The organism is Pedobacter sp. MC2016-05 (genome assembly GCF_026239735.1).
Taxonomy (GTDB): domain Bacteria; phylum Bacteroidota; class Bacteroidia; order Sphingobacteriales; family Sphingobacteriaceae; genus Pedobacter.
Map to the genome: position 1 here is coordinate 1 of NZ_JAPIVT010000015.1, position 57,671 is coordinate 57,671.

The window sequence follows — 57,671 nt, forward strand, 5'->3', positions numbered from 1 at the left end:
AGCGGTTAAAAACTCCCTGTGGACAGGCTTTGACTTTAACGTATGGCCAAAGAAGGGGTCAGTACTGATCCATTTATATTTCCGGCAGATGCTTACGATCTTTTTGAGATTTTTAATATGCTTGTTTGCGGTATTGGTATCGTTTTCCTTCACCGTATGCAGGTAGAAGTCAAAGCCGTCAATAAACTCGTGGTCAATACGTTTTACATTAAAATCGGTTCTGCCATATTTGGCGGCAATGAACTCTTCCACATACCTTACCAATACTTCAAATCTTCTAAGCGTTCCGGGCGCATATTCTTCTTTTTCCACCAATGCTTTCATTTTTTCATTGTGGGTTTTAATGGCTTCTAGTATAGTGTGCGATTTTTCTTCTTTGCCTAAGAATTTGCATTTAACACTATCAGCAGTTATTTCGGCTCCGTCCACGCTTAACTGGCTATGTGCTGCATAAACTTCCGCTTTCATATTTTCCAGATAGGCATTCAAAGTTTTAACATCTTCCTTTGTGCCAATGACTTTTCCGGCTTTTGCATTCCACCGCTCCGGTTCGCAATTTCTGCTTGTTGACATTTCCGAACGAACCCCGTCTACCGTAATTCTTAAAAAGATAAAGTAAACAGCCCCTTTTGTGTAGTTCTTTGGCTTTTTCAAAAAGAAAAGCACGCTAAAATTAGTTTTCATAACGATAACATTAAGGTTAAACAAAAATAGCTTTGCAGTTTCATTCATACAAGATGTTCATCTATTAAACTAGTTGAATATCAATGTTTTAATACGAATTAGGGGAGTTTGATATTATAAAGAACGACGCTCCGAATAACGCACATTTTATATGCGATTTCATGCATATTTTGGCATAACCCGTAAAAGCAAAAACCCTGCAATCATTTGATTTGCAGGGTTTTAGTTCTCTTTGGTATTGTTTCTTGTGATCCCGCTGGGATTCGAACATAGTCCGAAAGCATGCGTTTAATCAATATTCAATGGGCTTTAGGTTAGATACTCACCTAGTGACTCACCGCCTTATTTGTGTCTATTTAATGCAAATGCTATACTGTAAATGTAACTTTTATTCTTGAATTTTGATGGGATATTTTAAAATTCATCTAAAATATTTCTGGGATTTTTAGGATTTAATAGCCGAAAAGTTACTTCTCTTAAGGCCAACGTTCGATGCTTGATATTTATTCCGCTATTGAATATTTGTTAGTGGATAATCTTCAAATCGGTTCGAGCCCCACTATCCACCCTATAACGTGCGAAGAGTTTTTATTAAGTTCTCGCACGTTTTTTTTTTTTTTTCTCGTAATTTTTTGTTTTTCAGGTATATTAGCTCTGCCGCCTCATTGAGTTTACCGTTTCGACAGGATCCCTCAGAGAAAGTCAGTTTTTCAGGAAAAAGAAGCCCTATTAGATATCTTTTTGCCTCGTTATTTGCCAGCTCAAATAGCGAATCCAGTTCACAAAGGACGTTTACAGCCATCTCAACGATTTGTTTTATGTTGATTGGAGTAGTGTTCAGCATTCTAACCTCATTTAGCCTAGACTCTAAACGTGCTATTGTCAGACCCATTTCCTCCCTGACCTTCCGATATTCACTTGGTTCAAGGTCGTTAGATAGCATAAGTTCTCTCGCTGTCTTTGTTTTTTTTGTTGCAGTATCAATCTTATCGATTAAGTCTCTGGTTTCATTTTTTATGGCCGAATCTTTTTCGTTGTAGGCATTTATGATGCTGGCCTTAAAAAGTTCTGCGTAGCCCGGTCGTGGAATGAATTTGGTCAGCTCATCAATAAATGCATTGTTAATATCTTCTGCGCGATAGCGTATGCCGCAAGAGGAGCGGCAATGATAATATACCCTGTATGTTTTTCTTCCTTTTGAAGCACTTCCGGTAAGCATTCTAGCGCACTTGTTGCATTTGACAAAATTCCTAAGTGGCAAATCTTTTGGCGTCGCAATCGGAAGCCCACGGATTACCTTGGAGCGGCCATCCATAATATCCTGCACCTTAAAGAATAACTCTTCGCTGATTAGTGGTTCATGAAGTCCCTGTACAAGATGGGCTGGCTCATCCAGATGTTGTGGAACACGGATCTTGCCGCAATAAACTGGATTGCGCAGGTTGATTAAATAGGTATTTTTATCAATCCCAAGCCCCTTTTCATTTGCACGCCTCATAATAGATTCAGCAGAATACAATCCCTCTGCCATCTCATTAAAGACCCATCGCATAATCGAGGCTTCAGGTTCCTTGATGGTTATGAATTTCTTTCCGGTTTTGCTGGTTTCATTGATGTATCCTCTCGGTGCTTTTCCCATGTACCGGCCTTCCTTTTTTGCCTGCCGGATACCCGCTTTGGTGTTTAGGCCCCTTCGGTCATTTTCAATTTCTGGCGCCGTTAGGTAAATGGCCAGCATCATTTTATTTTCCGGAATAGTCAAATCAAGCGGCTGCTCGATTGCCTGGGGTTCGACCCCAAGTTTCTTTAGTGTATTAATTATCTGGTAGGCATCCGAGGCATTCCGGCTAAAACGGTCCCATTTGGTAAAGAGCATTAAATTGGTTTTGTTCTTTTGCCTTCGTAGCAAAACCATAATCTTATTCCACTCCGGGCGGTTGAAATGCTTGGCTGTATAATCCTCGTAAAAAACACTGCGGACCTCTATGTGCTTTAACTGGCAGTATTCTCTTAAAACTGCTTCCTGGCTTCTTGGTGAATAACCTTTGGTCTGCTCATCCGTACTTACACGGACATACAAATCTGCAACTTGCATAAAAAATAATTTAAGGTTTGTTAAAATTCTCGGTTGGGATAAATTCTTTGACGCCGGCTCGGTCAAGCAACACGCTTAACGCTAATTCACTCAATTTTTCCAGTAAAACCAACATCTCCTTAGTCTGATCCAGTGTAATGTGCGTCCCATGACTAGCGAGGATCTTTTGCGCTTTTTTCGCCTCGATTATAAATGCTTTCATAAAGATAAATTTCGGTAAACTTCCTTGTCAGCACAGCCTACTTTACTCTACTACAGTAAATTAGTTGCTACGGATACTATCACCACTAGTCAAATAATGGCTATGGATTTAATGAAATTGCCTAAGTAAGCAAAAGGGCATGGGAAGAAAAATAATTTAGATCAGCATTCAGTCGCAAATCATTCCATCGTGATCCGGATAACTGAAGATCTGCTTACCAAAACCAGTCTGATTCAAAAAATAACCCAGAGTGGTTCCATTGCACAAGTGTGCCGAAAGTTTCTGACTGAAATGTCAGATAAATTCTTCGTAAATCAGACAGTAGAAAAACTGGATAATACTGAAATCAAAATCATACTCGGTAAGTCAGTGAGGCCCAGGATAAAGCACGATAATCCAAATCTTGACTACGCCGTGCGCCAAAGCAAAAAAAGAACTAAAGCAGCTATCAACGCGACATTTGAATCTTTCAAAACATTGAATCTCTCCAGATTTGTCCGAGAACTTAGGTTAAAAGGAATTATCTGTGAAGTACAGCGAAATCCTAACGGTAAAGTTATAGCTGTTTCATTTAAGGAAATCCGCACAGAGTTTCATTTTCAAGGGTGGGTATTGGGGTCGCATTATACCATGAGCGCAATCACAAAAAAAATAACAAAACATGCTATTAAAAGACCAAACGCTAAAGTCAAGGGAAAGAGGCCAGCAAGACGATACAATCCACTCTTGCAGGATAACAAAGAGACGTTGATGTTGTAATTTGATCATGCGGCACTTCATGCCCGAAAGGGCGGCAAATATTACCGTCAAAATGGGGGAGTATTCCCCCAATCTTCACTTAAAGAATGCATTTACCATAAGTTTAGACTTATCGTTTTCACTTTTCTGGTCAGAAAATTTCACAATGCAATCCGTTACAAAAAGGGAAGTGCAGCTGAAATAAAGCTGCTCTGAAAATAACTTACTGCTTTTGATCAGATTACGCTTTTCCATAGAAATGATACCTGCAGTTTCTTTTGATAAGGCTATCCAGTAATTAAAGGAAATCAGGCCATTTTTCCAGTCTTTACGATAAGCTTCCGTATTGGCGCTAAAATGTGCGCAAAATTCATTTATATAAAATTCATTTATATAAATTACAAGGTTTTCCATTTCCTCGGGAAACAGCTCATGTAGCAGTTTTGCCTTATCTTCTCCTGTCAATAATTTTAATGCTTTCATCGCTGGTCATTTTGATTTAATCCCTTTGCAATCTCTTTGGCGGCAAGCAATGCAGAACGGCTGATGTGCCGCTGCCAGGCACCTTCACTGGGCGACCACCTAAAGCCATAGGATTTTAGCTGTTTTCTGATCACTTCACTTGGTTTGCCCTCGAAGATCATCTGCAAGCGGTTGGCGATAGTGTTTTCCAAAATAGTAACTCCGTTGATGCAGATTTCCACAGATTTGCTGTTTTCTAAAGCCTGTAGTTTTTTAATCCTCGACTTTACCTGTCTTATAGCCGCCGAGTTATTGCTGAGGCTGTAATGCGCAAAACCGATATGGCCCATCACGTTTGGGGTCGTTAGCTCGTTCCATATCTCGGCCGTTGCGCGTGTTAAGCTCAAAAACGCTGCTTTATCCATTTTGCGGATGCACTGGTTTGCCTGCTTCATAAAAAGCTGGTTTTCCTCCAAGCGGGCGAGCTTCACGGTTAACTTTTGCAAAGCCTGCGGATCGTCTGAAAAAATAGCGTCATTATTTTCCATTCTTTTGGGTTTGCGCTCATAATATTCCGCCTTGTCCGATTTTTCAAAGGATTTATGGAATTTTGAATTGATTTTGTTCCGGTAATTCCGATCACTTTTTTCTGAATGATGACCGACAAGAATAGGCTGCCCGAAAGGAATAAAGCTTGCCATTTCGCTGGCGGACTCATAAAGCTTTTCCGCTTCCAAATTGTTTTTTGCTGCCTTGGAAAGCGCATGCTCCATGCGCTTTTGTTTGCGTTCTTCAAAATTATGCTTCATCCTGACCTCCCTGAATATTTAAAAACACTTGCGCAACGATGTTATTTAACCATATTTTTGCAAACTCCAGGTGCTGCTCGTGAAGCCTTGGCAGATAAAGGGACACGCGCTCACTCATGAAAGAGATACTTTCTTCATAACACTCGGCTGTTGCATTTTGAAAACTGCAGGGAACCACCCGCAGGTTTTCGTAATCATCTGCAGACTTTCGCTCATCGACCACCAAAAAACACATTTCGGGATCCTGCATCAGATCACCGTTTTGCTCACAATAATGGCAAAGGCTGTAAAAATGCCCGTTACCCCACACGGTGGGGAAGTTTCCGCCCATATTCTCGATGCTCAAAGGCATAAATCCGAGATTGAAATTTTAAGGTGGCTTTTGCCGCCCATGCGCAACATCAGCGCGCTGAATATCTTTGTTTGTTCTAGCTCTAAATTTTTCATAAAAAAGCGCGCTTTGGACGGTTGCGCCTCCGCTTTTAGTTAGGTGTTTAAATAAGGTTTGCTTTTTGTATAGGTAGGGGACACGATTTCGCTGCCATATTTGATGCGGATTTCATCAAGACTTTTCTTTCCGCCTTTTCTGACCTTAAATTCTCCAGTGCGGAAGTACCAGGCGATTTTCTTAGAGGCAAAAAAGTATCCCGAGATTTTAAGGACTGTTTTATGAGGTCTCGTGTTTCCGGTGACCCAGATCCAATTGCCGACCAGTTAAATAACAAGCCCATCCAAATGGATAATCTTTTCCACCGCCTGGCGATATTCTTCAGAAAAACGGATCTCACTTTCCGCCTCTTCGGCTGAAAGGCCGCCATGTTTTATGGCCCTTGCTGATGCAAAGGCATATTCGCTGTTAATGCTTTGCACATCTGCTGTACTTCCTCCTAAATCCGGGTGGTAAGCCTTGGCTAACTTTTTATACAGCGCTTTGACTTGGTCGAGCGTTCTGCAGTCGTTAAACCATTTCATAACCTCGGCTCAGCTTTTAAGCGGTTAACCCTTGGATTAGGTACCCTTGAGAGTAAAATCTCCGTTTCCAGTATATCAACGTATCGGTCAGATTAACCACCGAATCGCTTTCTATTTCCCTGATCGCATTCACCGGGTTTGCGTGGTCTGAGCGCAGCTGTACCCGAACAAGCAAATAAATCGTTTGGTATTTCATATCGGAAGCCCTCCATAATTGGCGCTGAAATCCATCAGCTGACTATAAAATTCAGCAGGATTTCCTTCTTCGGGTTTACCGACGTAACCCTCCCGGTTCATGCCATCTAAAAATTCTTTAAATGCATCTAACATCGCTATAGATTTAGGTTTGGAAATAACCTCCCGAATTCTCGGGAGGTCTCCATGCTTACAGATTCAAAGAGATCTGACCCTCTACCTCGGCCAGTTTCTCGGTACACAATACCTTAATGTTTCGGGCAACCGTCAAAATGATAAAGGGATTTTTGGTGCTGAAACTTTCCCCTCTGTCATCCGTGATTTTTAGCTCACAGCGCTAGAAGTGGTTTAAACTGGTTTCCTCAGCTTCATCCTCCTGCTTAATCTCGAAGCCGTCCAAATCATCAATAGTTACGATCAGTTTATCCCTTTGGTGGGATAACCTGCCCAGTTCCTTGATTTTTTTTAAGGTCTGTTCCAGATTTAAGGCAGGCTGCTGCTCAGATAGCTGCGATTTAATTTCCTTTTAGTCGCTTCTGTTTTTGCAGCATTCGCCACCCGAGCCGAACCATTTAAATTCTCTTTGTTTTCCTCTGTCTTCACAGATACCGCATTCACGGGATTGCCTGCAACAAACTTTGGCGATTTGTCGGCTTTGATAGCATTTTGAACAATCTGTCCGTTTTCTTTTACTTTAGTTTCCATTTTTTTAGGATTTAAGGTTTTGCCCTGCTTACTACCCTTCGGCAGGAGCCATCTCTGGCTTTTTGTTAAGCAACCTCACCTGATTAGAGCCGGACGGCGGACAAGACTTTGCCGAAAAAAAAAACCTCGCAAGGAGCGCAGCGACGAGCAGGGAAGATTTTTTTCGAGCAAACCCTTTAGGGTTTAGTCTTTTCAGGCGGCCAGGCGAATCAAAACTTTTTGCGCAAACAGCCCAAATCATTTCTGTCCAATCCTTTTTAGGCCCATAAAAAAAATTAAGTCGCTATTTTCAGAGTGGGAATTTGAACCACGTTGATCCTGCCCCCAAGCTCGATCGCCGCCAGTACCGAACAGGCTTTAGCCATTCCCATCCCTTTTATGCGGCAGAGTGAAGAAACAGTTGATTTGGATAATTCATTAAAAGACCCGCCCACGGTAGCCAAGATCTTGCCAGCAAGATCAATAGCATTTTCACCTGGGAGACCAGAACCGAGCAGAATGGCCAAGAGTTCTGTATCCTGTAAAGCACCTGCGCCATGGGCAGCAAGTTTTTCCCTTGGCCTGAGTTCCTCGGCCATTGCCTTGATGCCCTTAGCCTTTTTAACTTCATGGGCAATATCCTTAACCGTTTGAAACGCCACACCCTGATAAGCTGCGGATTGGAAAAGTTCCGCGAAGGCCTGGATAAATTCTGCTAGGTGGTCCTCGAAAACAATAAATGACCACCGATGATAACTACCGTCCGGCTGCTCCTCGCTGCGGGTGAGTTTGATGTACTTACTGCTGTTCTCCGCCTGTTTAAAATCCAAAAAATAATGGCGTCTGGAGTTTGCCATAAAGGATTCGCTTGCTAAAATCTGATTTCTTTTCCATAAGTATCGTATTAATTTCAGCAGACAAACCTCTTAAGAAATCATGGCCCGATTCGGTATAAAATCAAATTACCCGATGCACCTTTCACTTATCCGATTCAAAAACAAAATACCCGGTAAAATCGTTTATTTGTCAAACTACTAATGCGTTAACTGATGCATCCAGACCAGACAAAAGAAAAGACCTGTGCACAATGCGAATAGATTTTGCACGGTAGGAGTGACCAGCGATTTTGCAACGACCATTGTCGCAATACCTTTAATAGGGCAAAAAGACTTGCCGAGAAAGTTGAAGCCAATGAAAATACACCCGCAATCTTCAAAGCCATCACGCGCAACTGCGAACTGCTCAAGGGATTTTGTCCCCAGCCTATGGAAAAAGATTTATTCGGACTTCACGATACCCAAAGACTTCTTGCGGAAGGTTTTAACCCAAAATTCTTTACCAGTATCTATACAGATGAAAAAGGTGTACAATGGCCATGTGTATTTGAAATGGGCTTTAATATGGGTGAAAAAAATACCTGGGTTAGGGATTACCCCGATTAAGCTGACTTGTAGAAAAATAAATAATCTAATTGTTTACAAATTATGATTAATATTGAGCTGTTAACAATCTCGACTTCTTGAAAAGCACCACTTCTGACCAACATCTTGGGCTTCATTGAATCTCCCAGGTTATGGTAATTAAAGGTTATTGTAGATTGTTGCCTAAAAAGATATTCAAATGGCTTTACAATATACAGATCTGGCAAGCAGGCAAATATCTGCTTTAGAAATAGGAGAGGAAATCATCCAGCAAAGCGGACAGCAATTTCTGCTGGCTGGCAGTGCCCAGGAAATAGCTGCCGCAGCGCTTGAATCACTAGGCTTTCCAAAAAAGTATGCTTTAGCTGATATCGCTGCAGATTGCCGTTTGGTTATTGCGCACAGGCATCATCATGCCGGACTTAACGATGTTGAAGTAATTGAACTGTTTAATAAAATTGTTTTTGATATCTATAAATTGCCAAAGCCTGGGTATGATAGGCTTATTAATAGTGCCAATAAGGATTTACAGGAAATATCTCAGCTTGTAGCATATTATGAAACGCTTCCATTTATAGTAGAATTCTTGGCCGGAACAAGGTCTAATGGACGGAACCATGCTGAATATACTCAAAAAATTTTTATCTGAGGGCAAAAGCAAAGAGGGATCTCATCGATGGTTATATCCATAACAAGGCAATAAAAATCGCTGTGTCTCAATCAGGAAGATTTCATCAACAATGGAAAGCAGGAAAAAATGAATATACATTTTTGGATAGACTGGCTGACTTTCCATATCTGGATGTAATTATAAGAAACGGTAAAATGGATGTTGAGCTTGACATAGAATCGGTTGATTACAGAAAAATTAACCCCTATAACAATAAAATGCTGGTGTTCGGCTTCAAAAATGATATCCGGAGTACAGCACATTCCATTCTTGATGAAGAGATTATAAAAGGCGTAAAGCCTAAAAAAGCCACTAAAGAATTATGCAGTCAAATCAGTAAAATCCCTGTTCTTAAAAAAAGATTGCCCATATTTTTAGAACTTCAAAAATTAGCTTCCTCGAAACGGTGGTATGGGTTTTATGCACTTGCACTTCCCCAGGTTGAAGGAATTGTTTTTGAACTATTAAAACTTGTTGGTGTTAATGCCGAAGGCCTCAAAGCGCTTCCTCAAAAGATAGCGGAATTGGCTAATGTTTCACCTAATAAGGATTTTGATATGGACTATTATCAATTCATACTGCCTGATAAACGCAACAAATTCGCCCATAGCGGGAAGGATGAGAAAATGAAGCTTAAGAGTCTTCACCTGATGCTTGATTTAAGGCACCTGTTAGCGGTGGCGGAGAATCTCGAAGATGATTTCTTTCGATTGAATAATATGGTGAATGACGGTGTTTTGGGTATCAACCATATAGGCGATCTGGCGAATCTGTTAAAATTGTCCAAATCTAATAAATCGCATGCAGAATATGCGGATATTAAGCCAAAACTAGATGAACTGATTTATAAAAAATTAATCTCCCGATACGATTTTCCTAAACTCATAAATGAACTTTCGAAAGTAACCACCCAGCAAGTGGAAGAATATGATAGCCAATTAATGGGCCAGTTTTATATTATGGGAGAGACGCCAATCGATTTCAGGCAAATTACTACTGGCGATCTCGTTCAAAAATATCCTTTAGTCAGTAGAGCCATAGAAAACGGTATTTTCAGTGAACCTTACCGCTTATTGCTAGACATTTATTTTTTTATAGAAAATTTCAATTCATTGTTTCCAAACCTGCCAAAAGCAATTCTAGATGCACTCATAACCTTCAAACAAGACCATCAGGACGTTTGGGATAAACTGAGATTTCTCTACGCCAAAGATGTCTCTCATACGCCGGGCGATTATCTAATGGTCAGAAAAGACATGATGGCGCTTATGAATAACGCTGATAGAGAATATAAAAAAATATGGAACAGAAGCATTAGATATTTCAAAAAATTGTATAAGCAATTTTTTGGAAACCTTGAGAAATAAGTTCATTTATGGCAAATTTCCTGCAAATATGGTATGAAGATATGCTTAAGCTGAAATGGCAAAGGCAATACCATGGCGAACGATTGTTTGAAAACCTGCAGGAAGTAAAAAATGAAATCGAACAGTTTTTTGATCCAAATGATTTTATTATTGAAGAGGAGCTCAATTCAAAAAACTGGCTCTTGCATGTGCTGCACGACCGTCAGCCTGGCGCTGTAGCACTTGTCGTCGAACTCGCCGAACTGCTTCGATACCTGCGCCTTTCCAAACTGCAGATTTTTACCGCTTTTACCTTAAAAACGGTAAAATGAACTACAACGGCCTTGATGAGAAGTTTTTCGAGGTCTATATCAGCTACTTGCTCTATCACGTAGGACTAAAGCCTCAGCCGGGTCAATCCTACATCTCGGAAGCGGGAAATGAAAAAGCCATGGACCTGCTGATACATATCGGTGAGCAAAGCTACAATGTGGAAATCACCAAATACTATGACGGATTCCAGGATGAGCTGTTATCGCTTTCCAAACACATCATCAGGTTGATGGTGAGCCTTCAAAAGAAAAAAAATATCCAGCGATATGAAATGTTCTCAGGTTACATCACCTTTAAATCTAGAAATATAGAGGCGGTCAAAGAAAACAAAAATAAATTCCAAAACCGCGTCTATACCTTTCTGCATGGCTTCAGGAATGCAAAGGGTAGCAGTATTCATATCCAAAGTAAATATACAGGCGATTGCTATGATTTTGAACTGGAATCCGCATTTAGTGATAATTTTGATAAAGTTTATCCCAATGTGCTAAAGCCTTTCTTGGCATCCATTTGTTTTAAGATCAGCTACAATGTCAGTAGTGGAATGATGCAATGCAGGGAATCTATCCTCTATCAGCCAACCACCGCAGAAATTCAGCAACGGTTGGAAGAAAAAGTTCGCGAAAAACTCATGCAGCACAGGGATTGCCCATACCGCCTGCTTATCGTTATCGGCATAGAACAAATGTTCGGAACTTATGATAAAAACCCTGCAATGGCAGCCCAAATGGATAGAATAGATGAACAGGCAATCAATAAACTTATCCATCAAAAAGCAGTGTTGATGCTCATCTTCAAAAAACTTGAGCCCAATGGACTTACAATTTCAAAAATCTTCGCCACCGATACCGCCGATTGGTCACTGGTGGAGTACCTCAAAAAGGTTGATCCAAAAGTTTATTACCACAAGCGCGAGGATCTGGACCTCAATTAATCATTAACTTTGTAAAGCTGATCCACCTGAGGCATCTTGACAGAGCGCTCAAAGGAGACAATTTTCCGCCTCATTTGCTGTTTATCTTTGAAATGACGGGCAATTTCCTGAGTAAGCGGCGTAAAATTATTTAAGGAATCATTCTGGTAATAAAATATTTTCACCGAGCGACAATATTGATGTTCAAAAATCATATTGAGCATTGTGCGGTCAGATAAACCGCAGGAGTGGCCTAGAATATATACCTGAAACGGTCCTGCATCGATAAAGCGGATCAGATTATGGTAGTTGGGCGTTCGGAAATACCAAAACGACTTGATATATTCAAATATACCCCGGGTTTTTTCAAGTTCAAAACCATGGTAATCCTCATCCAGTTCATCTCCGAAGCCAAAAATTACGGGATTTTGTTCATCACGCAATTTGCCATGGATATAGTTGATCTCTACCGCATTCCCGTTAGCTCGCTGGCCATTGACATATTTTTCGATGGTATCGGTATAGTTAAAGTTCAGCACCTGGGTGGAGGATATATAATAGCTGTCACTATCCAAAACACTAAATTCCACAAAATCTGAAGCTGAAAAAGGACTGTTAAGCAGCTCATGATAGCCTGGAACTGCCACATCGGTATTAATCTGCAATAAATAATTCTGCAGATGCCTGATCAGTTCAGCGAGCGATTGATTTAGCACGTTAACTTTTTTCGTTTTTTCATTCGCATCAGCTTCTCGAAGTGCCTGTTTTAACAGCTCATAAAAGACATTTTCTATTTCTACCCAATTGGTTTCCCTGCAATCAAACATCAAACGGGAGAGTAAATCGGATTTGATATGGATTTTAAATGGATTAAAATAATGATTAGCCCAACCCTCGAATTTCAGGTAGGTTTGTCCAATCAAATTTCTAAAGCCGATCCGGTAAAAATGAGCAATAAAATCCGAAACGGTTGATGCTTTTGCCCCTCGCAGGTGTTCCAGGAAAGCTTCTCCTTCAAAGCTAACAACCAATAGCTTATCCTCATAGACCCGGTTCTGTTTTGCAGCGGAAAAGCTCATATTCAGATACCAAAGCAGAAAATCATTATATCCGGTTTTTAATCCGTGGGCAAGGTCAAATCCATTGCCAACCAGAATTAACCGGTTGATGGCGCTTTTTTGATTTCCTTTTTCTTTTTTCATCTGAATGGCAAACTAAGTTATTTTTTTTGAATTGTCAATCGCCTCTTCAAAAGGATAAACAATTTAGAACGGTGTATTTAATATAGCCACTTATTCAATATCATACCAACATTTATTTTAAAGATTTGGATAAATTAAAATTTTATAATTAGCTTTATATAAGGATTTTAAGTAAGTGAGAACACTACGAATTTCCAATAATACCAAACCGCTCAATGAAAAATTAACGCCTTGAACAGATTAGAATCCCTCCGCAAAGACCGGCTGCAGATTGCAGACCAGGCTGCCAAAGCCTTTGTCCAACGAAACGAAAACCTGGAAGAAAAACTCAGTGACACCTTATCACGAAACCGAAGCTATTATAAGCGCGCCATCCAGAGAACAGATCTTGAAACCCGGATACTCGCAACCGAAAGAACCATTAACGGTACCGATGAAAGCCGCGATACTGCACCTAACCCCATAGCAAGGAACAGCGGACTGCCGGTTGCCAGGTTGTATGACCTATCCAGCCAGACCGAGCCCAAAGGTTTTGGTACCTGCTTTCTCATTGCAACAAACATCATCATCACCAATTATCACGTTTTTAAAACCGCTGGTCAGGCGCTAGACTGCGCAGCCAACTTCTCCTATGAGAAATATCCAACCACTGGTTCGATTAATGAAGGCTCCAGCTTTTTACTCCGCCCCGACGTATTTTTCTATAGCTATGAGGCCCTTGATTTTTGCCTGGTGTATGTTGAGGACAGCTCCATAGATCAAAAAGACACTTTGAGTACCTTAGGGATGCTGCCCCTGATCGCAACCAAAGGGAAAGTCACTTTTAACAGCCGGCTGAACATCATCCAGTACCCGGGCGGCGGAATTAAAAAATACACCACCGATCAAAACTTTATCATCAGCATCGATGATAAATTAGGGACACTTTTTTATACCACGGATACCCTGCGCGGTTCTTCTGGTGCCCCATGCTTTAATTCCTATTGGGAGGTTGCAGGTCTACATTACACCGGCGTTCCGCGAACCAATGACAAACAACAGTGGCTGACCAAAACGGGTCAGGTCTGGAATGAAAAAATGGACGAGGAGGAAATCGACTGGATTGCCAATGCCGGTAAAAGCGTCAGTAAGATTGTAGCGCACCTTAAGTTAATTACCTTTAAGCAAAAAGAACAGCCCTATATCGACCGCATATTGGGCAATAGTACAGACCCGCTACTGCAAGCTAATGAATCAATCTTAACCCCAACCCAAGACCAAATCCCATCAGCCATGCCAAATACTACCCTAAACTTCAATGCCCCGGCTAACGTTTATCTCAACTCGTCCACAATACCTGCTGAGTATGCCACTCCACCAATGCCAGCAGCACCACTAATTGCGCCGCTGGAAAAATCAGAACGTTTTGATGAAAACTATAAAAACAGGATAGGGTATAAGCCCGATTTCATTGAAGGCTTTACCGTTCCATTTCCGAAAGTCAAGCCAGAGATAGAAAATGAACTCTACAAAAACTTCGGCGCAAAAGTTCCGTACATTGTTCCTTACCACCATTATTCACTGGTGATGCATAAAAAACGTAGAATGCTGCTTTGGGCAGCGTCGAACGTAAACTATAATCCCAATGTCCGGGATTCGCGGAGCAGAACAGAACTGGGCAGCGGCGCATGGCGACTGGATCCCCGCATTCCCGAAATCTACCAGATCCAGGCCAAAGAGTTTTACGACCCGGCAACCCTGGTTGATAAAGGCCATATCGTTAGAAGAGATGACAACGTGTGGGAAGAGCAGCTCCCTGGTGGCAAAAAAAATACCCTTGGCATTGAATATGCCAATGCCGACACATTTCACTGGACCAACTGTACCCCGCAACATGAAGCCTTTAACCGCGATATGCCGCCCTATAAGGGAATAGGGCTTTGGGGGATCCTGGAAAACGAGGTCAAGAAACAGCTCGACCTTTCGGTAAAAGCTGGCACCAATGATTACCGTGACTATGGCAGCAAAGCCAGCATTATCTCCGGCCCCATATTCCGTGAAGATGATCCCGAGTATATGAATATCCAGTACCCACTGCGCTTTTTTAAAATATTCGCCATCAGAAGCAGTTCCGAAGGAAACCTCGTTTACGGCTTTATCCTCAGTCAGAAAGATAAGGTGGATGATACCGGACTTGAAAAGCCTATTGCAGAGGAAGGTCTGCCCAGGTTTAATGCCAAAGTCAAAGCCATGCAGGTCAGCCTCATTGAAATCCAGAATCTGACGGGATTAATATTTGATCAAAGCCTGCATGATGCCGATGTCAAACGCGGCGACTCCACCAGCGTTGAACTAGAATCCGATATGTCTAATTTCAAACAATCGTAGTGTTTTGATTCAAGACAAAAATTTGAATGTTGGCAAGTTTTGCAATCTATTTTTCAGTGTTCGAACATTCAAACTAAAGCGAAGTCAGACACTTCGCCTTAGTTTAATCTTTTCTTAAATGAAAAGTTTATTGATTTCCAGAAACATTTTTTCAAATCGAGACAAGGTTTGCGTTGAAAAATAGGACTTATCAACGCCCAGCTGATTTAGTTTATTAGCAGGACGATAATGGTTAAATCGATCCTTATTAATTGCTTTGTTAATCTGTTTGAGTATCGTTTCAATCTTCGCATCCAGATCAGTTATTTTAACGGAATATTCTTTTTCAAACGCCGCATTGAAAAATTTAAGATATTCTTCTTTTTCAAATAAGTCTTCAATGTCAGCTACAGTATGACCATTTTCTGAAAATTCATCAAAAAATCTAATATTCTTTTCTTTGATGATTCGCTGTTGAACCAAATCAGACACCCGTTGCTTTCCTTTTTGATCAGTGAAGGAATCCAGCAAACACACGATGTTAAGTTTAGACCCTCTGAGTAAGGAAATGAATGTTGTCACTTTATCCAAGCCTCCAACCGGTACAATGGTGATATTACTATCCAATCCTTTCTTGCCATTGGATTCGAGCAAATTCGACATGACGGTCAGGTACAGTAAATCTGCCGGGCCTTCAACTAATAAATTGTTTTTGGAAACGAATAGGTTTTGGGCGATATCATAACCCAATGCCGCTTGTAGTGGAAATAAGGTGTCCGCATCTTTTTCTTGTATGCTGTCAGATATTACCGTGCCTGCATCTGTTTCCAGAACCGTTCTAACTCGATTCAGCTTATTAGATTCTACCATGAATGGGCTATGGGTAGTATAAATGATTTGATACTTTTTAGATAGATCTTCAAAAAAACGTAATAAATCTGCCTGTGCAGAAGCATGAAGATTTAAACCCGGTTCATCCAATAATAAGATAAAGTCAGAGTTTTTATCGGACTGGATTTTACTAAACCATATGATGAAAGAGAAAAACCAGTTGAATCCTTTGCTTCTCCTATCAAGAGGAAGAGTTATTTTGTGGCGCTGGCTTTTTACACGAATATCAAGATATTTGACTCCTCCGGTTTCCTGAATGCGAAATTCGATATCCAAGTTTTTATTGGTTGACCAATATTTAAAAATTTCATTCGTAATCTTATTAGAAGATGCTTCCAATAAAGCAATGAACCGTTCATAATCAGAGCTTGAAATAATTTCTTCTGTTTTAATTCTAGCAAGTTCTAATAAAGCATTGGCTGTTTTACTTTTCTCATCCACCAATCCATTTCTTAGGTCAGTCAGATTGATTTTGCCTCCTAGATGATAATAATCATCGAAATACCAGAATTTAGGAAAGTTAGGCTGAATATATTTTAAGTAAATGTGCTGTGAGAGCGGATTTTCCCAGGTTGATTTATCAACAATTTTTTTTACATGCGCCAAAATAATAGCAAAATCCTTGTCATCTTCTTCAGGCGTAAGGTCCATTACAGATTTTAGATCTGGCAATGCGGCCAATGCTGTCTTGGTCTTAGCCGTGAGTGCATGGTTTTTAGCCAGAAAATCCAGGTGTTTTTTCTGATTTCCGGTTACGCCAGAAATTATTCCATTTCCTTTGTAGCTATCGGTATCGGAAATGATCGTACTTATAAAAACACCTTCGCCAAAGTCCTGATTGATTTCTTTGATCAACACATCTGAAATTTCATAAGTGCAGGTAATAATATTTTGATCATTTTGTGAATCTTCAAAATCTACCAACTCGTTACGAGGGTAGTCCTGGGTAACATCAAATTTAAAATCAGTATCGTTGCTAAAGTAATTCGTTTTTGCAATAGCCTGCAAGAAACTGGTTTTTCCAGATTCATTCATCCCAACGATAGTGGTAATGTCCGGTTCAATCCTTACTTCCTGTGGCTGTTGAATACTTTTGTATTTCTTTACAACCACTTTTGTTAATTTCATTTTCATATTAAGCGTATATTAGATTGAAAGCTAATTTAGTAGATAATTTTTTAAAATAAAATTCCGATTATTTTTATGCTCAGGATTTTTAGAACAACAGATTTTGATCTATGTCGGGAGAACATTTAATTCGAGAATTGCGTGAACGAAGCACGAATATGTCAGTATTATTTCAGGCTGAGTCTTATGATATATTGATTTCATAGCCGATTCACTCAGAAGCTAAAATAAAATTTGGTCAAACCTGCTTTTTTTAGACCATTTATCTAAAATCCCGAACCTGCTTTTTTAACTCAGCAACCCTTCTAAACTTTGTCGGATGTTCAGCATCCACCAAGTTAGAAAAGCCTGTCTAACTGCTTTTTTATTTATCCCATCCCTCAATACTAGCCCGGTTTCTGCCCAGGAAACCAGTCCGGTCAAGTTTAGTTTCAGCTCCCAAAGAATTTCTTCAAAGGAAGCGACCCTGATCATCACCGCTGAAATCAAGCCCGGATGGAAACTCTACAGCACCGAGAACCAAGGACTGATGAAGCTTGGCTTTAATTACCCGGCCTCATCCTTTAGCACGCCAATCGGCGCAACTACCGGAACCCTCTCCATTACCAACCATGATCCTAACTGGAACATGCCCCTGAGCTATTATCAAAACAGTGCAAACTTCACCCAGCGCCTGCGCACCAAAACAGCCCTGACCTTTTTCAGGGGCGAGATTACCTATACCGCTTCAAAAGGTTCAGAAATCCTGGCACCAGTAACCATACCTTTTAGTTTAATGATCCGCTAAAACAAAATTTGCAATGGATTACCAATTTAATATACAGGGTCACTTAAAGATCAGTAAACTCGATCAGCTCTGCCGTCACCTGATTGCTGCCATACTTTCCGGCGAGATCCTTCCAGGCATGCAGCTGCCATCCATTACCAGTCTGGCTAAAATCAACCGTATCTCCAGGGACACCACCGAAAAAGCCTATCGCCGGCTGACCCATCTAGGCTATATCGAATCCGTTGCCGGGAGGGGACACTTTGCCAATATCCAACCAGAAGGTTCACCATCAGCTGACCCAGCGGACAAAAACTGCAGATGCTCTACCAGCCACTTAAGCAAACCGACACGACTTTCACCTTTGCGCTCAATCCCATTGAACAGGTTTGCCGGAAAATGAAGCTCTCAATAGGCAAACCCCTCCCTTGAAATTTATCCTGCCAGCTGCCGCCTTTTTCAAAGCCCAGACCAAAATTATCATCGAGCTGCGCAATTCCGAAACGATGAAGCAAACCATCCATGAAGTGCATCGGAAGCATTAAGCGAAGAGGGGAGAGCTATATTATCTATACGGCTAAAAAACTCGAATCGCCCGAAGCCTACCGAAGCAATCCCTGCCTCTGGCTATACTTTGAATACCTGGTAGAAAGCATTTTCAAAGCCAGTGCAGCCCTAAATTCTATGCCGAAAAGCTGCACATCACTCCATCCAGATTTGATAGGCTGTGTAAACAACATACAGGCAAAAGCCCCTCGCAGTTTATCCTCAGGCGCATCCTTCAACAGGCCGAATACCTGCTGATAGCCTCCAGCTAAAAGAAATTGGCTATAACCTGGGCTTTGCCCAACAATCCCACTTTACCCAATACTTCCCCCTTTACAAAGGCATCAGCCCGGGCGCATACCGCAACGCCCAAATGCCATAAGAAATCCCTGCTCAGCTAGCTCAAACCACATCAAGCAAAAAATAATTTTGACAGCGGGCAACATTTCAGACCTTTTTTCCAAAATCATCCATTCTCTTTCCGCAGTTAAGGCAGAATCCAAACTTAGTATAAAGGATTGTCCAAGGGCGCTCTTTTCTTTTTCATAGGATTTAGCCGTGTAGCCGGGCGGATGTCCGGCCCATCACGTCAAAGCCTGCAATTAACGCTAACCCCACTCAAAATGAAAACCAGACACCAGAATATCGGCCAGTGGCGCGCCACTCGGCTTACCCAGGAAAGGGGCTACACCATCAAAATATCAGCCGTCATCCCGACCACCGACCCGGCCTCACCCTGCAACCTGATTGCCATGGAAGAATTCAGCAATGCCGAAAGCGGGCTGGTCTTGAGACTGGAAAACACCAAATACCTGAACGTAGAATCCGAAAGCCAAACCTACCTGGTTCATCGCACGCAAGGCGAAGCCGAATGCCCTTATAAAAATGTTATCATCATCGGGTTCCGGGCCAATGAAACAAAATCCTTTCTGATCGCCATCATTGATATTGATACAGACCTAGCTGAATTCTAAGCGGCTGGTTTTGAACAATAGTAAATAAACAACAGTAAGCAACGATCTAAAAGGTTAAATTGAGGTGATGGGAAAAAGAACGGACCGGTGGCGACCGGTCCAGAACACAAACTAAATTTTTTCAAGAAAAGGACTTCTACTTCCCTTTATGAATAAAAAGCGCAGACATCCACCATGCGCAAGCGAGATGATTCAAGACGGATGAAAGAATCGCCCGATGGGTCAGCGTGCAGAGATTCGCCATCAGCGCATCTCCTGCATCCGCGGGGCAAAGATGAACCCTGAAGCTGGCAAAGCCAATCAAACCCAATATTTCAGGAAAAAGGTCTGAAAACGCACTGCCATTCAGAATTTAATTCCGAAATTCACACATGAAAACTCCAAAAAAGCAAATAACATTTGCAAACTTGAAAATCAAAGCGCTATATTTACCGCCGTTCACTACCACATCAGGGATTTTCAGACACAACGCTAAATAAGTCGTTATGGAAGAATATTATCTGGACGAAGTGGATTACTCGATATTAGAGATCCTTCAAACCGATTCCCGCATCACCAATGATGACCTTGGAAGAAAACTGCACCGCAGTAAAACCCCCATTTTTGAACGCGTTAAACGCCTCGAGCGGCTAGGCTACATCAATGCCTACGTGACCCTGATCGATTACGCCAAGCTCCGCGAATGCATGATGAGCTACATCCATGTCAAGCTCGCCGACCATTCCATTGAAGCCCTTCAGCAATTCGCCAATCAGGCCTCCAGCTTTCCTGAAGTCATGGAATGTGCCCACCTGACCGGCGGGACTGATTTCCTTTTGAAAGTGGTCACCAAAAATATGGAGCACTATCATGAATTCCTGTTTCGTAAACTGGGAAAACTGCCCAACATCGCCAACCTGAATTCCTCCATCGTCATCGGCCAGAGCAAATCCAATCCGGTGATCCCCATCTAAAGAAAAAATCGCCACGCATCACAATCAGAATTAAATTTTGTGCCAGCTCTCGAAAACAGACCATTTTTCTAAACTAAAGGAATTGCTTCATCGATACCTAAAGCATCACCAACTTTGAAAAAAAATTAAACGCTTTAATAAGCCAGAAATAAGTATGTTTCTGGCCGGCAATGCCATGCCGGCCTTTAACCCATATTCAAAAGAGCGAAAACATGATTGAACTAAGAGGCATCTTTTTACAGATTTTCCGCAGTGAACCGCTGATCGTGGAGATCCCGGGCTGGAGCCACCTCAATGAAGAGGGTATCATTGCAGAACACGGGCAGCCTGTTGAAAACCAGATTTACCTCGACCTCTCCGAGCGGAAAGATTCCGAGTTTCATTAGTACAACGATGCCTACCAGAGCCACATCAGCGGTATGGTGAGCAGTCAGAACCAAGCCCACAGCTGGTACAGCCCTATGGAAAGCATTGCCCGCATGCTGCTCAGCAAAGGCTACCCCATACAAGGCTATAACCTGTACCTGCTCGCCGCCGGGCAAAAAAAGAAAGGAAAGACCTATGAACTGCTCATGAAAGTGGCCATGCTTAAAGGCCTCAACGAAATCTATCAGCTATCCCTCGAACGGGAGCGACAGCTGGATATCATTTGCGAAAGTAATCAGGGTTCAGTCCTTGACGCGCTCTACATCGGGCAGATTGCCCGGGCCATCAGCACAAAGGAAAAAGCCCTGCTCATCCCATAATCAAAATGGAAAGCCTAAGGCACCATATACCCTTGCAAGACCAAAAAATGCCAATACGCATAACAGGTCCAAGCATCGGACAAAGCAAACTGTCTTATTCCAATAAGCAGGTTAGTTTAATAGTTAATAATAAAAGCATGCGCCGCGAGGGCACATGCTTTTTTCCTTTTCCAATCATGAAACTCGAAAAACTCATTTCCATCCGCGTCTACGATGGAAATAAGACCTTAAACCAGAGCCTTAAAATATTTCTTCACGATGTGCTGAAACATGCCAACCTGCGCCTGCGCATCGGATGGCAACAGGCTGCCGCCATGGAAAAGCTCAGCAGTGGAACCTGCCTGATGCTACTTTTAGGAGACCAGGTCTGTGGCATTGTTGATTACCACGTCCAGTACCTGCATTCCCGTCCCCAATCCCTGCCATCCCTCCACGAAACCGGCGCGGTATGGATCAGCGATTTTATCATCCATCCCGCCTATAGAAGAATTGGCCTGGGCAAAATGCTCATGGATACCGTCGTCAACTATTCACGATACCTTGGCAAAACAAAGCTTAGGATCTTGCCAACAGAAGGGCTGCCTGAATTATATGGATTTCTGCACGCCTATGGCTTCACCGAGCGGCACCGTAAAGAAAGTAAACACCAATATTACCAGCTGTCCCTTCACAAAAACCTTCAACTCGCAGGGAATCAGATTATACAGATGCAGACGCCGGAGCTAATGGATTGTCAGTAAATCATTTGTCAGGATTGCGCCAGATCATTTATTACCTCATGCTTTAAGCCTCAGTTTACAAATCCCACTTTGAGCGTCCCTGCTTTTGCTTACTGTTCACCCGCCTTCTCAAAGCGACATCGCCCTTTTAATTATAGGATCTTTTGCTAGCATGAAGTCCTTAGATAAGGTATCGCCCGGATAAAAGGCTTTATCCCGTATTTCCTGCAGGCTCCAGGGAAGGGTGATCTCATACTCATCATGCATCAGATCAGACAATTTGCCGACAGGCTCGATCCGGTAACTTAGCCTGGAATTTGCGAGGGTGAGCACAATAGGGGCAAAACCAGTACCCAAAAACATGCCCGTAGGACGGCTGATCAAATAGATGCTGTCGTTTTTATTGGCCCGTGCGAGCTGAAAGGCACTGGCTCCCGAGGAATAATTCAGTTCACTCCCAAGGATGATTACCTTACCTGTAAACTTTCGTGAACTGTCATTGGGAATAATCTTCCAATCCGAATGGTAATATTGCTTGAACTTAAAAGGCCTTAGCAAGGCTTGATTTTCATCGATAAGCGCATTTCTGGCAATTTCCTGTTGCCTGAAATATTCTTCGTTCAGAAACCTGGGCGGCAGTCCATCCAGTACTAGGGGATAACTGACCGGCGAGGGTAGTATGGACTCATAAATTGTCTGCCACACCACATCATTGCCGCCGCTGTTGTCCCGTAAGTCTACGATAATGCGTTCAGGTGTTTTGCCCGAACGTTTAAAGTCAGCAAGTTTCTGTTTTAGGCGTGGTAAAACCGCATTATCCATACGGTATAGCTTAATGTAGAGTACCTCTTCTTTTTCCCAATAGCTCACCTGGTTTTTAATCGTATCGCGGATTGGATTGATGAAATCCAGGCGAGTGTCAATGGGAAGTTGCACCGATTTCCTTCCTCCCTCTGGTGTTTTAAATGCCAGGGTGAAATGGCGCTGAAATACGCTTTGCATGTTCAGGTAAAACTGCTCTGAATAAAATCTTTGATGGTTGAAGTCATACCTCAACACGCGTTCACTCATCAGCCCAGCAACATATCGGTCGATGGGCTTGCCCTCGGCTCGGATAATTTTACTCCCGGCAGTAACCGAATCCTTTCCAGCACGAAAACTCCTGGCTAAAAAATATTCCCCATCGGTATATACCACCGGAATCCAAAGGTTAAACCGATTATCCGCAGACCGGTAAGAACTAGACTGGCTTATCAGGCTGGTGTGGTAATCCTGGCAGAGATTCAGCGCCCGTTGCACTAGCCGCGCGAAACCATTCGCACTACTTACCGTATCAACCCCTTTACGTAGTTTAGCCAAAGCTTTTGCCGCATCATAGTGTCAGAGTACCTTTTTAACGGGGATATGGGGAGAAATGCCGATGAGCCTGGAAGCAAGGGTATCAAAGTCGGAACGGTAATCTGCTTGACTAAGCGTTTGCACTTGGCTGCGGATCACCGATAAGAAAGTCAAGAGAGTCAACAGAAATTTTTTCATCAGCTATAAGACGTCTTATTTTATTGAACGTGACGCAATCGAATAAATTTAGTAAAAATCTGGTAAGTGTAATATTTTGGGGATTTCAGGGATAGTGGTTCTTCCCCAATTTTGGTGGTTTTTATGATAAATCTGATGGTGATTCGTTAAGAAATAATGAATCTTACCAAACTGATTTTTTCACCAATTGATCCGTTTAAAGTAGTTTCGGTAGATAACCAGGCCGATTTTGTTAACATCTATGTGCAGAGTAAGCAACGGATGTGCCGTTGTCCAGATTGCCTAAGTCCTTCAAAGAAACTTCATAGCTATTATTTAAGAAAGTTCCGTGACTTTCCAACGTTTGGAAAATCATGTAATATATACCTTCAATCCAGAAAATTCCGATGCCTTAAAACGGACTGTAAGAGAAGTATCTTCACAGAACGCTTTGATGACCACTTTGAACCATGTAAGCGACGGACAAAAAGATTGGATGAGAAATTATCAATTCCCGCACTGGAAATAGGTGGCAAGCCAGCCGAGCGCATTTGCAGTACATTATCGATGCCCGTTAGTGATTCTACTTTACTAAGACTGATCCACAAAGCTCCTCTGCCACCGTTAGGACATCTTAAAGCTGTAGGGATAGATGACTGGGCATACAAAAAGCGGGATAGATATGGTAGCATTCTGGTAAACCTGGATACCGAGAAAGTAATCGATCTGCTGCCAGATCGGGAGGAAAAAACATTGACCAGTTGGCTGCAAGGGCAACCTGCAATAGAGGTAATTACACGGGATCGTTATGGTAAATATATGCGGGCAGCAACAAAAGGGGCTCCCCAGGCTTTACAGGTGACGGACCGTTGGCATCTACTTAAAAATCTTGGAGAAGCCGTTAAAAGAGTAATGGTGCGTGAGTACACCAGACTCAGCAGAGTAGTGGCTCCTAAAACAGTTGATGAACCATTAGTGATTCCAAAAGATTTTCCTAAAAGGAAGAAGCTGGCCGCTACAAACGGTGTTATCAAACAGCGATTTGACGAAATGAAGAAACTACACGCTAAAGGGCTATCCAACAGCGCTATTGCAAAATCACTGGGAATGCATAGAAGTACTATCAGGAAATACCTGTCGACGGATATACTGATGCGGAAGTCCTACGCAGAAAGGGGAATGATAGAGGCCTATTTTGAATACATCAAAGAACGAATGAAAGCAGCCCCTAATATGCATTTAAAAACACTTTGGACAGAACTAAAGCAAAAAGGATATCCTGGTGCATATAGCACATTGTCTGAGTCACTGGCCTACTATGACATCAGGGTAGGAAAAAAAGCAAGACAAACAAAACTCCCACAGCATGCAGGCTCTTTCTTTAAGCCTTCAACTGCTGCCATGGCATTTTTAGCTCCTGAAAGTAAAATTAGCGGTACACAAAAATAGCTTATATCCAAACTGTGCCAATCATCAACTGAATTAAAACTTACTATGTCATTAGTGAAAAAATTCCGTGAATTGATTGAAACTAAGACAGGCAGTGAATTGAATGCATGGATTGCGGAAGCTAATCATTCACTTATTGGAGAGTTGAAAAGTTTCGCCGCAGGATTGTTGTCTGCTATTAAGTCTATTGAAAATGCCATCAATCTACATTGGAGCAATGGGCCTGTTGAGGGCAATGTTAACAAACTGAAGACTATTAAACGTCAAATGTATGGAAGGGCAAGCTTCGATTTACTCAGGAAAAGATTAGTATTAGCACCGGATTGACCACCAAAATTGGGGAAGAACCAGTATCACTGAAATTCCCAATACTAAAAAACCTTAAAAATACTAAATATATGGGGGGAAATAGCTTTTTGTCAAAAATTCAATCAACATTAGTCGACCGTATTTCTTAGGAAATTTAACACAAAACCTTTTATACAAATGAACTTTGATTCTCTTCAACTTCAATCGTAGTATGTAATCTCTGAGCAGGCTTAATTTGTTTCGATAGTGTCAATACTTCCTGAACAAATATTCATAATATAGGATACATTTTATATTTTTACCATATACCAAAAACGAGTGTTCTGGACTCCAGATAATTATTATCAAAATATTTGAATTATGACGCCAAAATCTAGGACCTTAGAGGCATTAGCCAATGAGAGGAATGTCACTGCGGATAGCTTATTAGCTAAAATAAGGTTTATATTAAAACAAAACAAACCCAAAAAGAGGTATCTAAGTCTAATAGATGGTACATCTGATGTTGAATTTGAAGTAGACTGTAAATCAATTGGTATAATTAAGAATAAGTATGGCTCTTTTTATGAGTATTATTTCCAGATAAATGACAATTGGATTGATTACAGTGTTCTCATCATGACAGAAAACTATGATGAAAATCATATGCCTATTTTTAAGCAGCAAGATTATCTTCTAACTAAATTCAACAGTCAGTGTGAATCGCAGACGCTTTTCGGTGATAAAACCTGTGACTGCGCGGAACAATTGGCATTAAGTTTACAATTAATTGCACAGCGCGGTGAAGGCATGGTAATACACGTTACCAGACAAGAAGGTAGGGGAAAAGGATTGGAGTCAAAGCTGGACCAGCTTGCCATATGCGAGCTCCTGGATGTTGATACAGTAACCGGTTCGTTAATTCGCGCGGAGCTTGTTGAGAAACTTGACACAACCAAGATGGGTATACAAGAGGCTATTGATTCCCGCGATTTTCTGGGTTGTGTGGCCTTACTTAAATATTTTGGGGCGCCAAATCACATTTGTTTAATAATGCAGACAACTACACCTTCAAAATCACTACCACTGACAATTAACGGATATAGTTGTGAGATTTATAAGATCCAGACGGAGCCTACATCCTCGAATAGAACCCACATTGAAGCAAAAAGGAAATATTTCGGATAATGCTTTTTAAGTCCTTATGTTAGATGATAAAAAATATTGACCTATATCACTTTGATACCATTAACGCGTAATTATGAATATTAGTCTGGAAATCATTCCTGATCACTTGAAAAAAAGGCTCTACGACAGGGTTTTGGATTTTATCGTTGACAGTGCCAGAAAATTCAACCAAGACGGCCTAGCCGATAAATTCCGATCATTGAAAACTGACGGAGCATTGATTGATCAATTCAATAAGGGAATAGTCAAAGGGATTGATAGATTTATCAAAGAATATGAATTAATTGATGAAGATCTTGTTCATGATATCATTGAAAAAAAAACTGAATTCCTTACAAGTTCACTAAAAGAAGCACTATTTACGGTTGTACAGAATCCCGACAGGTTCAGCTGGGAGGAAAGAAACGAAATTATCGATTCTTTTGAACAGATACTACCTAATAGAAAAAACAGAGAAAGAGTTGAAAGGGCTGTAATTTATTGGCTGGACTGTATCGCTAAAGAAGTATGGCATTTGCCTGAATTTCAGCCATTCTACGCAATATATTTTCAGCGTATATCGGCCGAAACCGCTCAAAAGCAGCTTGCTGTGCAACTTGCACAGCTAGATGAAACCAAATCACTAAATCACAGTTTCAAAAACGCTATACTCCAGTTGAGCAGCGTTATAGCGGCAAATAAAAACCTTTCTGCCCCAAATGGAGAAGTTCAGCAGAAACCTGAAAAAATAAAACACAATCTTCCACAGCCTGATTACGGGAATTTTATCGGGCGCATAAAGGAGATTGATCAAATTAAAAACGTTTTAAAACCATATCCCCAAAGCCGTTATCACCTGCTGACCATTGACGGGATTGGTGGGGTTGGTAAGTCTTCTCTCGCACTTGAAATCGGTATAGATTTTCTGCATAACCAGTTGAACCTGAAAGAAGAGGAAAGATTTTCAGCCATTATATGGATAACTGCAAAAAGTATCTTTCTTAACGCGCAGGGCATCAGAAAGGGAAAGGATCAAAATAGCACGCTTGAAGATATTATTTCAACAATTTTAGATGTAATAGATAATCAGGAGGTAAAACAGACAGGAGCGGAGGAACAATTAAAGCTTTGTAACCGGTTATTAGTTACAACCCGGTCCCTTATAATTATTGATAATTTCGAAACAATCGATGATGAGGGTGTGATGCAATTTCTTATGGAAATACCGATCCCCTCAAAAGTACTGATTACAACGAGACATAAGATTGATACTGCCTATCCCTTGAGGCTTCTGGGGATGGATATTGAAGATGCTACAAACCTAATAAGAAAAGAATGTAACGCCAAGAACGTAGAACTCACCCGCACCCAGCAGCTTGAACTTTTAAGGGTTGTTGGAGGCATACCTCTAGCCATTATCTGGAGTATTTCTCAGCTTTCACTCGGCTATAGTTATCCGGTATTGTTAAAAAAACTATCAGCTGGAAACAGTGATGTTAGCAAGTATTGCTTTAGCATGATTGTAGAAGAACTAGACAAAAAACATTGTCTTGCTTTGAGAATACTATGCGTAATTGCTATGTTTGCACAGAATTGTCACCGAGATGCAATCAGCAAGATACTAGATATTACGGATGAGGAACGTGATGATAACCTAGTTTATCTGGAACACCTTTCATTGATAAATAAAATTTCAGACAGGTTTTCAATGCTTATCCTGACCCAAACCTATATCCGCACTTTGAAAAGGGAGATTTTGGAGGATGCTGAACTGATAACTCGCTGGCTTAGTTATTTCACTGAAAATGAACGTTCCAACAGCGACGGATACTGGCAATGGAGTGATTATAGTTGGCTATTACAGGAAGGGGAGAATATTTTGGGTGTGGTAAACTGGGCAGAAAGCAGCGGTAGAGCAGATAAGGCCCTATCTGTTATCAAGTCTGTTATGCGTTACCTGGATATAAAAGGTAAGTGGCAGGAAGCGAAGGAAGTCGGCGCTAGATTGTACGCTTCTGCTCAGAACGTAAATGATCTTGATAGTATTGCGTGGATGGGTATACATGGGATTGGTTGGCTATATGTAGATTTATTGATGTTAGATGAGGCTGAAATAATAGCAAAGAGGAGTCTGCTGATTTATAAAGAAAAAAATGATCATATTGGTGAGTGTTTTGCCTTAAAACACCTCGGCAGGATATACAGGCGATCGTTAGAATTTGAAAAATCACAGCAGGCCTATCAGACAGGAATAAATATTGCCAGGAATTTTAATCTTGATGATGCTAGTCTAAGCCTCCTACTTGAGCTCGCTAAACTCGAAAGGGATTTAAAGAACTGGAAAGCTTCTTATGACCATTTCCAGGCCGTAATCGATTACTTTAGTTCGGGCGATCAAAAGAAAGTGGATGTAACTTACTTGATGGAGGCTTTAGGAGGGGCAGGATGGAGTGCTTTTCATTTGGGGGATGTTGAAAAGGGAAAAGAATTGCTAGGCGATAGCCTTAAATATGAAAAGATTTTAGATGTTAAAGGATACCTTGTCGTTGTTAAATTCCGGCTTGGCTTAGTTGAATATGAATTGGGAAACACCCAATCTGCTGAAGCACTGTTGGAAGAATCTTTAACATGGGCAACACAGTTGGGAATTAAAAGAGAACAGGAACTGATTCCGAATATTTTGAAAAACTGGAAAAAATAAATGAAAATTATTGCAATTGTAGGTATGGCAGGTACCGGTAAAAGTGTCGCTTCAAATTTTTTTATCAATCAAGAAAATTTTGAGGTTATACACTTTGGAGGGTTGACCAACTTGGAGATTTCTAAAAGAGGATGGGATATAACTCCTGCTAATGAAGCAAAGATACGTGTTGAGCTAAGGGAAGCCCATGGAATGGCGGCTTATGCGAAAATAGCCATACCGCAAATTAACATGTATATTGATGGCGGAAAAAATGTCTGTATCGATGGGTTATATAGTATGAGCGAATACGAACTTCTTAAAGAGGTCTTTGGCGATAAATTATCTGTTATAGCCGTTTGCTGTAATAAGGAATTGCGTTTCAAAAGACTTGAAAAAAGAAAAATAAGGTCATTGAATCGAGCAGAAGCTGAAGCCCGTGATCTCGATGAAATAAAAAGGGTCGAAAAGGGTGGGCCGATTGCACTGGCTGATTTTACTATTCTTAACAATACATCCCTAGAGGATTTCATCGCTGCTTTGGAAGAAACACAAAAACAGGTAAAAGATTATGGAACCATTTGAGTATGCAAAAATGTCTCCTTCACAGCGAGCTGCCTGGCTGGATTCGCTTAGCGAAACTGAGATTTTAAGTCTTGGTGAAGCTTTCATTCATCAGGTGCTTAGTGATGAAAATTATGGACTATGCAAATGGTTTCTATACCGCGCATTAGGAGAATTTGATACTATAACGGCGTTATCTGCACTCCATAATGAAGCACTGTTACCAGATATAAATTTTGGCAATACTAGCACGCATCTTGCTATAGCTGACAGTTTTGTTAAAATTGGGCAATCCGCTTGGCCATACATTGTTTCTTTGTATAATGCACCCGAGGATTATTCACGAAAAATAGCGGTGGATGTGTTAGGAAGTCTTATTAATCAGGATGATAAAAGTATTAATATAGGGTACCTACGCGAGGCGATAATAGAGGATGTCTGGATTGTTAAACTTTGGGCATCACTGTCCCTTGCTAAGCTAGGCGAGGCTTCCCGAAAAACTATAGAAAATCTAATTACTGATGCCTTGGTTGATGAAAATACTTCAATATTATTAATAGATGCATTGGATAAGATAGGTATGTCAGATTCTCCTAAATTACTATCGTTTCTTGGGACTTTTGGTTCTGAAAACCAGAAAAAGGCAGTTTCTAAATATTTGCTAAATTAATACTCATGGATTATATAAAACCATTTCTTGGTGCAAGAACTAGAATAAATTCAACACAGTGGGGCCAAATGACCCTCGAGTCACAATCATTTACTCCAGCTTCTGACGGCGATTTGGTTTGTATTATAGGTGAACCTTTAAAGCAGGAAGCGCCATTGGTCAGGATTCATTCTGAATGTATTTTGTCGGAGGTGTTTCATTCCGATTTATGTGATTGTAAAGAGCAGCTGACTATTGCAATGGAGCAAATCAGCAAAGAGGGTCACGGCATTATTTTTTATCTCCGTTTTCCAGGGCGAGGTGCAGGACTCGCTGCGCAGATTAAGGCAACATCTTTGGAAATTCAGGGTATGAATACTTATGATTCCCGAGTAAGCATTGGGGTTCCGCCGGAAAGCAGAGACTTCACACCAATTGGAAAATACCTATCCTCGCAAGGTTATAAGAAAGTGAGATTGATGACGAATAATCCCCTGAAAAAGGCAGGGGTGATTAATGAGGGGATAGAGATCATTAGCATTCCTCTTACTGTGGAAAATTATAATGAAAATGTTAAGTTGCTATACAAGACAAAACGCGACTTTTTCGACCATGATATTTCCTCAGACGTTTGAGCGGCTTTGTCAATAGTTAAAAGGGAATCTTATTAGGTATATTAGGTAGTTTTAAAAATATTTTATTTGAACACTTTCTTTAAGATTACCGCAAGAATAAAGTTGAGTTGGCAAATAACCACTACTGAACAATTAATATTCTGTGACACCTATCTAAATAATCAGTGCATGCATTAATTATTTAGATAAAATTTTATTGAGTTTTTGCTCAAGTTGGCCATCCATGGAGAACATTTTTCCCTTAGCCAGCGATAAACGCGTCAGATCAGCTATAAAAGTCGAGGACAATGGTACGTGGATTGACCCCCAATGGGACGAGGTCTTTCCAAAAGATTTTCGTCACATTTTCTTTGCTTGTAACTCTTTGTTTTTGAGGTAGATATGCTCGGTAATTTCATTAATCAAAAGTGTTCGATATCGGTCTCCATTGTATTCCAATTTTTCGGGAAAAATGCAACTTATTAGATACCTTCAACACAATAATTTTCGTAAAATAAGTAAAGATTGCTCAGGTTAGACATTGCGCGTTCCGCGATTGGTCTAATATTCAGTATCGGTTATTGTTTGTATTGAGTTCCGATAGTTTTGCTTCCAGGATTGATATTTTCTCGTTACCGTCTGCTTTGATTGATCGAAAATCAACACCATCTATATCATTATCCAATAATAAATCTCTTGCGCTTCAATTTTTATTAATGTCCTTTATTTGGTTAATATGGATAAACCGCTTCAAATTGACCCCTCTTCGCCACTTTAAAAAGCCCCCTTTGCCGAGTTAATTTTTGTAAATCTCGACTTCTGGTTGTTCACTTTGTGAAAGAATTAGAATATCGTATGCTTCTTTACCAATAAGGTCATCTATACTTTCCTCCTCATCAATCTTCCTGATTTTTTGTCTTTCCAGCTGGTCCACTCCACCTGCTAAGTCCTATAGCTCCAATGTTTAATCCATCTTCGGTTTTCATAATTTCTCCGTCAATTAACCTAATGCCACCGAAATAAGTAAGCAAGGAAATAAAGCATCCGCAAATTCGGGAAAATTTCTTTTATAAGTTTGACTGATAATCGACCAATCAGTGATGCAAAAAAGGGGGAGGTTTATAAGGCAAACTATTGTTGGGTAATCAAGGAAGCACTAAAGATATGCATTGACAGGGGTGTCGTATATTAGACGTTTAGAGATTTTGCCAGTTTCGTTTCTCAAATGCTTACAAAAGTCCAATTTTTATCTTTACTTTGTATAAAACACTGCTTAAATCAATGCCAGACTCTAATATCGTCCCACTTCTATATATTATATCAGCAAATATCAAGGGTTATAAATCCATTGAAGATCTAAGTGTTGAATTGAAACCAGGGATGAATATCATAATTGGGAAAAATGGTGCAGGCAAGTCCAACTTTATGGAAGCCTTGTACAATGCAATGCTTTCCATCTACAGCACAAAAGAAATTACTTTCCGCTCTTCCCAGTTGTTGCTAAAGTCGTATAATGGTGAGGAACTTTTGTATTCTATAGAGCGGCAGAACTTAAAGCATGTATTATCCAGTCAATTTGATGAGGATTTATATATGCAAAAGCTTGAGCTCAATGGAAAAGTGGTATATAATTCAAGCAATGATGAAGCGGTGACTTTCGAACACAATGGACGAAAATATCCGATGGTTAAAAACATCAGAGGAATTTTTCACCGGCTTAAAATCCCTATCTTAATTCCCAATTTTGTCAAATTTGCGATTCCTGATGACATTGCCGGTGTCATGACGCCAACATCTATTAGGATTCCAGTGGAATACGATGAGCCGTGGGAAATGGACTCTCGCTCTGGATTTTTGCAATCGGCAGCTCAAACTTTGGAAGACAGGTTTTCAAGTCCCCTATTAGATATGGGCCCAATTACATCCGCTAAATTACAAGCAGAATGGGCTAGGCGTTTAGCAGAGATTACACCTGATCAAGTGATATCAAATATGCTACTATCCGAAGAAGTGTTGATCAATCTTAAAAAATTCAGCCCAATTGAGGATTTGAGGATCAACGAAAACATCACCTTTTATGAGGATAATAGTTATTTAATTGCAGACAATATTAGGTTGGACTTTTACATTAATGGAAGTTGGCTCCCTTGGTCACAACTCTCCGATGGAACCAGACGCCTATTTTTTATTATTAGTGACATATCTCTTTCTGGACATGGTACCATATTAATGGAAGAACCGGAGCTTGGTGTCCATCCGCATCAATTCGATTTGGTCATGCAATTTTTAAAAGAACAGTCAATTTCCAAACAGATTATTGTATCTACGCATTCCCCTAAAGCAATAGATATACTTTCTTCGAAGCAACTTGATGCAATACTGATAGCCTCATATCATAAAGGAAAAGGAACAAAACTTGCTAGAATGGCAGAGGGGCAGAAAAGGAAAGCACTTGATTATATGGAGTCAGTTGGTTTTTTGAGCGATTATTGGTTAATGTCAGATCTGGAACAATGAAAAGAGTTGGTTTGATCGGAGAAGATCCATACGATAAACTCTCCATAAAAAATCTTATAGCCCCAATATATTCGAAAAATATTATTTTCACCCCTCTAATGAGATCGATCAGGGGCGGAGGCCTTGATAATGTAAAGCTTCAACGAGCTCTAAAGGTGGAGATTAAAAATACCCAGTTGGATTTCATAATATTTATCCGAGACTTAGATGCTCTTCCCTCCCAAAATGCTGAGATCAATAAACGAGTAGATTGGTTTAAAAAATTAACTTCGTTTAAAAATGATATCCTTTTGCTTAACATCTGGGAATTAGAGACGCTGATTTATGCAGACATCGAAACATTCAATAAAGAATATGGTGTAGCTGTGAAATTTACAGGGAATCCTATGATGATTAATGATCCTAAAGGTAAGTTAAGACACGAAACGCGAAATGTAAAGAAAAAATTTCATGAATCTGATTGTCCTGAACTTTTTAAGCTGCTTAACATTAATCTATTGATTAAAAACTGCATCTACTTTGCCGCCTTCATTAAAGAGCTAAGCGCGAAAAGTGCTTAGATTCCATAGCCCTTTCTTTAACGTCGACCCCCCATCTTTTGGTCATGTAGTCTATAGTTGGCAAACGAATTAATTTAACCTATTGCATCGGTTATTATTTATTTGAAAGTTCATTAGTAAAACAAAGCATTAAAAGGAAAATGTTTTTGGAGTATTAGTTTGTCTTCTACTATTGATGGATTAATAATTGCCGGATGATTCTGATCTGTGTAAATTCCATGCTTGAATAGATTTTCTGCTACAGTTAATAAAATCAAAGGCACGAACTTTACATTTCTTATTTCATCTTGGTATGCAAAGCTAATATTCAACTCATCATCGAATCTTGTCTGATGAAGTTTGATTAAATTTTTTACCTGGTCGATTTCTGCTCCTAATAAAATCAAATCATCTGTATTTTCACAGTCTACGCTGAATCTCATGACGTTTGAGAGAGTCATAACGGCTTCGGCGGTTCGAGGGGCGATTAAATATCTGTATAATTTGCACTTAAAGTATTGAAAAATAAATGGGGATTGATTTGTGCTTTTAAATAAGCATTCGTTGCATGACTGAGCTTGACTTCCATTTCCTTTTGTTCCAACATATAATTTAGCTGGCTTCTTCCAGTTGTGCTCTTATTAAAATGGACTTACTGTACTCTTGAAAAGATAATAGAACGCAGAGAGGCCCATAAATTTTAAGGCTCTCCATAAAACTCCAAATGAATACTGACTGTTTATTAATATAACTTCATCAAAAAGCAGCCAGAAAGTGTGCTTATTTATATAATAGTCAACAAAGTAATTGATAATCAGATAACATGCGTATATAATTAACAACGATAGAGGGAGCTTCCAAAACCAAACAATTTTTTTTTTAAATCCCAGTAGCGATGATTCCGTTCCTGAATCATTAGGCCTGAAATTGATGAAAGGCTTAAGCGATGATATTCATGCTACATTTAACATCGAAAATGAAAATGGCACAAAAATCACGATCTTTTTCATAAATGACCAAATTGACCATAGTGAACCAGCAATTCAACATTCTTCAATGGCATAGTATTAAGCTTTAAATTTTAATGAAAACAATCAAAATAGTCTTAAGTATATATCCTTGGTTGACAAAAATTATTTTACAAGTATATACTAAATATAGTGAGGATGTAAAATTTCCTAGTACTTAATGAATGAAATTCTGGTAAGCAAATGCTTAATTATTAGATACTTCAAAATTGTAGTTTGGAAAAAGATTAAATTTCGTGTTTTAATGTGATTTGGTTAATTGCTTTCTGCTAATTTTCTATAATACTCTATAATATTAGAAAATTCTTCTCTATCACCAACATATATAAAGGGGAGCATATTGAAAATTTGAAAGTCAACTGATTGCATTATATCTTCAAGTACAATTAAAAAATTCTGTTTGGAAATGACATTGAGGTCTTCAACTATTTTATGGTGAACTTGCCTTTTATAAGCAAGAATAAGGAAATAAGCGACGAGCTGATTGAAATATATGGTGAATCCACGATAGCGAATATCAAAGATTGCAAAAGACAAAATTTTTGGTTTCAAACTAATTATAATTGCAGCATCCTCTGGCTGAAAAACCACAGCCGCGTCAACACTCTCCCATTTTGAATTATCATTATCATCTATACTCAAATAGACGGAAATAAACTCGTAGTCTTTTTTAAAAAAACTATAAACCATAGCAGCAAAAACACCCTGTTTAATCAGATTTTTTTTGTAACTGTCAGTCAGTACAAATTCGAGGTCTGGCAACAAAGCATAACTTTCGTCGGAAGACAACCCCGCTGATATTTTTTCCAACGCCGGTCCAATTTCAGAATGTCTGTATACATTATTTCTCCAGATTGATTTTCTGTCAAAAAAATCGTTTGGTAATTGCTCATCTGAAAGAAATGTGCGGATACTTGACTTGCCTACCGTGATGAGTGGATGTAACTCTACTAAATGAGTTAGTAACATCCGAAATGTTTCATGGCGCTGGTAATTAATAAGATCCTTTAATAGATAAACATAGTCATGCAAGATAATCTCAGCTATTGTAGCATCCATCTCCTTTATAGGATATAAATATTCAAATGGGCGAAATGCCGTTGCTTCAAACCATTCATAGTCTACTTGATTAAGATTTTTTGTGTTTGCGATTAACCTAGTACCGAAGTTTTGGAATGGTCTTAAAAGCTTTCCGATAGCCTTTGAGTTCTTATCCTTAATAAATGCCTCCAACAGATAAAGATAATATCTTCTCACCATGGTATAAACATGGAAGTGCTGACTACTGACCAATGAATCCATCAAATCAAAAATCTTTGATTCAAGAAAGCCCTCATAATTATTCCGAATAGTTAGCTTTGCAAACATACCCTTCGACTGTTTTTTTTCGGTCTCGAATGTATATTTCCCCTTGCTAAAGCAGCTATAAGCTGTTTCAAAAAAACATTTAATGTATTTTTCCGAGTTTGAATACTGTTTCCTGTTTACAGAAGAATCAATGATAGCTGTTAGGGTATCTATAGATGATCTAAAAATATTATCATTTATCATAATTGTCTTAGATATTTTTTAATTTGTTTATTCAGCTTTTTGTAAACGATTTCTTCAGCGTTTGAAGAGTATTCGTAAATTCGAAAGGATAACCTGGTGAAGGCCAGTAAAAACCCGCTAAAAAATAAAATGCTGAAAATTAAAAATACCCATTGGAAAAAGTTTAATGGATCACTTGTTACCGCTGTTTTAGTAGAAGGGAAAATGTTAAATATTACAGGTAAAAGAAAAATAAGCAAACATCCAAAAGATGCATAAATATTTCCTAAAAAGGATTTTTCCTCTGTCAAAATCCTGTAACTATCCCTAGTTAACAATTCTTTTAGGCTGCTTGAAACTATCTGATAGCTAACTGGAATTAGTATAGAATTCAAGGCTACAATAGTTCCGATAAATAAAACGTAAAGGTCATTCAGCGAGTCGTTCATTTTATGATTTGTTTGCTCAAATTACGAATCAAATTGCATATTTAAAGTATAAAACTTACGGTTATCACGTATTTTTTTATATTGCGGTTGGGAATTTAATCGCATAGTAATAGTTTAAATCCGATGGCCTTAGAAATATCTTGAGTACTTCATCACTATATTCATGGGGCTATTCCAAATAAATTAAGCCATTCCCAAAATGTTCAATTACTAAAATGTTGACACAAGCCGTATTCATCTGATTTATTAGTTTATGTTTTAGGGGTTAATTGAAATAATATTACATAAATAAAATTGCTTGTTTGTTGAGGGCAAGTTTTAAAGCTAAACTTTGTGAACCCTACTTTATATTTTCATCAATTAATTTGATTTCATTAATCTTATCCAGCATTGCTAGCATACTGCACACGATCACTATTTGACCCATTTCTAGGTATCATTATGCCTCTTTTAGTAAGTATATCAATGAACATCGCGGTAGATCGGCTTTCATTTTCTCCCGGATGACCAATCGCTCCGAAACTGTCATTATTTGTAAGCCTATATTTTGTCTGCCGCCAGTTTAAATTATTAGCAAGTCATTATTAGGGTTAGAATTTGTCAAAATCCGCCATTAGAGATGGTCTAGGATATCTTTCGGTCTTGAAATGCAGAAGTAACTGACTTATGTCGATTGCTTTTTTTCAACAATACGACTTTGCCTAAAAATATATTTTTAGTTTTTTTTATCTTTCAAAAAAAAACTTATTTAAATGAAAGGCTCTCAATGGAAAAGGTGGAACATGCATGTGCACACCAAAGGAACAAACAAAAATGACCAATTTACTTCATCCACGATGGATGACTTTTTTTATGTATTTTTCAAACAGGCACTGGCAAACGGGATCAGCGCCATCGGCATTACCGATTATTTTACCATCGATAATTACAAGCTCGCGATAGCGTATGTTTCAGAAATCGCGGAGAAAAAATCTCCCGAGGGCGAGGCATTGTTTACGCCCGATGAGATGAAGGCTGTTGGAGAGATTTTTCTCTTTCCGAATGTTGAATTGCGTATGATACCCTCAACTGGGGTAGGAAAGTTAATTAATATTCATTGCATTTTTAATCCAGATTATGTTGCAAGCCTTGACAATGATTTTTTCAATACCTTAGAAAACCAGGATCGTCAAAAGATGAACAGAGCTGGTTTCGAGGCTTATGGAAAGCAACTCAACCCTGCATTGGAAGACCCCAAGGCGATGTTGAAACTCGGGATCGATAATTTCGTTGTAGATCCTAAAACTGTAAAGGATTTGCTTGATAAAAACAAAAATTTCAGAGAGAATACTATTGTTGTCGTAAGTAATTCAAACAAAGACGGAAATTCTGGATTCCAAAAGCATTACGATGTTTTTGAAGGTGAACCAGGTGCCCTTGATGGTGTCAGGAAAACCATTTACTATTTATCGGATGCTGTCTTTTCCACAAACCCAAAGGATGTAAGTTATTTCCTCGGAAAGCGTTTAGATGAGGTAGATGATATTACTGCTGAGGCAAAGGAAGCGGAAATTCAGAAAGTTATCACAGAGAGGGGCTCTTTGAAATCTTGTCTAGTAGGATGTGACGCTCATACGGAAACCGATTTGTTCTCCAGATTTACCTGGATTAAAGCAGATTTAAATTTTGATGGGCTTAAACAGATTATTTTTGAACCTGAGCAAAGGGTTAAAATACAGGATGCAGAGCCAGATGTAAAAGATGATAAATTGGTTATCGAACAAGTACAGTTCATTTCTAATGACCACAAATTTACCAGTGAACCAATAAAGTTCAACAGAAATCTAAACGTAATTATTGGTGGAAAGTCCTCAGGTAAAAGCATTCTGCTCTACAACATTGCAAGGACTTTACTACCCAATCGAAAAATCCTGAAAAATGAGTCATCCCAAGGCTATAAATATGAATTCGGCGATAATTTTAAATTTGAGGTGAAAATTGGCAGCGGTCAGACCGCACTAATTAGCAGGTCCGATGATGAGCCAAGTATTTTGTCGGAAATCAAATATATACCACAGAATTACCTATCCAAGCTTGCCGAACCAGAAAATAAAAAGGGGAATGAACTTTTGAAACTGGTCAGGGATCTGCTGCTGGAAGATGAAATCTATAACCAAAAATACCAGGATTTCATTAGTAAAGTTAAATCCAATGACTTAAACCGAGAAACCAGTATTAATACCTACTTTGAAATAAAGGACAGGATTAATAGTTTGAAAAATGAACTCATCCAGAAAGGCAGTGACGCGGTATTGCAAGAAAGCGTTAAGGTCAACACTGCTAAGATTCAAAAGTTAAAAGAGGATCAGGGGCTCTCAGAAGATCAGCTGGAGGCTTATGATACATTTAACACAGAACTAGAGCGGCAGCAACTCGAAATGCAACAGCTTAGTAGCGATTTTTCGAAGATTACTTCTTTTCATACCGACTCCACAAACATCTTGCAGGATTTGGTGAATAAAAAAAATCTGCTCCTCGACACTTTGCTTAATCCCACCATTAGGGACTATTATACCAAATCTTACGCCTTTCTGGATAGTACCATCCAAGCCATTCAGGTTCAAATTGAATCTATCGAGTTAAATGCGAATAACCAATTTGAACGGCCAAATATTTTTATGGAAGAGGCCGCAAATAGAAGAAAGAAAATCGATGAATTGAAATCCCAGCTCGAGCCTTTTGTTAAGGATCAGGTAGTAAAGAAGCAGATAATGGAAATTGAAGCGCTGATTTTGGAGGATAAACAAAAGTTAGGAACCATTGAGCAGCTAAAAAACGAAATTACCAAAAACGAAACTGCATTAGGTGTAGAAAAGGAGAAAATCTTTGCAGATTACCGAGCAAATTTTGATGAGTATGGCAATGTTATTAATCAATTTGATGGACGCACAGACTTACTTAAGAACGATAATCTGAATATCGACGGAAAAGTCAAGTTTAATTTTCCCAAGTTTCGTGAAAAACTTTTGGGTGCAAGCGATGGCAGAAAAGCGAGTTTCAGCCACTTCACTATTTTTGATGAGAAAAACACAGGTGTAAGCGAATACGATATTAATGATGTGCTTGCGCAGTTGCAAAACATATTTGAAGGCATAGTTGAAAGGAAAGACTATTTCCTTACCTCCCGTTTTGATGAGAAAAGCGCGGTAAAGATATTGTTGGAGGACTACTTTTTTGATTATTGGGAAGTAATTTATGATAACGATACCCTGGATAAAATGTCAACTGGCAAAGCGAGTTTTGTTATTTTGATGCTAATCGTTGGTCTGAGCAGATCGAAAGCGCCAATATTGATTGATCAGCCCGAGGACAACCTCGACAATAGGTCGATAACAAAAGACCTGGTAGAATATCTCCGAAACAAAAAACTGGAGCGACAAATTATATTGGTTACACATAATCCAAACGTCGTTGTAAATGCAGATTCCGAAAACGTTATTATCGCCAATCAGAAAGGGCAGAATGATAAGGAAACAACTTCGTTGTATGACTTTGATTACATTAACGGGCCTATTGAAAATAGCTTTGAGTATCAGAAAACACAAACTGACCTGCTCAAAAGCATGGGAATTCGCGAGCATATTGCTGACATAGTAGAAGGTGGAAAAGAGGCGTTTAAAAAGCGAGAGCGTAAGTATGGTTTTAGCAGATTTCGTTAACTAAATACTGGAAAACTAATATGAATCTGGAGTAATTTATGTAGGCTAGGTAAACCAAAATATTTAAACCCATCTCGCTAATTTTATGGATCATATTAATTATTTGAATTTCAATTAATTATAAGTTTTGTGTTTTTGTCGAGGTGGGGTCAGTGAAATCTGGTTTTTCCACTAATCTAAAGATCATTGAGTTTTTGATTCTTCAATTTTGAAGGATAAATCTGCGATTGCAGTCATTTGGGTAAGAAATTTTGTCGAGAACATTACCAAAGGCGACCCCATCTAAGATAGGTTCCAGCTAAGCAATAGTAGATTTTGTTTTACCAATTTCCTCCGATTTTGCCTCCGTTCTGACGATATTCTCCTCACATTCCAACTTCAAGGTCTTATAATCGTTGCCATCAATATCGCCCAGCAACAGCAATCCCCTTGCACGTGTTAACTTATTATTGCTCTCGGGGAGCTGTATCTGGATGATCTTGTTCTTTTTTATTCCCCCTTTCTTTGCCGAAGAGCTCGTTTTTCGTTGCGATAGCATGTAGACACTGGTGTACCACTGACTTTGTCTGTGTTCCTGCGGGTGGATACGGCCTTGCTAATTCGGACAATATTTCCTCAACTGTATTCTGTATCTTTGGCATCTTTCTCTTTCGCGGCTTATTATTTTCTTTGGTGTATTGATACGATGGTATTCCTGAAATAGCTCCTTCAATCAGCCAATCCGCTCACTGTCAAACTTTGGTGTTTAAACACGCAATTTCTCTTTTGAGATAAAAGGATTTTTGCATTTTTGAGGAACCAGAAAATTTGTATATTGTGCCTATGAATATAAATGCGCCCTCAAAAAACTCGACTTCCGCTAATACGCCAATTTATTTTCCGATAAATTATTTTTTCGAAATCCTGAGCACTTAGACGCGTTAATCTCCCAACCAATCAATTGGGAGGGAAGGAACGAATGGTTCCACTGATGTTCCTCCAAGGAGGGCCATTGATTGTTTTTCTACCTTACCTATTGGGAAATTATGCTGGACCTATACCAAGAAATCAATAAAAAACTACATCTCAGCTTTGGAGAAATGCAACTCAGTCCACTTACCGCACTGAGCGTTTCCCTGGTGTTCGAACATATAGAAAACTTCCCGACCGTTCAGCAGCGCCGCCCGCTGTTCATGAGCTTCCCTACAAAGGAGGGGATAGTCGCTCTATTGCCAGCAATCGTCCTGATCAATCTATTTTTTGAGGATTATATTTATCGTTCCGACCAGATTGAACAGGATTTGGCACTCAAGCGTGGTGACCTGATAGAAATATTCCAAACCGCTGCCGTGTTCAATAAAATGGATGCCGATACGCTGGAACTTTCTTTTTCGGACGGTGGACAATACAAGTTCAACCGGCGTTACGTCAACTTCATCCATAAGACAAAAAAGAAACAGCCAAACACCCATAAGTTATTCAACGAGAAGCGGAGCAGGTTCCTGCGCAACCCCGATTCCCTTTCGAGGATACTTGAGCCCAACGGGAAAATGACCGTGCCCAAGGCAAGTCTCAAATCTAAACTGATGATCGTCGCCGGTAGGGGCAATATGGGAAAGATCAAGCATTCGCTGTCAACATATAAAATCTTTGACGAGCCGCTTGACGGCATATTGTCTGGGAACGGAAACCTGATCATAAAACAGGATCTGGAAGAATTCATTGGACTTGCCTCAGGTCAAGACGAGAAAGCCGAACAGAAGTTTTTTACATTCTTTTCACTGGTGGTTTCAAGATTATCGGAAGAAGAGCTCGAGGATTGCCAAGGACTTGATGAAATTAGGAGCTCTATTGCGAACGGTAGGACCACCCATACTGATTTTCGGGAGCTCTTCGCGGATTTTTTGGACGGGCTGGATCATGAGGGCGATCTGTTTAATCGATTTTCAGCGCTGACCAAGCACCTGCCTGTAGCTGATAACTCTCTACCCGCTGACCTGAAGGCGATATTTATTTGTGAGGTCAAACTCTATGAAAGTTATGAGCACACCATTGCCTATTTTATAAAAAAGGGTATTCCGGTCATCTGTTTGGTTGACAAATTAATCGAAACCAAGGAGGAACTGGATTTTTTTTCACAGTTTTTTGCCTCAAGGCCCGATTCGATAAGGCTCAACTGGTCTCGGGAAATCATTTCTCTTATTGAGGTTGATAACGGACAGACAAGGTATCTAGATCAACAATTCTGGTCCTTTGCAAAACGTTACGCACACCAGCGCGTTGAGCTCAAGGTCTACGACGATAATGGGCTCGAAGAAATTTTCGACGCTGCATCTGCTGTTATAGCTCAATTAGATGGGCATGAGATCTTGATTAATTCCTTTCGCAAGTGGCTCTTTCCAGCTTGGTATATCGTAAAGAATAGTTTTGGCGCAAACCTTCCCCCGCTTTCCCTGCTGGATGCATTTGATAATGCCATTTCTGCTTCCCTTCATACCGTTCCGCGGGAACTGCGGGAACTCTCCTCCGCCCTACGGGACTTTACCTTCAATCAAAAACAGGCTGGCTGTAGTCACTTGTATGTCCAACAGGTCTTGGTGCCAGATAAAGGGATGTTCACGATTCCTGCAGGCACTTTTTATATGCCCGTCCCAACGGACGAAAAATTCGCAAGCGCCATCTGTTTTTCGGGATTTCCTTACAAAGAGCCAAGCCACAGGCCGCTTTGGCGGGCGGTGTTCGAAACCCTTGTTCCGGTTGTTCACATAGCCCTCTGGTCAAAAGAGGGCCAGCTCACTCATAGCTATCTGCGTTCTAGGATTGTAAAATCCGAGATGCCAGCCAATCTGGACCTAGGGTCCAAACTTCAGGAACGTATATTCACTGTTGACGTCGGTAGTGCCGCCTCAGGCGAGCGGATTTTCTATTCTGTTCCGGAGACCCATCAAGCCGAGCTCCCCCTAGATTTTCTGGCTGAAAAACTGGAAACCGACCATTCACACGCTCGCTATATCGGTACCAGTCAGCAGGGATACCAGCTCGCCTGCAATATATTGTATTTTGAGCAGGAGGTGATGTACGTGCCGCACCAAGGTAAACTATATCGGCTGATGGACGATGGTTACGGGAATTTTCGCCTTAAGATTGCCGGTTTTGATGAACTCTCGAAGGGTTCACAGATTGTCCTGTTCAACCTTACTCGGCACGACATCAGGACTTACGCCAAATCAGATCCACGGCACCAAGGCAACTTTGAACTTGTAGATACATGGCGGGAACTCCTATGGCATGCTTTTGAGCAGAACGATGGCGACCTATCCAAATTATTGTCGAGCATGGAGGACCTGAGCAGGGTGAAGGACGGAATGGGGAGCCCCACAAGGCACAATCTTCAACGCTGGCTGTACGATGATGACATGATTGCCCCAGAAAGCGATAACCTATCACTGATCTTTCTCTGCGCCGGTGAAAAGGGAGAGACCGCGGATATCACATCGATAGCAGAAGCTGCGCGCACATTGAGAAGCGCCAGCAAGAGCATTTCCAGTGAGGTAAAAAGACATGTTCTTCAGTCGATCAATTCCCGCGGAGAAATGCCCGACAGCTTTGTGCAGGTCCATGGCATATCAGTGAAGGTTGTACTAAGGGAGATAATTGGGCTAGAGAAAAGCGATGTGCTGGTGAACTATTTAGATACAAGAAAAATTTTGAGCTAATGCTGATACCCGAACAGATCCCCGAAACAGAATCGCAGGGAGAAAAAATCATATTCAATAAATTCAGGCAGGAACCCCCGAGCAGATATTACGTGCTGCATTCGCTTTTCATTAATGCCCACCTCACCAGCGTTTCAGGGGAACTCGACTTTCTTGTACTGGCACCCGGAGAAGGGATATTTGCCTTGGAGGTAAAACATGGAAGGGTATCTAGGAACAACGGTATATGGACCTTCACCAACAGGTTCGGCAGGAGCGATACCTCGACCAAGGGGCCGTTCAGGCAAGTGAGCGATACCATGCATTCTGTACGAAAACTGGTCCTTGAAAAGACAGTTGGACGTCAAATCGAGCATGCAAGATTTTCAAAAATCCTTTTCGGGACCGGCATCCTGTTCACCGGTCTCATTGATGCCCCAGAATTTGGGGCCGAAGGGTTTTCTTGGCAGGTATTTACCAGAAAGGAATTGCCTTTTCCAATCGGTAATTTTCTCTCGAGGCTGAGCCATGGATGGCATACCCAGTACTCCGGAACCACCTGGTACGATGCATCTGCTTCAAGGCCGAGCGACCTTGAGTGCAGAAAACTGGTCTCTCTACTAAGGGGGGACTTTGAGGTTACCTATACAGAGATTAACAAAATAACCGATCAGGAGAGCTTGATCGAAAGCTATACCGAAGAGCAGTTCCATCTTCTGGACTTTGTGAACTACAATAAGCGGTCCGTGATACAAGGGGCCGCAGGAACAGGGAAGACCTTAATGGCACTTGAACTGGCCAGGCGTTGTGTTTCCCAGAGCCTGAACGTAGGCTTGTTCTGCTACAATGCCATGCTCGGTGCGAAACTGACGGCAGACCTTGCCGTGCTCTCCGGAACCGATGGCCAAGCCCATTCCGGCTCCCTGCATTCCTACATGTTGGCGCATACCACGACCAAGGTGCCCGAATCGCCAGACCACGAGTTCTTTTCTGAGGTGCTTCCTATGGAATTCCTGATCGAAAACGAGCTGAAGCCAGAAAGCGATAAGTTCGATGTCTTGATTGTCGACGAAGCGCAGGACCTGATGTCACCATTTTACAGGGAGGTTCTCTTTTCGATGCTAAAAGGAGGAGCAGGGGGAGGCAACTGGATCATGTTCGGAGATTTTTGTGCACAGTCCATTTTTGAAAAAGATGCTGAATCGATCATCTTTACGCTAGCTGAAAACAGCAGCTTCGTTCGTTTTCCTCCACTTATGGTCAACTGTCGCAATACCAAGAAAATCGTCATTCAGAACACACTTCTCTCTGGAGCCGATCAGCCGGAGATCCGATCCCTTGGCCATGAAGAAGAGAACATCCATACCAGATGGGTATCCAAGAGAGAATTGTCGGAAACCGTGTCTGAAACCATACGAAAACTTGCCGAAGGCGGCATTCCACTAAAGAAGATAGTAATTCTTTCCCCTTTCACCTTTGCGAAGACCTTTGCCGAGCCCGACGCATATCTCAAGGGGCTTGTCAATGCCAATAGTACTCTTTTTTGCACCATCCAGTCCTTCAAAGGACTGGAAAATGCAGTCGTGATTCTCACGGGATTCGATCAGCTGCTCACCGATGAGGCACAAAGGCTCTTATACGTAGGCATCTCAAGGGCGAAACTGAGGCTCTATCTCATTTTTGACAAACATCTAAAAAGGCAATTCAGCTCGCTGGTCTCTGCGAACTCTAAAAAAATAAAGCTATGAATACCAGACACGAAATCATATCGGCGCTAGAACGGGAGATTGTTGGCCCAAGTCCCAATCCCGTATACCTAGATCCCGAGACTGGAGAGGAACTCCTGCTATCGCGCGTACATGGTACGCCTAAGGGACGCTATGGCGGCGGAATGCTTTACCCACAGTCCACATTGAACCTTGGCCAAGCGGATACCGAGGGCCTAGAAGTCACCAGCGATGAGCAGGGGGAAGAGGGCACCGACCTATTATCCAGTGGTCCGGACAGTTTTGAGGGGGCCGAAGACCGCGACGAGGAACCGGTTGGGCTTGCCAACCAATTCTTCCCATCGGCAATGGGCATGACCGCAAGATTCAGCACATCGCAACCGGACGCAAAGCTGAAGGTAGAAATCTCATCAGCTTTCTACAGACGGGGTACTGGGCAGACTGCTATCTTCAAACGGGATGCAGAGGGCAATACCTCTGCTGCAACGACTAGGGACGGCAGGCCCATAACCAGCGCCTATGCTACTAGAGTTCCCTTGAACATTAGTCCTGTTATTTTGAACCTCTCGGAACTAAAGGGGAGGGGCCAAGTTTTTTGCGACATTCTGCACCGTAACGACGCCACACCATGGCTAAGCCTAAAGGTATTCAACAGGACTTCTGCTTCGGAAGAAGCTCAGCAGCTGATCACCCTTACCATTGTAATCATCAATGAGATAGGGCCAACCAATGGCGTTTCTGCAGACGACTGGTTCATCCTCTATCAGAACAAGATATCGATTTTTGCCCTAGACAATAATATCATTATGCCCTATCAGGAGCGGGTTTCCTCCACCGATACCGCTGATGAAAGGCAGATGATGCTTTTGTACAGGAAGAAAAGGATGTTTGCTATTGGTCATGGTGCTGCGGTCAAGTGGGATGGAGAGGGAGAGAGCGTAAAGATGCTAAGCACATTTACGTTGCCGGTTTATGAGATGCCCCAAGTGGCTCCCAGCGGTGACGTGGAATTGAGTATGCTCGAACTATCGGACATCGGGAACTGGGAAACTGGAGTGCAAAGCCTTCAACAAATGGTAGCCTCCTATAGCGAGTGGATAAAGGATATGGAAGAACAAGCTGCGCTCCTGAACGGAGATTATCTTCTAGCTGCGGAAACGAATATTGCAGAGTGCAAAAGGTGCCTCGACCGCATCGACAGCGGCGTCAAACTGCTTGTCGATCCGGACAGTGCAGAGCTGCGCAAGGCCTTTCGCTGGATGAACTGGGTAATGCTTTGGCAGCAGCAGCGATCAAAGGCCGCTCAGCGAAAGTGGGAGACCATAGGGACAGGCAGTGCTGCGGTCCTACAACTTGAGGGGATCGCAACTTCGGGCCAGCGGGAGTTTGCGGATTTGACTGCCTTTCACGGCGAAAGCCCCTACAATGCGAGATGGCGTCCCTTCCAGCTTGCCTTTATTCTAATGAACCTTCGGTCAGCCCTAGGCAATTGTCCAGAACGGGAAACGGTAGACCTTATCTGGTTCCCCACGGGTGGGGGCAAGACCGAGGCGTATCTCGGGCTATCAGCCCTGACCATATTCATCAGGAGGCTAAAAGGGCTGGAAGATTTGGACTGGGAAAAATATTCGGGCACGACCATCCTGATGCGCTATACCCTCAGGTTGCTCACTGCTCAGCAATACGAACGGGCCTCTTCGCTGATCTGTGGCTGTGAGCTCGTGCGGACGCAAAAGGCCCAGTGCATGGAACTAGGGGACCAACCTATTTCCATTGGTCTTTGGGTTGGAGGAACCTCCACGCCTAACAAAAACAAAGAAGGGGACGGTTCTGCCGTCACCCAGTTCAACAATTTGAACAACGCGCAAAAGGGAAATGCGCCCTACAACTTTATTGTAATGAAATGCCCGTGCTGCGCCGCGCAGATCGGTAAGCTAGATAGACCAACTCCAGCCCAGCGTGTAGTTGGCCTGTACAGAGAGGATGGCATAGACGGTAGGGTGCTTTTTAGATGTGAAAACCGGCATTGTGAGTTTTTCGGCAGAGACCTTCCGTTATTTGTTGTTGACGAACATATCTATCAGCAATGCCCGACACTTGTTCTGGGAACGGTAGATAAATTTGCAATGCTTCCATGGAAAAAAGACGCAGGGTCGATATTCGGGTTTCGTGCTCAGGTCGATGGTTATTCCAGAATTTGTCCTCCCGAGCTGATCATCCAGGATGAGCTCCATTTGATCTCTGGTCCGCTGGGCACCATGGTAGGACTCTACGAAATTCTTGTCCAGTCCCTGTGCATGGACCTAAATCGGGAGGAGGCGCCTTTTCTTGTGTCAGAAAGAAACGATATGGTTCCGCCCAAGATCATTGCCTCCTCTGCCACTATAAGCAGGGCGGCTGAACAGGTAAGCGCTTTATATGGAACCAAAGACCTCATGATATTTCCGCCCCAGGGCCTTGATTTCGGCAATACGTGGTTTTCCAAGGAAGTACCGGCAAGCGATGCCAATCCCGGAAGGATGTACGTTGGTGTACTGGGGTCCGGCTATCCCTCAACACTATCTTCTGTCGTACGCGCATACTCCGCGGTTCTGCAAAAGATAAAGGAATTGGAGAACAATGATGACATTGATTATTACTGGACGCTGCTGGGGTACTTCAACAGCATCAGGGAACTGGGCAACGTATCGTCCCTAGTCAACGCCGATATCGTGGAGCGGCTTGGACAGGTGCAGTCTAGAGAGCTTATTGCTGCGGGCAACCGAAGACGGCTCTATCGGAGCGAGGAGCTGACCAGCAGGATTTCGGCCAGTGAAATTCCCCTTGCCCTAAAAAAGCTGGAAAGGAATTTTAGCCTGACCGGCAACGGCAGTCTAGATATCTGCCTTGCCACCAACATGGTGGCCACTGGGGTCGATATATCAAGGCTCGGACTGATGTTCGTCCACGGGCAGCCCAAAACTACTGCAGAATACATTCAGGCCAGCTCAAGGGTGGGCAGGGACGTAAAAAAAGGGCCTGGACTAATCTTTACGCTTTACAATTCTTCCAAACCCAGGGACAAGTCGCTCTATGAGAACTTTATAGGTTTCCATAAACGGATATACTCCTATGTGGAACCTACCTCTGTAACCCCTTTTTCCGTCAACGCGAGGCAAAAGGGACTGCATGCGGTTTTCATAGCGCTCGTCAGGCATTTTTCTCAGCACCAGTTGCACTTCCACGCCACTACACAGGATACCGACTTTGAAAACGTCGCGGCAATTGCAAGAGGACTCATTTTGGACCGTTGCCGGTTCGTAGATCCCGAGGAATACGAAGATACGGCCCTGCAGTTGGAGGACATCTATCTGAAATGGAAGGATAACTTTAGCAGCTACGGTGACGCCATGAATTCGGGTATATTAAGGAATCCAGATTTTTATCCATTGATGTACGCCTCGGGGGCAGAGGTACGCTATGAAGCCAAGAGCAGGTCTTTTGCCACCCCTACGTCTATGCGGGGAATAGATTCCGAATCGATCGTGAACATCATTAACAACAACTAACATGTCCAGAAATATAAGAAGCAGCCAACTTTTGACGCCCTTTGGCATTGGCCAAATCGTAAACTTTCCCAATGAGGAATCGCTGATGATCTGTGGCCTAGACCAATGGGACGCAGTACTCTCTCAAAGAAGGGAGGAAGGCGGCATAGCGCAGGTAGACGAAAGCGAGTTTACCATTTATGAAACACGGCTCCAGCGGCTATTAAGTGTGGAAAAGTTCAAGGCCCCTTGGGCCTACAAAAGGACAGGTAATGCCAATACCAATCTCAGCATTCCCGCGGTGCGTTTTCCGCGCTGGCATTATTGCAGCAAATGCGGCCAGATGATCCAGCTGGGCCCCGCTCAGCATTCAGTGCCGGACTGTACCGCGGTAAGAAGATCGGCAAGCTGCGGTGGAAAACTGCTGCCGGTTCGTTTTGTAGCGGTATGCAGACACGGCCATATTGAGGACGTACCATTCAGGGAATGGGTTCATAATGCCATGCCTGATGAAGGAAATCATGTTCTCACCTATGAGGCCAAGGGGAGCTCGGGGGATCTTGCGAGTTTGGTGATACGCTGTTCTTGCGGCGCCCTGCGCTCACTGGCCGGACTGCTCAATGTCAGGAAATCCGAAAATGGGATCTTTGACAGTGCTCTTGCTCGCATTGGACTGCAGGGAGAAAGCTTCAGTGATGAAGATCCTAACAACGCCAATGCCAATGGCTATTATTGTACAGGGAGCCGGCCTTGGCTATGGCCGAACGGTTCCAATGCCGTAACCCCATGCGGAGAACATCTTCAGGTGCTGATCAGGGGAGGTTCCAATATCCATTATCCAAATGTGATATCTGCAATCTATCTTCCCGATGAGCAATACGATCTACATCCGGCCATTTGTCTCATGTTGGAAAACTATCAGAGCAAGGGCATTGATGGCAGAGCATATCTAAAGATGTTATTCGACCAAGATGGGACTGGTGAAATCTTAAAAATGGTCCTTTCAGCAAATACGGAGCCCTCCATGTTTGGAACCACACCCGAAGGATTACTTCCCGGTATAAAAAAGCTCTGGGAAACCGAGCAGGAAATCGAAGATGGTGCTGATGAGACGGTAATCGATCTTCGAAGACAGGAATATCGATTCTTTCTGGATTCCAGCAAAACTGGTGACCGCGATTTGAAGACCCTGCACAGAGATATAGCAGATTTCGACGGTGCCGAACGCCTGTCGGAACTCTTCGACGATATCGTGCTGATCGAGAAAATGAAGGAGACCAGAGTTTTCACCGGATTCAGTAGGATCGTCGGTGGCAATTTTGCGCCCAACGAAACCAGTGCTGAACTTTCAAGCGGGGATATTACCTGGCTGCCTGCGGTCGAGGTGTTTGGGGAAGGGATATTTCTTAATTTTAGCCAGCGGCGCCTAGATCTTTGGTTAGCTCAGAGCATCGAAGGCGGAAGAGATCTTATGGACCGATACCATAGAGCTATGGAAAGGAGAAATCCGGTATATGAACCAAGGCCGATTGACTGGTCCTTTGTAATGATGCATACATTTGCCCATCTGCTGATCAAGCGGCTATGTTTCAATTGTGGATACGGATCTTCGGCCCTAAGAGAAAAAATCTATTTTAGCAACGAAGCCAGTGGGCGTATGTCAGGGATACTGATTTACACTTCTTCCGGCGACTCGGAAGGGTCTATGGGTGGCTTGGTAAGGCAGGGGAAAGAGAAGAATTTGTTCAAACTGGTGAACGACGCTATAGAAGATGCGAAATGGTGTTCTGCCGATCCTGTATGCTCTGAAATCGGCCAGTCGGCAGGGCAGGGACCAGATAATACCAATGCCTCGGCTTGCCACAACTGTGCTATTGTTCCCGAAACTAGCTGCGAGGAATTCAATGTGCTGTTGGATCGGGCAACGATTGTTGGGACTATGGACGGACGATTTGTCGGCTATTTCGATATTGATTTGAAAGGTAACTGAAAAATAATTTCTATTTAGCGATCTCTAAAAGCCATTAGTTGCAATAAGGATAAATTTGAAATTTGATAATTAAAAGTGTTGATGAGCTTGATAAAAAAAAATGCTAAGAAGTGATAGATGGTCTTACATTAATAATACAGTTTGTCCTTGGCACGCAGGACAGGAAGATGCTTTACGGGATTTGCGGGGAGTAATGTTTGAGATTTTGATGTTTCCAGTGCTCAGTTCAATATACGCCAATGCAGCTGCTACTCGGGGAAAGACCTGCTCGGTTACAGATGCTGATGGAAAAAAAGAAGGCTATGAATACGATTATATCTTTAACTCAAGCCACCCGCAAGAAATTGTGGTTGTCGAGCTGAAAGGTTACAACTAATGGGTCAGTATTAATGTCGGAGATCGCGATAAAAAGGGTACACTGAAATGGTTCTTTGAAAGGACTTTACCTTTTGCTCGCCAACATTTTGCTGAAGAAATAGCTGATGGTAAACACTTCAGGGGAGTATATATTACTAGTGCACATTTTTGGAAGGATTGTGATGAATTCATTGCAACGATGAATAAAAGCCACTTTAAGTCTGCGAAAATGGATGTTGCCTATAGCCGTAAGGAATTATTGGCAATGTTAGCTGTAAATGGGTTTATCAAAGAATGCGAGATTATAGAGGAGTATTATGCCAAAACTGAGCAGTCAGATGACGCCTGATCTAAGCCTCAGGTATTGGTTGGTAAGAAGGATAAGCAACCAATAATGGATATCTTTTATTTTACTATTTGATTGGGGCTTCTTGAAGGTTTTTGCTGAAGAAGTATTTTTTTGTCAGACAAGGAAAATGATTTCCTTTCATCAATAATATTTTGAATTTTCGTTAGTTTTTCAAAATAAAAATCATAGTGAGCACGGTGATTGTTTTTAGATCTTGCATCGATTAACCCCACTACAATTCCACATATTTCTCTAAAAATTTCAAACCACGTGTCTATTTGTATTGTGTCAACAAGTTGAATGTAATGTAAGACTTCAGCATCATGAGTTAAATTATTCGAATACAATGGAAATTCCCATTGACCATGGGCTATTTTATTTCGAATATTTGCTTGAGTTTTTAAATAATTATCTAAAAGCTTATGTATTTTTTGTTTTTTATTTGGCAGATCGGATCCTGATTTACTAAACTTCAAGAATGCAGTATTAACACATTTTTTCCATCTATTTAATATATCTTTATCTTTTAAAATATATTTTTTTTCTTCCAACGTGAAGCCGAATGGAGTATGTATTAACTTAACAAGACATGCTTCAGTCCACGCACTATAAATTAATAGATAGACTTTAGTCTGAATTTGAAGCGAAAATTCATCTTTTCCATTTCTAAGCAAATCATTTATTTTAATATTTATCTGCCTTCTTGCCGATTCTAATGCTCTTACATTTTTGCTTAAATCACTGTGAAATTGCTGTTCAGCTGAAATTGTTGACGACATAAACTTAAAATTTTGGCGACTGAGAGGGATTATTAATTAATCACTCTCAGCCGCCCGGAATCGAACCGGAACCAATCTAACGAGTAGACCGTGCTAGCCATAATACACCACGACTATGCCTTAAATAATTTACTTATTTATTAATGGACAATATTTTTGTGCTGTTAAAATAAATTCTATGCTACCAAATATAAGATTTTTAATTATTATTTTTTGGTCTGAATTCTCGTTTCACAAAAATCCATGAATTTGGCATTAGAGCTTCTAGCGGTTACTTAAAGCAAGGTTAAAATTGCTTTTTAGAATGAGCTCAATTCTTTCATAACCAACTATAATTTACTCCTCCAAAATTTTCGAAAAACCCCCGATTTCAATCAATTCGTCTACAAAATGGTTCGAATTACTCACCGCCATTGACCCCAGTGTTAAGCGTAACAGGAAAATCAAAAGTGACCACGCACTAATGGTTTCTAAAATTGCAAAAGCAAAAAGAAGGAAGAAAAAAACCTTTACTTTTTTATCCGAAGATTTATATAACATAAATCCGCCTATAACTCCAAAGCCTGCAATTGCTTCGATTAGTGAAGACATCAAAGCATTGGAGTCAGAGTTTTATGCGAATAATTTAGCCGACATTTATATTTATAAAGGCAATCATACAATGATTAAAATAGATTATTATAAAAATTATTTCAAACCTGAGATAAGGGAGCACTGAAAAAAATGGTGTGAAAACTTCGAATACGCAAATCACGCCTTATCGCTTTTAAATGAAGGGAAAAAAAATTATACCCATTAATGAAGAAAAGCAGATTGAACTTTAATCTAAATGTTACCTTGTAATTACCACGTTTACGATATGGGCTAGACAAATTATGCCCACAACGTATTCTACAACAATAACAACCGAGTAGCTGACGTTGGAAACTTTTAACTTATCCAAGTCTAGCTTTAAGCCCCAAAACGCAAAAAATGTATACAAAAAACAATTTAATATATTTCTCATTTCGGCTATCCATGGGCTTGCTTGATGTATATGTCCAGAGACTGGTTTTTGACGGGTATATCGGCGTCTCACGGAAAAGGGGCATACTATTAACTGTCCGGTTTCTTCTGAGCGTATAAGAGTCGAATTTCTCGGAAAGTTTAGGGGAAGATTACCCCATTGGTACCAGATTTTTGGCAGACATGAAAGTTTCACAGAAAACCAATAAGGGGACAGGCGAAGTTATCGGGCAGCCATATCTGGTGGTGGATAAGCATTTTATCCAGATTTTATGTAGTTTTGAACCTTATTCGAGCATCCTGCCTATAAAAATGAACTTTTCCAGTAATCGTTCTTATCGGTATGTTCATGGGCAGGAAGGCACTCTTCCAACATTTTCAGAAATTCGTGAAAGGGCATATGAAATGTCCCGGCCAAAACCATGAAAGTTGATTATAGAGGAATCCACAAGGATCGCAAGGTCTAAAAAAATTGCTGAATATGCCTTGATGCGCGCCGTAGGTGTCTGTGAGGCATGTGATGCTCCTGCACCCTTTTTGAGAAGGAATGGTCAGCCATACCTCGAGGTGCATCATATTGAGAGTCTGGGGCAGAGCGGGGGAGATTAGCTGGATAAAGGTGCTGCCATCTGTCCGACATGTCATTCGCGAATTACCCATGCTTCGGACGGAGAACAGTATAACCAGCTTTTGAAAAGCAAAGTACACAAACTTGAAGCAGAAATTTGTTGATAGTTTAGCTTTTGTGTGGAGTATTTACCTGTATTCAACTTTCCGCAACAGCCGGTTCTTTGCCTATCTGAAGAAGGATATTCTCAATCTGTAGTTGATGGTTGAATTTTAAATCAAAGGGGAAGGCAATCAGTTCGAGATGATCTTGGCCATTTCTGGTTTCATAAATGAATGGCTCAAGCTGTCTGCTGAAATTTCTACTTGCCGGATAAATCAGTATTAGTTTCGGATCAATTTCCGCTTTTATGTATTTTCTGCCATATGCGTAAAGTTGATACATGTCGGCTTGACTAATCAGGTAGTTTTTGTTTTCGAGATTTTCATCGATTATTTTCCACTTGGTATCCAGAACATAACTTGGTTCTCCGTCATCAGTAGGCTCAGCATAAAGATCCGGTTTCAAAGCAAATTTCCCCCTCTCTTTATGTTTGTCTACCATAAATAGTTTGCGGTGCTGGGTATGAATAATGTGGCTTGTAGCATGTTTCTTAAACAGATATGCTATATAGCTTTCAAATAATATCTCCATGGGAAATAGCATGGCCTGATTAATCTGTTTACCTGAAAATGTTGTAAAGGATTTGCCCAGCAGAAAAACACTTGCCCACTCCAGTGACCGCTCATACGCGATAAATAACCTGCTCTGACTGGCGCATTTATCAAGATCTTCTTTAATTCCTTTGATTGGTCCGGTCATATCAAAGATTCCGCTAAGCCGGCTCAGCCTACGCCGGTGTGAAGAAGAACTGGTTATTCCTTCAAGTTTATTAATTGCTGCCCGAAGTATTCTGTTCTGCGGAATATCTGTCTGATAGTCTGTCATCCGGACATAAAATTTCGACTGGTCGGTATGGTTTATAGTCAGATTTTTAGAAAACAGAAGCTGTCCTTTTAAAAAGCCTGAATTTCGTTCAGTTTTGATGTAGTCGCGCTTAATCCCTTTGAGTACCAACTGCTCAACCTCAGCGATAAATGAGCCGATAAATAGCTCCAGAATAGGGAAATTGTCTCGTACTTCGAGCGAGGCCTGCTGCATATTTATGAACGGGGATTTTCTTAAAGTTGCTATCATTTTAAGAAAAATATTTTTGCAGTCCTCAATACTGGCATCCACACCCGATGAAAATATTTTGGGGTAAATCTCAACCGTTTCTTTTTCGGTTGTTTCTATCAGCCCGACATAATTCTGGGTATGGATGATGCGCTTGCCGTTTCGCTGGGAAAGTTTAAATGCTTTTTCAATTTCCTTATCCTTCGCCTGTGATTCCAGAATATAATTCCATATTGACTCAAATGACCGGCCGGGAATACAGATATCCGTGTCACTTTCGCGGAGATCAGGGAAATCTGTCACTGACCTTATTCTCCCATATTCCTTTATCCTGTGAACGCTCATTTGACTTAGGCTGAATATATTTTTGTGAAAATCTCGTCGTCAATCTCGTCTTCCTCTTTGCCCAATAACTCATACATTCTTGGATTTACCACGAAAATATCTTTTTCATCAAGTTCAACATCATATCCCCTGAAAAGTTTCGAAGCTTCTCCTTCCTTATCACGGATGTAAAACGTGTAGCTGTCACTTCCTTTATCCAGATCCCCGAGTACCAGCCTGACCTTGATGAAGTCATTGTAAAAGTATTCTTCCAGAAGCGGAAGAATCCTCCCCAAGAAAATAGTTAACAGATCTTTTTTTGTCGGTGTGGCGACAGTAATACCCGATAAAAAGTATGCATGACCGATGGAGAGATCCTTACCCAGAAAATAGGTTACTCTCCTGTTTAGAATAGTCAGGAGTGCTTTCAGGTCAATATTTGGGATGGTTATAAAGCTCAGTGTTTCTGCACTAGGAGCAATTTCGTAAAACGTGAATCTTCTTCTTAAGGCTGAATCCAGCAATGTAATCGATCTGTCGGCTGTATTCATCGATCCGATCAACTGCAGATTTGCGGGAACACCAAAAAGTCGTTTAGAGTAGGGAAGCCTAACCTGCATCTCTTCTTCGCCACCCAGCCTTTTGCTGGTTTCTATCAGTGTAATAAGCTCTCCGAATACGCTTGCTACATTTCCCCTGTTTATCTCATCGATGCAGAAACAAAAGACTTTGCCATCCTGAATGGCCTTTTCAAAAATACCTGCTCTTCTTTCCAGACTGTCTGCAAGACAATCATCCAAAGAAGTGTATCCGGCTAAGATGGCTGCTTTTCTGCAGGCGGTGTAGAACATGCCATCTGCAAATTCATAGGAAATCCCGCTGCTCAAGGAGAGCTTCTGTATAAGCTTAAACTCGGTACCTTGCTTTATTGCTTTCAGATCACCGTTACTTTCCTCAGCGACAAATTTTTTGAGGTTTCCAAAACTCAGTTTCTCGGAATCGAGGTCATGCCATTGGGTTGAAAAATAAACATGCGGTCTACCTTCAAGATCCAAATCCTCTGAAAAGTAGCGCTGTGTTGCGGATGTGGTTAGTGATTCTTTCGTCTGGGCATCAGGAAACTCGGCGAAGAGCTTGCCGGTTCCAAAGTGTTTTTTCAGCGTTATTGCTCTGTAATCAGTAGTGCCTATTTTTGAATCCACTAATACCGAATTCGCCAGAATTTTATCTTGTCCCTGCAGATTGATAAAATACCTAAAGACTTCGTGGGCAAAATTACGTAAAACACTTTCCGAGAAAATCTCCTTTTCTGTATGGCCAATCTGCGGTTTAATTCCTTCCACAAATTCCTCATAGCTATAAGACTGGTGAAAGGTGATAAATTCTTTTTCATCTTCTGACCTGCCATTGAGATATTTGATATTGATCTCGCGTGTCTTCCCGGTTCCGGGAGGACCATAAAATATAATATTTTCAGGTGTTCCCTGCAATGGTGTTGCCGGCCTACTAGGAGTGTATTCATAGATAACTTTTGTAAGCCTGTCAATCGCATTGTCGAGACTCTCCTGATCTATGGACATAAACTGGTCGGTCTTAAGGCTAGTAACAGCCTGCGGGTTCGACCATTTGATGAGCTTGCTCAGTGCAGAGAAAAAAAGTTTCGTCTGGGTATTA

Annotated in this window: 52 protein-coding genes (1 of these 52 running past the window's edge); 33 read left to right on the forward strand and 19 right to left on the reverse strand. The window is 41.2% G+C overall.

Annotated elements, in window-relative coordinates; genetic code table 11:
- From OQZ33_RS17035 to OQZ33_RS17045, 3 genes are all read right to left on the reverse strand, one after another.
- Nucleotides 1-684, reverse strand: a 684-nt coding sequence (locus OQZ33_RS17035; RefSeq protein ID WP_265800345.1) for a phage integrase SAM-like domain and Arm DNA-binding domain-containing protein, incomplete at its 3' end; no start/stop codon positions are given.
- A gap of 568 nt (nucleotides 685-1,252) precedes the next feature.
- Nucleotides 1,253-2,779, reverse strand: coding sequence for a recombinase family protein (locus tag OQZ33_RS17040; protein WP_265800347.1), 1,527 nt, complete (start codon nucleotides 2,777-2,779; stop codon nucleotides 1,253-1,255).
- 10 nt (nucleotides 2,780-2,789) lie between these two features.
- Nucleotides 2,790-2,981 carry a hypothetical protein gene (locus OQZ33_RS17045; protein WP_265800349.1) on the reverse strand — a complete coding sequence of 64 codons (192 nt, stop codon included), beginning with the start codon at nucleotides 2,979-2,981 and terminating at the stop codon, nucleotides 2,790-2,792.
- A gap of 291 nt (nucleotides 2,982-3,272) precedes the next feature.
- Here OQZ33_RS17045 and OQZ33_RS17050 point away from each other — a divergent pair, with 291 nt between their 5' ends.
- Complete coding sequence (locus OQZ33_RS17050; RefSeq protein ID WP_265800350.1) at nucleotides 3,273-3,740, forward strand: hypothetical protein; 468 nt, start codon at nucleotides 3,273-3,275, stop codon at nucleotides 3,738-3,740.
- Between the two features lie 75 nt (nucleotides 3,741-3,815).
- Here OQZ33_RS17050 and OQZ33_RS17055 read toward each other — a convergent pair whose 3' ends face one another.
- The 7 genes from OQZ33_RS17055 to OQZ33_RS17085 form a co-directional block, all read right to left on the reverse strand.
- On the reverse strand, nucleotides 3,816-4,202 hold the full coding sequence (locus tag OQZ33_RS17055) for a hypothetical protein (RefSeq protein WP_265800351.1): 387 nt from the start codon (nucleotides 4,200-4,202) through the stop codon (nucleotides 3,816-3,818).
- Nucleotides 4,199-4,990 carry a DUF3560 domain-containing protein gene (locus OQZ33_RS17060; RefSeq protein WP_265800352.1) on the reverse strand — a complete coding sequence of 264 codons (792 nt, stop codon included), beginning with the start codon at nucleotides 4,988-4,990 and terminating at the stop codon, nucleotides 4,199-4,201. The genes OQZ33_RS17055 and OQZ33_RS17060 overlap by 4 nt, the downstream gene beginning before the upstream one ends.
- Entirely contained in the window at nucleotides 4,980-5,342 is a 363-nt protein-coding gene (locus tag OQZ33_RS17065) for a DUF6908 domain-containing protein (RefSeq protein WP_265800353.1), read from the reverse strand. Before OQZ33_RS17065 ends, OQZ33_RS17060 begins: the two co-directional genes overlap by 11 nt.
- Nucleotides 5,343-5,704: 362 nt before the next feature.
- Nucleotides 5,705-5,962 (reverse strand): hypothetical protein, encoded by a 258-nt coding sequence (locus tag OQZ33_RS17070; protein ID WP_265800354.1) that lies wholly within the window; start codon nucleotides 5,960-5,962, stop codon nucleotides 5,705-5,707.
- A 192-nt stretch (nucleotides 5,963-6,154) separates the two neighbouring features.
- A complete protein-coding gene (locus OQZ33_RS17075) occupies nucleotides 6,155-6,292 on the reverse strand; it encodes a hypothetical protein (protein WP_265800355.1) in 138 nt (45 codons plus the stop codon).
- A gap of 348 nt (nucleotides 6,293-6,640) precedes the next feature.
- A complete protein-coding gene (locus OQZ33_RS17080; RefSeq protein WP_265800356.1) occupies nucleotides 6,641-6,862 on the reverse strand; it encodes a hypothetical protein in 222 nt (73 codons plus the stop codon).
- 275 nt (nucleotides 6,863-7,137) lie between these two features.
- On the reverse strand, nucleotides 7,138-7,698 hold the full coding sequence (locus tag OQZ33_RS17085; protein ID WP_265800357.1) for a UPF0758 domain-containing protein: 561 nt from the start codon (nucleotides 7,696-7,698) through the stop codon (nucleotides 7,138-7,140).
- Between the two features lie 408 nt (nucleotides 7,699-8,106).
- Between OQZ33_RS17085 and OQZ33_RS17090 the strand changes: the two genes are divergently transcribed.
- From OQZ33_RS17090 to OQZ33_RS17110, 5 genes are all read left to right on the forward strand, one after another.
- Complete coding sequence (locus tag OQZ33_RS17090; RefSeq protein ID WP_265800358.1) at nucleotides 8,107-8,283, forward strand: hypothetical protein; 177 nt, start codon at nucleotides 8,107-8,109, stop codon at nucleotides 8,281-8,283.
- 178 nt (nucleotides 8,284-8,461) lie between these two features.
- Nucleotides 8,462-8,911 (forward strand): hypothetical protein, encoded by a 450-nt coding sequence (locus tag OQZ33_RS17095; RefSeq protein WP_265800359.1) that lies wholly within the window; start codon nucleotides 8,462-8,464, stop codon nucleotides 8,909-8,911.
- 62 nt (nucleotides 8,912-8,973) lie between these two features.
- Nucleotides 8,974-10,299, forward strand: coding sequence for a hypothetical protein (locus OQZ33_RS17100; RefSeq protein WP_265800360.1), 1,326 nt, complete (start codon nucleotides 8,974-8,976; stop codon nucleotides 10,297-10,299).
- An 8-nt stretch (nucleotides 10,300-10,307) separates the two neighbouring features.
- Complete coding sequence (locus OQZ33_RS17105) at nucleotides 10,308-10,610, forward strand: hypothetical protein (protein WP_265800361.1); 303 nt, start codon at nucleotides 10,308-10,310, stop codon at nucleotides 10,608-10,610.
- Nucleotides 10,607-11,545 carry a hypothetical protein gene (locus OQZ33_RS17110; RefSeq protein ID WP_265800362.1) on the forward strand — a complete coding sequence of 313 codons (939 nt, stop codon included), beginning with the start codon at nucleotides 10,607-10,609 and terminating at the stop codon, nucleotides 11,543-11,545. The genes OQZ33_RS17105 and OQZ33_RS17110 overlap by 4 nt, the downstream gene beginning before the upstream one ends.
- On the opposite strand, the gene OQZ33_RS17115 is transcribed toward OQZ33_RS17110, so the two are convergent.
- The gene (locus OQZ33_RS17115; protein WP_265800363.1) at nucleotides 11,542-12,726 is read right to left on the reverse strand and encodes an AbiH family protein; all 1,185 of its coding nucleotides are present in this window, start codon (nucleotides 12,724-12,726) and stop codon (nucleotides 11,542-11,544) included. The genes OQZ33_RS17110 and OQZ33_RS17115 overlap by 4 nt on opposite strands.
- A gap of 231 nt (nucleotides 12,727-12,957) precedes the next feature.
- Here OQZ33_RS17115 and OQZ33_RS17120 point away from each other — a divergent pair, with 231 nt between their 5' ends.
- Entirely contained in the window at nucleotides 12,958-15,093 is a 2,136-nt protein-coding gene (locus OQZ33_RS17120; protein WP_265800364.1) for a DNA/RNA non-specific endonuclease, read from the forward strand.
- Nucleotides 15,094-15,207: 114 nt separating this feature from the next.
- On the opposite strand, the gene OQZ33_RS17125 is transcribed toward OQZ33_RS17120, so the two are convergent.
- Nucleotides 15,208-17,091 carry an AAA family ATPase gene (locus OQZ33_RS17125; RefSeq protein WP_265800367.1) on the reverse strand — a complete coding sequence of 628 codons (1,884 nt, stop codon included), beginning with the start codon at nucleotides 17,089-17,091 and terminating at the stop codon, nucleotides 15,208-15,210.
- 319 nt (nucleotides 17,092-17,410) lie between these two features.
- Here OQZ33_RS17125 and OQZ33_RS17130 point away from each other — a divergent pair, with 319 nt between their 5' ends.
- The 8 genes from OQZ33_RS17130 to OQZ33_RS17165 all read left to right on the forward strand — a co-directional run bounded on the left by OQZ33_RS17130 (nucleotide 17,411) and on the right by OQZ33_RS17165 (nucleotide 21,816).
- Nucleotides 17,411-17,878 carry a protein-disulfide reductase DsbD family protein gene (locus OQZ33_RS17130; protein ID WP_265800372.1) on the forward strand — a complete coding sequence of 156 codons (468 nt, stop codon included), beginning with the start codon at nucleotides 17,411-17,413 and terminating at the stop codon, nucleotides 17,876-17,878.
- Nucleotides 17,879-17,891: 13 nt separating this feature from the next.
- Nucleotides 17,892-18,260, forward strand: coding sequence for a GntR family transcriptional regulator (locus OQZ33_RS17135; protein ID WP_265800377.1), 369 nt, complete (start codon nucleotides 17,892-17,894; stop codon nucleotides 18,258-18,260).
- Between the two features lie 322 nt (nucleotides 18,261-18,582).
- Complete coding sequence (locus tag OQZ33_RS24540) at nucleotides 18,583-18,675, forward strand: hypothetical protein (protein WP_416338759.1); 93 nt, start codon at nucleotides 18,583-18,585, stop codon at nucleotides 18,673-18,675.
- Between the two features lie 351 nt (nucleotides 18,676-19,026).
- On the forward strand, nucleotides 19,027-19,377 hold the full coding sequence (locus tag OQZ33_RS17145; RefSeq protein ID WP_265800381.1) for a hypothetical protein: 351 nt from the start codon (nucleotides 19,027-19,029) through the stop codon (nucleotides 19,375-19,377).
- A 485-nt stretch (nucleotides 19,378-19,862) separates the two neighbouring features.
- Nucleotides 19,863-20,330, forward strand: a complete 468-nt coding sequence (locus OQZ33_RS17150; protein WP_265800383.1) for an Lrp/AsnC family transcriptional regulator — start codon at nucleotides 19,863-19,865, stop codon at nucleotides 20,328-20,330.
- 212 nt (nucleotides 20,331-20,542) lie between these two features.
- Nucleotides 20,543-20,716, forward strand: coding sequence for a hypothetical protein (locus OQZ33_RS17155; protein ID WP_265800385.1), 174 nt, complete (start codon nucleotides 20,543-20,545; stop codon nucleotides 20,714-20,716).
- Nucleotides 20,717-20,791: 75 nt separating this feature from the next.
- Complete coding sequence (locus OQZ33_RS17160) at nucleotides 20,792-21,076, forward strand: hypothetical protein (protein ID WP_265800386.1); 285 nt, start codon at nucleotides 20,792-20,794, stop codon at nucleotides 21,074-21,076.
- 176 nt (nucleotides 21,077-21,252) lie between these two features.
- Nucleotides 21,253-21,816, forward strand: a complete 564-nt coding sequence (locus OQZ33_RS17165) for a GNAT family N-acetyltransferase (protein ID WP_265800387.1) — start codon at nucleotides 21,253-21,255, stop codon at nucleotides 21,814-21,816.
- A 108-nt stretch (nucleotides 21,817-21,924) separates the two neighbouring features.
- Here the strand turns inward: OQZ33_RS17165 and OQZ33_RS17170 are convergent, their stop codons facing one another.
- Nucleotides 21,925-23,094: a S41 family peptidase gene (locus OQZ33_RS17170; RefSeq protein ID WP_265800389.1), complete on the reverse strand. Its 1,170-nt coding sequence runs from the start codon at nucleotides 23,092-23,094 to the stop codon at nucleotides 21,925-21,927.
- 393 nt (nucleotides 23,095-23,487) lie between these two features.
- On the opposite strand from OQZ33_RS17170, the gene OQZ33_RS17175 reads away from it, so the two are divergent.
- The 9 genes from OQZ33_RS17175 (at nucleotide 23,488) to OQZ33_RS17215 (ending at nucleotide 33,798) form a co-directional block, all read left to right on the forward strand.
- Nucleotides 23,488-24,759, forward strand: a complete 1,272-nt coding sequence (locus tag OQZ33_RS17175) for an ISL3 family transposase (protein WP_265800391.1) — start codon at nucleotides 23,488-23,490, stop codon at nucleotides 24,757-24,759.
- Between the two features lie 12 nt (nucleotides 24,760-24,771).
- On the forward strand, nucleotides 24,772-25,086 hold the full coding sequence (locus OQZ33_RS17180) for a transposase (RefSeq protein WP_265800510.1): 315 nt from the start codon (nucleotides 24,772-24,774) through the stop codon (nucleotides 25,084-25,086).
- 342 nt (nucleotides 25,087-25,428) lie between these two features.
- Nucleotides 25,429-26,235, forward strand: coding sequence for a hypothetical protein (locus tag OQZ33_RS17185; RefSeq protein WP_265800392.1), 807 nt, complete (start codon nucleotides 25,429-25,431; stop codon nucleotides 26,233-26,235).
- A 73-nt stretch (nucleotides 26,236-26,308) separates the two neighbouring features.
- Nucleotides 26,309-28,915, forward strand: coding sequence for a tetratricopeptide repeat protein (locus tag OQZ33_RS17190; RefSeq protein WP_265800393.1), 2,607 nt, complete (start codon nucleotides 26,309-26,311; stop codon nucleotides 28,913-28,915).
- Nucleotides 28,916-29,479: an AAA family ATPase gene (locus tag OQZ33_RS17195; RefSeq protein ID WP_265800395.1), complete on the forward strand. Its 564-nt coding sequence runs from the start codon at nucleotides 28,916-28,918 to the stop codon at nucleotides 29,477-29,479.
- Entirely contained in the window at nucleotides 29,466-30,128 is a 663-nt protein-coding gene (locus OQZ33_RS17200) for a HEAT repeat domain-containing protein (protein ID WP_265800396.1), read from the forward strand. Before OQZ33_RS17195 ends, OQZ33_RS17200 begins: the two co-directional genes overlap by 14 nt.
- A 5-nt stretch (nucleotides 30,129-30,133) precedes the next feature.
- Complete coding sequence (locus tag OQZ33_RS17205; RefSeq protein ID WP_265800397.1) at nucleotides 30,134-30,742, forward strand: hypothetical protein; 609 nt, start codon at nucleotides 30,134-30,136, stop codon at nucleotides 30,740-30,742.
- A gap of 1,260 nt (nucleotides 30,743-32,002) precedes the next feature.
- Nucleotides 32,003-33,238, forward strand: coding sequence for an AAA family ATPase (locus tag OQZ33_RS17210; protein ID WP_265800398.1), 1,236 nt, complete (start codon nucleotides 32,003-32,005; stop codon nucleotides 33,236-33,238).
- Nucleotides 33,235-33,798: a DUF4276 family protein gene (locus OQZ33_RS17215; RefSeq protein WP_265800402.1), complete on the forward strand. Its 564-nt coding sequence runs from the start codon at nucleotides 33,235-33,237 to the stop codon at nucleotides 33,796-33,798. Before OQZ33_RS17210 ends, OQZ33_RS17215 begins: the two co-directional genes overlap by 4 nt.
- 113 nt (nucleotides 33,799-33,911) lie before the next feature.
- Here OQZ33_RS17215 and OQZ33_RS17220 read toward each other — a convergent pair whose 3' ends face one another.
- Both OQZ33_RS17220 and OQZ33_RS17225 read right to left on the reverse strand, forming a co-directional pair.
- The gene (locus OQZ33_RS17220; protein WP_322975090.1) at nucleotides 33,912-34,304 is read right to left on the reverse strand and encodes a histidine kinase; all 393 of its coding nucleotides are present in this window, start codon (nucleotides 34,302-34,304) and stop codon (nucleotides 33,912-33,914) included.
- Between the two features lie 756 nt (nucleotides 34,305-35,060).
- Complete coding sequence (locus tag OQZ33_RS17225; protein WP_265800405.1) at nucleotides 35,061-36,173, reverse strand: hypothetical protein; 1,113 nt, start codon at nucleotides 36,171-36,173, stop codon at nucleotides 35,061-35,063.
- A 312-nt stretch (nucleotides 36,174-36,485) separates the two neighbouring features.
- Between OQZ33_RS17225 and OQZ33_RS17230 the strand changes: the two genes are divergently transcribed.
- Entirely contained in the window at nucleotides 36,486-36,614 is a 129-nt protein-coding gene (locus OQZ33_RS17230; RefSeq protein WP_265800407.1) for a hypothetical protein, read from the forward strand.
- A 922-nt stretch (nucleotides 36,615-37,536) separates the two neighbouring features.
- A complete protein-coding gene (locus tag OQZ33_RS17235) occupies nucleotides 37,537-40,482 on the forward strand; it encodes a TrlF family AAA-like ATPase (protein ID WP_265800408.1) in 2,946 nt (981 codons plus the stop codon).
- A 298-nt stretch (nucleotides 40,483-40,780) separates the two neighbouring features.
- Here OQZ33_RS17235 and OQZ33_RS17240 read toward each other — a convergent pair whose 3' ends face one another.
- Complete coding sequence (locus OQZ33_RS17240) at nucleotides 40,781-41,020, reverse strand: hypothetical protein (protein WP_265800410.1); 240 nt, start codon at nucleotides 41,018-41,020, stop codon at nucleotides 40,781-40,783.
- Between the two features lie 487 nt (nucleotides 41,021-41,507).
- On the opposite strand from OQZ33_RS17240, the gene OQZ33_RS17245 reads away from it, so the two are divergent.
- The 5 genes from OQZ33_RS17245 to OQZ33_RS17265 all read left to right on the forward strand — a co-directional run bounded on the left by OQZ33_RS17245 (nucleotide 41,508) and on the right by OQZ33_RS17265 (nucleotide 51,776).
- Nucleotides 41,508-44,177: a hypothetical protein gene (locus tag OQZ33_RS17245; RefSeq protein WP_265800412.1), complete on the forward strand. Its 2,670-nt coding sequence runs from the start codon at nucleotides 41,508-41,510 to the stop codon at nucleotides 44,175-44,177.
- Nucleotides 44,177-45,904 carry a nuclease-related domain-containing DEAD/DEAH box helicase gene (locus tag OQZ33_RS17250; protein WP_265800414.1) on the forward strand — a complete coding sequence of 576 codons (1,728 nt, stop codon included), beginning with the start codon at nucleotides 44,177-44,179 and terminating at the stop codon, nucleotides 45,902-45,904. The genes OQZ33_RS17245 and OQZ33_RS17250 overlap by 1 nt, the downstream gene beginning before the upstream one ends.
- Nucleotides 45,901-49,431: a helicase-related protein gene (locus OQZ33_RS17255; RefSeq protein ID WP_265800415.1), complete on the forward strand. Its 3,531-nt coding sequence runs from the start codon at nucleotides 45,901-45,903 to the stop codon at nucleotides 49,429-49,431. Before OQZ33_RS17250 ends, OQZ33_RS17255 begins: the two co-directional genes overlap by 4 nt.
- Nucleotides 49,432-49,912: 481 nt before the next feature.
- Nucleotides 49,913-51,400, forward strand: a complete 1,488-nt coding sequence (gene drmB, locus OQZ33_RS17260) for a DrmB family protein (protein WP_416338760.1) — start codon at nucleotides 49,913-49,915, stop codon at nucleotides 51,398-51,400.
- Between the two features lie 100 nt (nucleotides 51,401-51,500).
- Nucleotides 51,501-51,776, forward strand: coding sequence for a hypothetical protein (locus OQZ33_RS17265; RefSeq protein WP_265800417.1), 276 nt, complete (start codon nucleotides 51,501-51,503; stop codon nucleotides 51,774-51,776).
- Nucleotides 51,777-52,162: 386 nt separating this feature from the next.
- Here the strand turns inward: OQZ33_RS17265 and OQZ33_RS17270 are convergent, their stop codons facing one another.
- Nucleotides 52,163-52,885 carry a hypothetical protein gene (locus OQZ33_RS17270; protein ID WP_265800418.1) on the reverse strand — a complete coding sequence of 241 codons (723 nt, stop codon included), beginning with the start codon at nucleotides 52,883-52,885 and terminating at the stop codon, nucleotides 52,163-52,165.
- A 463-nt stretch (nucleotides 52,886-53,348) separates the two neighbouring features.
- On the opposite strand from OQZ33_RS17270, the gene OQZ33_RS17275 reads away from it, so the two are divergent.
- Entirely contained in the window at nucleotides 53,349-53,603 is a 255-nt protein-coding gene (locus tag OQZ33_RS17275; RefSeq protein WP_265800419.1) for a hypothetical protein, read from the forward strand.
- Nucleotides 53,604-54,073: 470 nt separating this feature from the next.
- Nucleotides 54,074-54,316: a hypothetical protein gene (locus OQZ33_RS17280; RefSeq protein ID WP_265800420.1), complete on the forward strand. Its 243-nt coding sequence runs from the start codon at nucleotides 54,074-54,076 to the stop codon at nucleotides 54,314-54,316.
- Nucleotides 54,317-54,656: 340 nt separating this feature from the next.
- On the opposite strand, the gene OQZ33_RS17285 is transcribed toward OQZ33_RS17280, so the two are convergent.
- Nucleotides 54,657-56,018 carry a 5-methylcytosine restriction system specificity protein McrC gene (locus OQZ33_RS17285; RefSeq protein WP_265800422.1) on the reverse strand — a complete coding sequence of 454 codons (1,362 nt, stop codon included), beginning with the start codon at nucleotides 56,016-56,018 and terminating at the stop codon, nucleotides 54,657-54,659.
- 5 nt (nucleotides 56,019-56,023) lie between these two features.
- Nucleotides 56,024-57,671, reverse strand: the 3' portion of a protein-coding gene (locus OQZ33_RS17290) for an AAA family ATPase (protein ID WP_265800423.1). The gene runs 266 nt beyond the window's last position; only the last 1,648 of its 1,914 coding nucleotides appear in the window; its start codon lies beyond the right edge, outside the window — the gene reads right to left on this strand; the stop codon is at nucleotides 56,024-56,026.

What these genes read in the sequence shown, in the direction of transcription:
- OQZ33_RS17040 (WP_265800347.1), bottom strand. Translation starts at nt 2,779, where the DNA reads ATGCAAGTTGCAGATTTGTATGTCCGTGTAAGTACGGATGAGCAGACC.
- OQZ33_RS17045 (WP_265800349.1), bottom strand. Translation starts at nt 2,981, where the DNA reads ATGAAAGCATTTATAATCGAGGCGAAAAAAGCGCAAAAGATCCTCGCT.
- OQZ33_RS17050 (WP_265800350.1), top strand. Translation starts at nt 3,273, where the DNA reads ATGTCAGATAAATTCTTCGTAAATCAGACAGTAGAAAAACTGGATAAT.
- OQZ33_RS17055 (WP_265800351.1), bottom strand. Translation starts at nt 4,202, where the DNA reads ATGAAAGCATTAAAATTATTGACAGGAGAAGATAAGGCAAAACTGCTA.
- OQZ33_RS17060 (WP_265800352.1), bottom strand. Translation starts at nt 4,990, where the DNA reads ATGAAGCATAATTTTGAAGAACGCAAACAAAAGCGCATGGAGCATGCG.
- OQZ33_RS17065 (WP_265800353.1), bottom strand. Translation starts at nt 5,342, where the DNA reads ATGCCTTTGAGCATCGAGAATATGGGCGGAAACTTCCCCACCGTGTGG.
- OQZ33_RS17070 (WP_265800354.1), bottom strand. Translation starts at nt 5,962, where the DNA reads ATGAAATGGTTTAACGACTGCAGAACGCTCGACCAAGTCAAAGCGCTG.
- OQZ33_RS17075 (WP_265800355.1), bottom strand. Translation starts at nt 6,292, where the DNA reads ATGTTAGATGCATTTAAAGAATTTTTAGATGGCATGAACCGGGAGGGT.
- OQZ33_RS17080 (WP_265800356.1), bottom strand. Translation starts at nt 6,862, where the DNA reads ATGGAAACTAAAGTAAAAGAAAACGGACAGATTGTTCAAAATGCTATC.
- OQZ33_RS17085 (WP_265800357.1), bottom strand. Translation starts at nt 7,698, where the DNA reads ATGGCAAACTCCAGACGCCATTATTTTTTGGATTTTAAACAGGCGGAG.
- OQZ33_RS17090 (WP_265800358.1), top strand. Translation starts at nt 8,107, where the DNA reads ATGGAAAAAGATTTATTCGGACTTCACGATACCCAAAGACTTCTTGCG.
- OQZ33_RS17095 (WP_265800359.1), top strand. Translation starts at nt 8,462, where the DNA reads ATGGCTTTACAATATACAGATCTGGCAAGCAGGCAAATATCTGCTTTA.
- OQZ33_RS17105 (WP_265800361.1), top strand. Translation starts at nt 10,308, where the DNA reads ATGGCAAATTTCCTGCAAATATGGTATGAAGATATGCTTAAGCTGAAA.
- OQZ33_RS17110 (WP_265800362.1), top strand. Translation starts at nt 10,607, where the DNA reads ATGAACTACAACGGCCTTGATGAGAAGTTTTTCGAGGTCTATATCAGC.
- OQZ33_RS17115 (WP_265800363.1), bottom strand. Translation starts at nt 12,726, where the DNA reads ATGAAAAAAGAAAAAGGAAATCAAAAAAGCGCCATCAACCGGTTAATT.
- OQZ33_RS17125 (WP_265800367.1), bottom strand. Translation starts at nt 17,091, where the DNA reads ATGAAATTAACAAAAGTGGTTGTAAAGAAATACAAAAGTATTCAACAG.
- OQZ33_RS17130 (WP_265800372.1), top strand. Translation starts at nt 17,411, where the DNA reads ATGTTCAGCATCCACCAAGTTAGAAAAGCCTGTCTAACTGCTTTTTTA.
- OQZ33_RS17135 (WP_265800377.1), top strand. Translation starts at nt 17,892, where the DNA reads ATGGATTACCAATTTAATATACAGGGTCACTTAAAGATCAGTAAACTC.
- OQZ33_RS17145 (WP_265800381.1), top strand. Translation starts at nt 19,027, where the DNA reads ATGAAAACCAGACACCAGAATATCGGCCAGTGGCGCGCCACTCGGCTT.
- OQZ33_RS17150 (WP_265800383.1), top strand. Translation starts at nt 19,863, where the DNA reads ATGGAAGAATATTATCTGGACGAAGTGGATTACTCGATATTAGAGATC.
- OQZ33_RS17155 (WP_265800385.1), top strand. Translation starts at nt 20,543, where the DNA reads ATGATTGAACTAAGAGGCATCTTTTTACAGATTTTCCGCAGTGAACCG.
- OQZ33_RS17160 (WP_265800386.1), top strand. Translation starts at nt 20,792, where the DNA reads ATGGAAAGCATTGCCCGCATGCTGCTCAGCAAAGGCTACCCCATACAA.
- OQZ33_RS17165 (WP_265800387.1), top strand. Translation starts at nt 21,253, where the DNA reads ATGAAACTCGAAAAACTCATTTCCATCCGCGTCTACGATGGAAATAAG.
- OQZ33_RS17175 (WP_265800391.1), top strand. Translation starts at nt 23,488, where the DNA reads ATGAATCTTACCAAACTGATTTTTTCACCAATTGATCCGTTTAAAGTA.
- OQZ33_RS17185 (WP_265800392.1), top strand. Translation starts at nt 25,429, where the DNA reads ATGACGCCAAAATCTAGGACCTTAGAGGCATTAGCCAATGAGAGGAAT.
- OQZ33_RS17190 (WP_265800393.1), top strand. Translation starts at nt 26,309, where the DNA reads ATGAATATTAGTCTGGAAATCATTCCTGATCACTTGAAAAAAAGGCTC.
- OQZ33_RS17195 (WP_265800395.1), top strand. Translation starts at nt 28,916, where the DNA reads ATGAAAATTATTGCAATTGTAGGTATGGCAGGTACCGGTAAAAGTGTC.
- OQZ33_RS17200 (WP_265800396.1), top strand. Translation starts at nt 29,466, where the DNA reads ATGGAACCATTTGAGTATGCAAAAATGTCTCCTTCACAGCGAGCTGCC.
- OQZ33_RS17205 (WP_265800397.1), top strand. Translation starts at nt 30,134, where the DNA reads ATGGATTATATAAAACCATTTCTTGGTGCAAGAACTAGAATAAATTCA.
- OQZ33_RS17210 (WP_265800398.1), top strand. Translation starts at nt 32,003, where the DNA reads ATGCCAGACTCTAATATCGTCCCACTTCTATATATTATATCAGCAAAT.
- OQZ33_RS17215 (WP_265800402.1), top strand. Translation starts at nt 33,235, where the DNA reads ATGAAAAGAGTTGGTTTGATCGGAGAAGATCCATACGATAAACTCTCC.
- OQZ33_RS17225 (WP_265800405.1), bottom strand. Translation starts at nt 36,173, where the DNA reads ATGTTTGCAAAGCTAACTATTCGGAATAATTATGAGGGCTTTCTTGAA.
- OQZ33_RS17230 (WP_265800407.1), top strand. Translation starts at nt 36,486, where the DNA reads ATGCTGAAAATTAAAAATACCCATTGGAAAAAGTTTAATGGATCACTT.
- OQZ33_RS17235 (WP_265800408.1), top strand. Translation starts at nt 37,537, where the DNA reads ATGAAAGGCTCTCAATGGAAAAGGTGGAACATGCATGTGCACACCAAA.
- OQZ33_RS17240 (WP_265800410.1), bottom strand. Translation starts at nt 41,020, where the DNA reads ATGCTATCGCAACGAAAAACGAGCTCTTCGGCAAAGAAAGGGGGAATA.
- OQZ33_RS17245 (WP_265800412.1), top strand. Translation starts at nt 41,508, where the DNA reads ATGCTGGACCTATACCAAGAAATCAATAAAAAACTACATCTCAGCTTT.
- OQZ33_RS17250 (WP_265800414.1), top strand. Translation starts at nt 44,177, where the DNA reads ATGCTGATACCCGAACAGATCCCCGAAACAGAATCGCAGGGAGAAAAA.
- OQZ33_RS17255 (WP_265800415.1), top strand. Translation starts at nt 45,901, where the DNA reads ATGAATACCAGACACGAAATCATATCGGCGCTAGAACGGGAGATTGTT.
- drmB (WP_416338760.1), top strand. Translation starts at nt 49,913, where the DNA reads ATGCCTGATGAAGGAAATCATGTTCTCACCTATGAGGCCAAGGGGAGC.
- OQZ33_RS17265 (WP_265800417.1), top strand. Translation starts at nt 51,501, where the DNA reads ATGCTAAGAAGTGATAGATGGTCTTACATTAATAATACAGTTTGTCCT.
- OQZ33_RS17270 (WP_265800418.1), bottom strand. Translation starts at nt 52,885, where the DNA reads ATGTCGTCAACAATTTCAGCTGAACAGCAATTTCACAGTGATTTAAGC.
- OQZ33_RS17275 (WP_265800419.1), top strand. Translation starts at nt 53,349, where the DNA reads ATGGTTTCTAAAATTGCAAAAGCAAAAAGAAGGAAGAAAAAAACCTTT.
- OQZ33_RS17280 (WP_265800420.1), top strand. Translation starts at nt 54,074, where the DNA reads ATGAAAGTTTCACAGAAAACCAATAAGGGGACAGGCGAAGTTATCGGG.
- OQZ33_RS17285 (WP_265800422.1), bottom strand. Translation starts at nt 56,018, where the DNA reads ATGAGCGTTCACAGGATAAAGGAATATGGGAGAATAAGGTCAGTGACA.